A 57,671-nucleotide genomic window follows, 5' to 3' on the forward strand; every position below is an offset into this window, starting at 1 on the left:
CCGCGCAGTCGCGGCACACGCCGACCGTCGGCGGCGCAATCGCGGGCGACACTCTCGCGGTCTTGCTGGCGCATCGGCTGGGGTCACTGTCGCTGAGGACGACCAGCGCCGACCCCGGAAAACGGTCGTGCGCGGTGTAATTCGCCACGGGAATGGTTCGGGAGCCCAGGCTCCCTCGGCGCACCGCTCAGTGTCCCGAGCTACGCACCCCGAGCAGCACGTCTTCCCACGACGGCATCGGCGCCTTGCCGCGCTTGGTCCGCGTTTGCTTCGCGGCGGGCTTGGCGGTTTCCGGCTTGGCCTGCTTGTCCGACTTGTCTTCGGCGGCGGGCGCCTTCGACGTGTCGGTGCCCGTCGCCGTGCTCGGTGCCTTCGTCGCGGCGGCCGGCGCCGCCTCGGCGGTGGAAGCGGCAGCGGCGGTCGCCGACGTGGCCGCCGCTGCGGGGGTTGCCGATGCGGCCGTCGCCGCGGCCGGGGTACTCGGCGCTGGCGTCGGTGTCGCGGGCGGGAGCGCGGCGGTATTGCCGCCCGCCGCGACGGCACGCTGTTCGTAGTACTCGTCCAGCGTCGGCTGGCTCTGCTGACGAACGGTGCGCGCGGGTGCTTCGACCGGCTTCGGCTCGGCCACCGGTTCCGGTTCGGCCGTCGGCGCCTCGGGTTCGGCGGGCAGCACCGTGGCGAGCCCGCGCAGCGCGCGACCGAAGTCGGGGTCGATCAGATCCGCGGCGGGGTCATCCAACGGCGAGACCGAGCCACCGTGCGCGTCCGGCTGGTAGCGCCAGTGTGCCGCGATCTCGGAATGCCCGTTCTGCCACTGCAATTGCGCGACCCAGAAGTTCTTCTCGTCCTTCCACGCGTCCCATTCCGCGCCCTCGATATTGTGTCCACGCTCGGTGAAAGCCGCGGTGACGACGTCGATGAGGGTTTCCACGGCGGGACCGTCGGGACGGGTGGGGTGCGCCTTCTGTGCCAGCTCGGCGGCGCGAGCACGCTCGAGCAGCACCGGGTAGGCGAAGCGTTCGACGCGGCTGGACGGCATACCTGACTCTGCCGTGACCTGCTCGACGGATGCCCCAGCGCGGATACGGGCCTGAATATCTCGGGGACGCATAGTTGCTTCCATTTCGATCTCAATCTGGCCGAATCGGGCAAGGTCTCCGCGCGCGGCGGCTCGTAGTTTGTCATCTGCTGGGAGCCGGAACTTTTGGCCGGACTCGGTGTCGACGCACACGATGTGGGTGGAGTCGGGCGTTACGCCGATCACTCGAAGCTCACGCACCGTTACCTCCTTACCGCGTCGACCAGGAAAGCCGTTGTCGACCAAAGCCCTTGTCGACAACCGCTGTTAATCGACTGTCACTGCTGTCGACAACCGCTGCGTTGACTACCGCTGTGTTGGCCAACGCTGCGTTGGCTAACGCTGCTGTCGACTCGCGACGCCGCCCACTCTACGAAACAGTAGTGCAATTTGGCGATCCAGGGGATGCGACACGCGGACGGCAGCCCGCGAACGGGCCACCGTACCTCGTGTTCGCTCCGAATTGTTCGTGACGCGCCGCAGTGGCGACGTCCCAAATCAGTACGCCTCAGCCAAGATTCGCGACAACCCAGTCGATGGAACGGGTCAGCTGGCTGATGTCCTCCGGATCGATCGCCGGGAACATTCCGACGCGCAATTGATTGCGTCCGAGCTTGCGGTACGGCTCGGTGTCGACAATGCCGTTGGCCCGCAGAACCTTCGCGACCTGCGCGGCATCGATGGATTCCGCGAGGTCGATGGTGCCGACGACCTGCGAACGGTGGGCGGGATCGGTGACGAAGGGGGTCGCGAATTCGCTGGACTCGGCCCAGGAGTACAGCCGCGACGAGGAATCCAGCGTCCGCTTGACCGCCCAGTCGAGACCGCCGTTGCCGTTGAGCCACTCGATCTGATCGGCGAGCAGCAGCAACGTGGCGATGGCTGGCGTGTTGTAGGTCTGGTCCTTGACGCTGTTGTCGATAGCGATAGGAAGCGAAAGGAACTCGGGTGTCCAGCGTCCGGAGTTCTTGATCTCCTCGACCCTGGCCAGTGCCGCGGGACTCATCAGTGCGATCCAGAGGCCACCATCGGCGGCGAAGCACTTCTGCGGGGCGAAGTAGTAGACGTCGGCATCGGTGATGCGCACCGGGAGACCGCCCGCGCCGGAAGTGGCGTCGATGGCGATCAGCGCGTTCTCCGAACCTGCGGGGCGCTGCACCGGAATCGCGACACCGGTGGAGGTTTCGTTGTGTGCCCAGCCGATCAGGTCGGCCGAGGGGTCGGCGACGGGCTCGGGGGCACTGCCCGGCTCGGCCTTGACCACGATCGGGTCGCCGATGAACGGGTTGCCCTTCGCGACGGTCGCGAACTTGCTGCTGAATTCGCCGTTGGTCAGGTGCAGTGAACGCTCGCGAATGAGTCCGAAGGCCGCCGCGTCCCAGAAGGCCGTGGTGCCGCCGTTACCGAGCACCACCTCGTAACCGTCGGGGAGGGCGAACAATTCGCGAAGGCCCGCGCGCACGCGGGCGACGACGTCCTTCACCGGCTTCTGGCGATGCGAGGTTCCGAATACCGAGGCACCGACACTCACCAGCGATTGCAACTGCTCCTGGCGCACCTTGGAAGGGCCGCAGCCGAACCGTCCGTCAGCGGGTTTGATGTCGTCGGGAATGGTCGGAAACGCACTGGTCATGCCGAACAGGGTAGACGGTGGTAATGCTGTGTCAGCGACCACACTCCGGCTAATCTCGGCCCTATGAACATGACGGCAGCACACTCGGGGTGGCGAGAGCGTGGCCGACTGGCACGGACCTTCGGGCTCGGTGCTGCGGCCATGTCGGCCGCCGCGCGCCGCGAATTATTGATTCTCGGAATCGAGGGCTCCGCGACGATCTCCGAGCGGTGGCAGCGTCGCTCCGAGCCGGGATATGTGTTCCGCGTCTGGGTGCGGTTGGACGGCAAACCGCCTTACGAGACGCGCGCCTGCCAGCAGGTCTCGGACGCAGATCTGGCACGGATGCGCCCCGGCGAGAACGTCCGATGCCGAGTCGACCCCCGCGACGAAGACCGCCTGGTGCTCTACGTCCCGGCCTTCTCCGAGGCCGCGCGCTGCGGACTGGAGAAGATCCTCGCCGACGGCCGCCGCGCCGACGCCAAGGTCCTCTCGACCGCCCCGGTCAGCGCCGAGCACGAGGGCCTGGACGCTCCCTTGGTTCGCCTCGACCTGGAACTGACCGCGTGGGACGAGCCGACCCCGTGGCACACCCGAGTCACCCAGCCGGTCCCACTGACCGCGATGGCTCTGCTCGACAGGGGCCGCCGCCTGGAAGTGGCATTTTTCACAGTCGACCAGGGCGAGTCCGTAGCCATCGACTGGCAAGCCTCGCTGACCTGAACTCCAGCACCACGCCCGAACGCGCGATCACCCAGGACCCGGCGCGCACGACCACAATCACCGCGCCGACGTCCCGGCTGCACCCGCACTAGCTGTGGACGACTCCGCTCCAGCCGTCGACCTCGTCCGGCTTGCGCGGCGCGGGCCCGGTGTAGATGGCGGCGGGCCGAACCAGCTTGCCGAGACGCTTCTGTTCGAGGATGTGCGCGCACCATCCCGCGGTACGGCCGCAGGTGAACATCGCGGGCATCATGTGCGCGGGTACCTCGGCGAAGTCGAGGATCACCGCGGCCCAGAATTCGACGTTCGTCTCGATGGGGCGGTCGGGGCGGCGTTCGCGTAGCTCGGTGAGCGCTGCCTGCTCGAGCGCGGCGGCGACCTCGTACCTCGGTGCGTCCAGGCGCTTGGCGGTGGCGCGCAGCACGCGGGCGCGGGGGTCTTCGGCGCGGTAGACGCGGTGACCGAAGCCCATCAACTTTTCCTTGCGGTCGAGGATGCCCCGCACCAATCCTCGTGCGTCACCGGTCTTCTCGACCTCTTCGATCATCGGGAGCACGCGGGCGGGAGCGCCGCCGTGTAGCGGTCCCGACATGGCGCCGATCGCACCCGAGAGCGCGGCGGCGACATCGGCGCCGGTGGAGGCGATCACCCGCGCGGTGAAGGTGGAGGCGTTCATGCCGTGTTCGGCGGCCGAGACCCAGTAGGCGTCGATGGCTTCGGTGTGCTTGGGGTCGGGGTCGCCCTTCCACCTGGTCATGAACCGTTCGGTGACCGTGGTGCACTCGTCGATCTTGCGCTGCGGAACCGCGGGCTGATAGATGCCGCGCGCGGACTGGGCTACATAGGACAGTGCCATCACCGATGCGCGGGCGAGGTTTTCGCGTGCGGTGGCGTCGTCGATGTCGAGCAGTGGCTGATATCCCCAGATCGGGGCGAGCATGGCGAGACCGGCCTGCACGTCGACCCGCACGTCACCGGTGTGCACCGGGAGCGGGAAGGGTTCGGCGGGCGGCAGGCCGTGGCCGAACGAGCCGTCCACCAGCAGTGCCCACGCGTCGCCGAAGGTCACCCGGCCGAGCACCAGATCCTCGATGTCGACGCCGCGGTAACGCAGGGCGCCGCCGTCCTTGTCCGGCTCGGCGATATCGGTGGTGAACGCGACGACGCCCTGCAGGCCGCTGACGAAGTCACTGGGAATGAGGTTCTGCCCGTTCGGAACAGCGGGACTGGTGGTCATGTTTCGACGCTCCTTGCACTTCGGGAAGCATGTGCCCAGTCGTGGGGATGGGGTAGTTGACAGGTACATGCCGATGGTCGAAACCCTAGTCCTCGGCTACCGAGGAGTAACGTCTGCCCCATGCGTGACCTGGACAATTCACCGGCTGACCGGGAACCGGCAGACCTCGGTCCCGACGCGGATCTGGCCGTGATGCGCGCCGAATACAGTGGCCCGCCGTTCGGCAGCGGCGAGGATGTCGACCTCGACGAGAACTGGGTGGCCGGTGGTTGGGAGCCGTTGTTACGGCACTGGGTCGAGCAGGCGACCGCCCTCGGTCTGGCCGAGCCGAACGCGATGGTGCTCGCGACGGTGTCGCTGGCCGGGTCCACGCCGCGTCCGGTCGCCAGAACCGTGTTGTGCAAAGGGCTCTCACCCGAGGGGGTGATCTTCTACACCAACTTCGACTCCGCCAAGGGCACCCAACTGGCTGCCGTGCCGTTCGCCGCCGCCACTTTCGTCTGGCCGGCGCTCGGCAGGCAGGCGCATGTGCGCGGCGCCGTCGAGCGGGTCGCCGACGAGACCACCGAGCTCTATTGGCGTTCGCGTCCGCGCGAATCGCAGCTGGGTGCGTGGGCTTCACACCAGTCGGCGCCGATCGCCTCCCGCGCCGAACTGGACCGGTTGCTCGCCGAGGCGAGCGCGCGCTTCGACGGTGTCGAGCGGATTCCGGTTCCGCCGTTCTGGGGCGGGTTCCTGCTGCGGCCCGACGAGGTCGAGTTCTGGCAGGGCCGCAGGGGCAGGCTGCACAATCGCATCAGGGTGCTTGTGTCGGAAGGGAAGATGACGGTCGACCGACTACAGCCGTAACCCGTACGCCCGTACCACCTCTCGCAATCTGCTACGCGCACCGGGTATACGCTGCCTCCGGTGAAATTGCTGGCCGACACCGCTCCACTGCACCAGCCGGATTACCGGCGCCTGTGGACCTCGGGCATCGTGACCATGATCGGCGCGCAGCTGACCATCGTCGCCGTGCCGCAGCAGATCTTCCAGATCACCGGCAATTCCGGCTATGTCGGTTTGGCCGGGCTCTTCGGGCTGGTACCGCTGATCGTGTTCGGTCTGTGGGGTGGCGCGCTCGCCGACGTGATGGATCGGCGCAAACTACTGCTGATCACCACCACCGGTACCGGCCTGACCACCCTCGCCTTCTGGGCGCAAGCCGCGGGTGGACTGAACAACGTGTGGGTGGTACTCGGCCTCTTCTCCGTCCAGCAGGCGTTCTTCGCGGTGAACCAGCCGACCCGCAACGCGGCGATCCCTCGGTTGCTGCCGCCGGAGCAGTTGGCCGCGGCCAACTCGCTGAACATGACGGTCACGCAATTCGGTGCGATCGCGGGACCCGTGCTCGCCGGTGTGCTCATCCCGGTGCTCGGCTTGTCGACCCTCTATCTGATCGACGCCATCGCGCTGCTCGCGACGCTGTGGGCGGTATGGCGGTTGCCTGCGCTGGCTGCGAGCGGCACGGTGCGCAGGGCCGGATTTCGTTCGGTACTGGACGGATTCGTCTACCTGGCCACCCAGCGGGTGCTGCTCGCCTCGTTCGCGGTCGACATCATCGCCATGGTGTTCGGCATGCCGCGCGCACTGTTTCCCGAGATCGCGCACGAGACGTTCGGTGATCCCGCCACCGGTGGTCTCGCGCTAGGTCTGCTGTTCGCGTCGATGTCGGCGGGCGCGGTGCTGGGTGGAGTGTTCTCCGGCTGGATTCCGCGCATCCGGCGTCAGGGTTTCGCCGTGCTGGTCTGCATCGTGCTGTGGGGTGTCGCGATGATCGGGTTCGGCCTCGCCGTCGGGTTCACCGGCCACGGACTGACGGTGGGTCTCGGATTGGGGATCGCGCTGGTCTGTTCGGCTTTCGGCGGCGCCGTCGACATGATCTCGGCAGCGCTGCGCGTCACGATGCTGCAAACCGTCGCGACCGACGAGATGCGCGGACGGCTGCAAGGGGTGTTCATCGTGGTGGTCGCGGGTGGGCCGCGCATCGGTGATGTTGCCCATGGTTTCGCGGCCGCGGCCTTGGGTACTGCTGTTGCCGCGGCCGGTGGTGGCGTGCTCGTAGTGATCGGCACACTGATCGCGGCGGTGGCTTTCCCGGTGTTCGTGCGTTATCGGGTAGGCCGCGCACATGCGCAAACAGTGCCCGGACAATCAGTGTGACCTGCGGGTGCGGGGAGCTCGATCGAACGATTGAGCTGTCCGACCCGCGAGAAGGTCGGACAGCCGCGCCGGACCACCCTCCGTGGTCGTCTGAGTCGGCGAACGACTAGCGTTGAGTGCAAGCGCATCGTGCGCCGACCGCGCCCGGTGCCTACGGTTCTACCTGAGAGGGATCCTTCCGTGCCCGCTGAGAACATTGTCAACGTCGATGGCGACGCAAAGCCGGTCCTTACCTACCCCGGCGGGGACTTCCCGATGACGGTTACCAAGGCCGCCGAAGGTAATGACGGGATCGAGCTGGGAAAGCTGCTGTCCAGCACCGGGTATGTGACCTACGACCCCGGCTTCATGAACACCGCCCCCACCAAGTCGGCGATCACCTACATCGACGGCGAAGAGGGGATTCTGCGGTACCGCGGCTACCCGATCGACCAGCTCGCCGGCTCGTCGACCTTCATCGAGGTCAGCTACCTGCTGATCTACGGGGAGCTCCCGACGCAGGCCCAGCTGGAGGATTTCACCGACCGCATCCGCAGGCACACGCTGCTGCACGAGGACCTGAAGCGGTTCTTCGACGGTTTTCCGCGCAACGCGCACCCGATGCCGGTGCTGTCGAGTGCGGTGAACGCGCTGTCGGCGTACTACCAGGATTCGTTGGATCCGCGCGATCCCGAACAGGTCGAACTATCCACCATCCGGCTGCTCGCCAAGCTGCCGACGATCGCGGCGTACTCGTACAAGAAGTCGGTCGGCCAGCCGTTCCTCTACCCGGACAACTCGTTGAGCCTGGTCGAGAACTTCCTGCGCATGACCTTCGGTTTCCCGGCCGAGCCCTACGAGGTCGACCCGGAGATCGCCGCCGCGCTGGACATGCTGCTGATCCTGCACGCCGATCACGAGCAGAACTGCTCCACCTCGACGGTGCGTTTGGTCGGTTCCTCCGACGCCAACCTGTTCACCTCGGTGTCCGGCGGCATCAACGCGCTGTGGGGTCCGCTGCACGGCGGCGCTAACCAGGCGGTGCTGGAGATGCTCGACGGCATCAAGGCCGAGGGCGGCAACGTCAAGGAGTTCATCCGCAAGGTCAAGAACAAGGAAGACGGCGTGAAGCTCATGGGCTTCGGGCACCGCGTCTACCGCAACTACGACCCGCGCGCCGCGATCGCCAAGAAGCACGCCGATGCGATCCTGAGCAAGCTCGGCGGTGACGACGAACTGTTCGACATCGCGCAGGCGCTGGAGGAAGCCGCGCTGACCGACGACTACTTCGTCGATCGCAAGCTCTACCCGAATGTCGACTTCTACACCGGCGTCATCTACCGCGCGATGGGCTTCCCGACCAGGATGTTCACCGTGCTGTTCGCGATGGGGCGGCTGCCGGGTTGGATCGCGCACTGGCGCGAAATGCACAGTGAGCCACTGAAGATCGGCCGTCCTCGGCAGATCTACACCGGCTACGGGGCACGCGACTACCACGAGATCGCGACCCGATAACTACACCAACAGCATCAACTATCGAAGGGGATAGCCGAATGACCAAACCGGAGATCGAGTTCCAAGAAGGCCCGCCGCCCGCCGAGCTGGTGATCAAGGACATCATCGAAGGTGATGGCAAGGAGGCAGTGCCCGGTGGCACCGTCGAGGTCCACTACGTGGGTGTGGAATTCGAGACCGGCGAGGAATTCGACTCGTCGTGGAACCGTGGTGAATCCCTCACCTTCCCGCTGCGCGGCCTGATCCAGGGCTGGCAGGACGGCATCCCCGGCATGAAGGTCGGTGGCCGTCGTCAGCTGACGATCCCGCCCGAGCAGGCTTACGGCGCGGCCGGTACCGGCCACCAGCTTTCCGGCAAGACACTGGTGTTCGTCATCGACCTGCTGAACGCGAGCTAGAACTACGCGAATCGGTGGCCCGTACTCCTCGGAGTACGGGCCACCGGTCGTCGGGGGGTCATTCCCAACCGACCTCGACCGGGTCGGTGAGCGCGAGGGCCAACGCGGACTGCTCGGCGGCGCCGCGCGGCGGGAGCGCGGCGACAGCCTTGTCGGCCTGGGTGTTCAGATTGCCGACCACCGACCGCAGTTGGTCGACGCCGCCGGTGAGTTGCCCGATGGCGTCGAGCAATTGGGCCCCACCTTCGTCGGCCAGGCGCGGCAGGTCCTGTGCGAGTTCGGCGCCTCGGGTCAGTTGTGCGCTCGCGTCGTCGAGCCGGTCCACCACCGTGTGCAGCAGCGTCCCCAGGTCGGTGTTCGGGTCCGTCGAGGCGCCGACCAGGGCACTCAGCCCGGTGAGCTGAGTGCTCGCCTGGCCGGAAATGCCGCGCAGCGCTTCGAGTTTGCCGATGACATCGGCGACGGCGGGGTCACCGGCGAAGGGTAGCGCGCGCAGGGTCGGCAGGATCTGGTCGAGGCCGTTGCCGATGGTGTGCGCGGTCCCTTCCACCTGGGCAACCGTGATTCCGGTCGAATCCAGTGCCGCGGCAAGCTCGTTCGCCTGCGCGGTCGCACCGGAGACGGTAGAGCGCAACAGGTCGACGGCCGAGGTGAGTTGCGCGGAACCCGATTTCGCGAAGTCGAGGAAGCCGAGTAGTTGGTCGGCGCCGGAACTGAACTGGTCGGCGCCGGCGGCGGCGGTGTTCACCCCGGCGTTCAACAGTTGCGCGGTGAAGCGCACCTGCGACATCTGGCTGCGTGCCTGGGTGGCGGAGGCGAGGGCGGCATCGACACCCGCGGCGCCGATCCGGTGGGTGACCTTGTCGACCGCCCCCTCCACCAGTGCCTTGTCGGCGCCGCGGTGGGCGCGCACGTTGACCGTCGCGCGCCGGGGGGTTTCCCCCGCGAGACTGCCGAGGGATGCGGTGAGGTCGGCGGGCAGGGTGATCACCGCGGCGTAGTCCTCGACATCGGCGGAGTCGGCGGCGACCCATTCGTACCCGCCCTCGGCTTCGAGTGCCTGGATCACGCGTGCGCCGGTCGGGCCGGCGTCGTGGTCGACCAGCGCGATGCCGGTGGGTGGGTCCGCGCGCAAGTGCGCCGTGAGCCCGACAGTCAGTGCGCCGACGCCGACGATCGCTACTGCGAGAATTGCCGCGCGGGCGCGTTTTCCGATCACGACCACACGGTAAACGGCGATCGTGCCCGAATCGTTGACGATTCTCTGAGGATTGGTTAAAAGTTCGAGGCCGCTCGGTGTTCCCCGGTGGCTGGCAGCATGAGTACCAACCGCACCCCACCCAGCGCACTGTCCTCGAAAGCGGCGCTGCCGCCATGTAATTGGGCCTGCTGCGCGACGAGCGCCAGCCCGAGCCCCGAGCCGCCCCTGCTGGCTTGGCTGCCCCGGGCGAATCGGGCGAATACGGTGGCGCGTTCTTCGCGGGGGATGCCCCGTCCGTTGTCGTCGACGGCGATCACGATGCGGCCGTCGGGTCCACGGTGCGCGGAGACGACGGCTTCGTCCGCCCCGCCGTGCTTCACCGAATTGGTCAGCGCGTTGTCGATGGCCAGTCGCAGGCCCGCGGGCAGGCCGAGGGTGACCAGTTCCGCGTCGGTCTCGATGCGGACGGTCAGGCCGGGGTAGTGCCGCATCGCGTCGTGTGCCGCCTGGTCGCACAGGTCGCCGACATCGGTGGGGATGTGATCGTGCGCGTCGGTGAGGTCGCCGGTGGCCAGCCGTTCGAGCGCGGCCAGTGTGGTTTCCACGCGGTCCTGACTGCGCTGCAGGTCGGTGAGGATCTCGGTGCGTTGCGCCGGTTCGAGATCGAGCGTGCGCAGGACCTCGAGGTCGGTGCGCATGGCGGTGAGCGGCGTGCGTAGCTCATGCGCGGAGACGGCGGCGAAATCGCGGGCGGTCTCCAGCGCCGCGGCCGTCTCGGACTGTGCCTGGCCGACCTTGCGCAGCATCGTGTTCACCGCGTCGGCGAGCTTTTCCGATTCGTGCACACCCGAACCTTCGACGAGGGGTTGCGCCTTTCCGGATTCGGGCAGGCCGTCACGTGCGCCGACCTGCTTGGTCAGTCGCACGATTGGGCGAACGGCCGCGCCCGCCAGCAGCCAGCCGAGCGCGGCGGCGGCGGCGATGGCGGCCAGCGCGCCGGCGAGCACCCAGCGTTGCTGTTGCGAGGTCGCCTCCGCGGCCTCCTCGGCGGGGATGCCGAGGGAGACTATCCGGCCCGACGGTTGATTCTGGGTGGTGGTCAATACCCGGTAGGAGGTGCCGTCGACGGTCACAGTGCGCGAACCCGTCGGCAGGTCCGGCAATTCGGTCGGTGAGGTGGCGGTGAGGGTGCCGTTGTCCCGCACGGTCACCGCCATGTCGTTGTTCAGTCCGGTGAGGCCGACGAAACGGACCGCGATGACCGGTTCGATCAGCACGATGCGCGCGGCGACCGCGAGTTGCTGATCGGATTGCGCGACGTTGTTGCGTTCGATCGCGCGCACACTGACGATGCTCACCAATGCCACGATCACGATGGCGCCCGCGGCCGTTGCCCCCGCGACCCTGGTGCGCAGCGAGAACGACCGGCGGCGACGCGGTTTCGCCGTCCCGATCCTCGTCTCGTTCGGCGTCACCGGTTCGTCCGTGCGGCTCGGTGATCGCGTGTCGTCCGGTGATCGCGGCTCGCGGCGGCACCCGGTTGTTCGGTGCCGGATAGTCCTCGGTGCGCTCGCGTCATTTCGGTGTCCGCAGCACGAATCCGACGCCGCGAATGGTGTGCAGCAGGCGCGGTGTGCCGTCGGCCTCCAGCTTGCGGCGTAGGTAGCCGACGAAGACATCGACCACATTGGTGTCGGCGGCGAAGTCGTAGCCCCAGACCAACTCCAGTAGTCGCTCACGGCTCAGCACGACGCCGACATTGCGGGCGAGCGTGGACAGCAGCTCGAATTCCCTTTTGGTGAGCTCGATTTCGCGGCCGTTCAGCAGGGCGCGGTAACCCGCGACATCCACCTCGAGCGGCCCGACGGTGATCGCGCCCGGCGTCGACGCGCTCGCGGGGTCGCCGCCGTCGGCGGTGTCGGGACTGTCGGCGCTTCTGCGCAGCAGCGCCTTGATCCGCGCTACCAGTTCCGCGAGCACGAACGGTTTGATCAGGTAGTCGTCGGCGCCGGATTCCAACCCGGAGATTCGGTCGTCCACCGAGGCGCGAGCGCTGAGCACGCAGATCGGCACGTCGTTGCCCATCGCACGCAACGCGGTGACCACTCCGGCGCCGTCCAGCACCGGCATGTTCATGTCCAACACGATGGCGTCCGGCGCGTGCTCGCCGACGCTGCGCAGTGCCTCGGCGCCGTCCCTGCCGACCAGCACATGGAAGCCCGAAAGCCGCAACCCGCGCTCGACCGACGCGAGCACGTCCTCGTCGTCATCGACGACGAGGACGGTCGGCGGGGTCGCGCGCGGGCTGTCGGTCACGTGGGCTCCTGAGTCGCTGATGAGACTAGCGGCACCGACCCGAACCACGGGTCGGTGCCGCCGCGCGAACTCAGTAGTTGTGGCAGGTGTCGGCGACCTGCTGGAAGACGCTGCGCATCTGCGCCGCGCGCGGGTCGTTCTCGGCCTGCTGCGCCGCCTCCGGGTTGTTCTGGATCTCCTGCTGGAGCTGGGCGCGACGTTGCTCGACCGGCTGATCGAACTGGCCTTGCAGCTGCGCCTTCTGCTGCGGGTTCGCATCGAGCGCTGTCGCCAGTTCCGGTGCTACTTCGTGTAGTGCGGCATCTACCTGCGCGAAGCTGCAATCCGACGTGATCAACGGTTCGATCGCCGCGGAAGGGTCGGCCGAGGCGATGGCGGGGCCGAGCAGCATGGTGACGGTGGCGGCGCCGCCGACGGTGACGGCGGCGATGGTGGAACGGCCGATGGAACGCTTCATAAGTGCTGTCTCCAGATCGTCGTAGGACTTTCGGGCCGTGTTCGACCGTATGGGGTCGGCTTGGCACGCGCATGAACTTTGTCTGAGAAGTCTCTGAGTGTGCCGGTGAACGTGGCGTGCGAAATCGCTGAGCGAGCGAGTGGTTTGCGCGCCTGATCGTCGACGAAAGGTGGTGGCGCGCAATCGGTTCCTACGTTCGGGACGGCAGCGGGGGCGCACGTCCCCCTCGGGCGCTCAGGCCGGTGCGACCGGATTCGCGTCCTGGGCCGTGTCGCGATCGTCGCCGACCGGGGGTCCGATGATGTCGAACCTCGGCGCCGCGGCACGGATCTGTTCGGTCAGCGTCGTCAATGCCGTGGGGTCCTCGATGGTGGACGGTGTCTCGTAGTCCTCGCCCGCCGTGATCTGCCTGATGGTCTTGCGCAGGATCTTCCCGGAGCGGGTCTTGGGCAGCGCGGAGACGATCAGCGCGTCGTGCAGCGTGGCGATGGCACCGATCTGGGTGCGCACCCGCTCGATCAGCTCGTCGCGGAGCCGCTCCGGATCGATCTGGACGCCGGTCTTGAGCACCACGTAGGCCAGCGGCCGGTGCCCCTTGAGCGCGTCGGGCATGCCGACCACCGCGCATTCGGCGACCGCGTCGTGTCCCGCGATAGCCGCTTCGATGCTGCCCGCCGAGAGGCGGTGTCCCGCCATATTGATCACGTCGTCGCTGCGGCCGAGCACGAACAGGTAGCCGTCCTCGTCGAAATAGCCGGAGTCGCCGGTGAGGTAGTGACCGGGGAACGCGGAAAGGTAGGAGCGCTGGTAGCGCTCCTGGTCGTGCCAGAGACCGGTGAGAGTGCCGGGAGGCAAGGGCAATCCGACCACGATGGTGCCCTCGGTGTTGGGCGGTACCGGGTTGCCCTCGGAGGAGAGCACGCGCAGCCGATAACCCGGCACCGGGACCGAGGCCGATCCCGGTTTGATCGGAAGCCTTTGCAGGCCGAGTGGGTTCGCACAGATCGGCCAGCCGGTCTCGGTCTGCCACCAGTGGTCGATGACAGGGCAGTCGGTGAGCAGGGTTTCGCTGGCCCACGCGTAGGTGGTGGGGTCGAGCCGTTCGCCCGCGCAGAACAGCGCGCGCAGCGCGGACAGGTCGTGGCGGTGGGCGAGCTCGGCGTCCGGGTCGGCCCTGCGGATGGCGCGTAGTGCGGTTGGCGCGGTGAACAGCACCTCGACCCGGTGTTCCTCGGCAACTCGCCAATGCGCTCCGGCGTCCGGGGTGCCGACCGGTTTGCCTTCGTAGAGCACGGTTGTCGCGCCGACGAGCAGCGGCGCGTAGACGATGTAGGAGTGGCCGACGACCCAGCCGACATCCGAGGCCGTCCACATCACTTGACCCGGTCCGACGTCGTAGATATTGCGCATCGACCAGGCCAGCGCCACCGCGTGCCCGCCGTTGTCGCGCACGACGCCTTTGGGTCTTCCCGTGGTGCCCGAGGTGTAGAGGATGTAGAGCGGGTCGGTCGCGGCGACCGAAACCGGTTCGGCCGCTGGCGCATCGCGCACGGCGTCGTCCCAGTCGATCCACCGCGCGGCGGCCTGCGGCACGGAATCCTCGCCGTCTCTTGCCGATTCGGCCTCGGCGCGGGCTGCCGCGAAATCCGGTGCGGGGTAGTCGACCAGATCGAACTGGGGTGGGCGCTGCTTGACGATCACCGAACGCGGCGCCGCCGTGGTGGTCAATGTCAAGGCGCGCAAGACGATTGGCGGATACTCGAGATGTTTCCCCGGTTCGAGACCGCCGGAAGCTGTGATGATGAGCACAGGTTCGGCGTCGTCGATGCGGGCGGCGAGTTCCGGTGCGGCGAAGCCGCCGAAGACCACCGAATGCACCGCGCCGATACGCGCGCAGGCAAGCATGGCGATCACGGCCTCGGGAATCATCGGCAGGTAGATGACGACGCGGTCGCCGGTGGTCACGCTAAGTCGCAGCATCGCGCCCGCGAATCTCGCGACCTCGTCGAGTAGTTCTGCGTAGGTGAAAACCGCTCTGGCGCCGGTCATCGCGGAGTCGTAGATTAAGGCTGGCTGATCCGAACGACCACCCTCGGCCACGGTGCCACCACGGACGTGGCGGTCGAGGGCGTTGAAGGAGGTGTTGAGTCGAGCATCGGGAAACCACCTGGCAGCGGGACGTGCTGCGGTATCGAGGATTTGGGTCGGCGCCACATCCCAGTCGATGTGCTCGGCGGCCTCCGCCCAGAAGTCGGTGGGATCGACCAGGCTGGTCTGATAGGTCGGTCGGTACTCGCGCCGCACGTTCAACCTGTCACTCCCTAGCTCGTCTAGATGCCCGCCTCGATAGATCCGGTTGATTGTGGCAGACTTCACGCGACCCCCGTGCGGGTGCCGCGACCTTTGCTTTTGCCTGGATGAGGCAGGTCAATGGTCATAAGCCCGGTCGGGGTCATCCAAGAAGTTATTGATCCGTTAGAATCTGATGTCACTTATTTGGGCCGTCATAAACGCAAATTCTCGGCCAGCCGCAGTTCTCGGCCAGCTCCGCCAGTCGAGCCCGCATGCGAGTGTGAAGGTTCGCTGACGGCGCGTGGTAGAGGCCAGTTTGGAAAGTGAGTGGGAGATGCGTGACGCCGCTAGGTCCGGCAGAAAGCGCTGGGCGCTCGGCAACTGGGACCTGCGCTGGAAGGTGACAGCGGTCCTCGCTGTGCCGCTGGCGGTCGCGGTGGGTCTCGGTGTGTCCAGAATCTCCACGGAGTTCGCCGATTCGAATCGCCTTGCCGGGGTCGCCGAAAACATCGAGGCCATCCCGATGGTCACCGGTCTCAGCGCGCAGACCGCCACGACGGCGGCCTCGCAGATGACCGCGTTGCAGCCGACCCAGTCGGTGGTGACCGACAAGGACCTGTCGAATCTGGACAAGGCGATCACCGACGCGGAGGGTGCCGCGTCCAAGCTCGACGGTGTCGAGGGTGCGCGCGCGTCCTTGGACAATATGATCGCCAAGGCCAAAACCGTTCGTGCGCAAGGCAAGGCGGTCAACAACTCGCCGCCGGACCAGGTCATCGGGTTGATCGATGAGGTGCGCAACGACAGCGTGCACATCGTCGAGACCACGGTCGGTCAGGTCAGCGACGGCGCGATCGACGCGGCCAAGCTGCGCCTGGTCGACTCGCTGAACACGCGTTCGACGCTGGTCGGCCAGGTGGCCGCCTTCGCCGAGGTGCTGCGCAATTCGCCGACGGGCATTCAAGACGTGCTCACCGCGGCCAATACCGAGCGGTCGATGCTGAGTGTGCTCGCGCACCGCTTCCCCGAGGGCGATACCTCGATCGCGGATCTACGCGCGGGCATCGACACGAGAGCGGCCGCGCTCAGCAGCCCAGAGGTCGAGGCCGGTCAGATTCCGATCGGTGACCTGAAGAACTCGCTCACCACCAGCCTCGGTGTCTACGAGTCGGTGGTCGCCAAGGCCACCAAGGACATCGACAACGGGATGAACAACCTGGTGTCGGACGCGCGCTTCGGTGCGTGGACCTACACCGCCGTCGTGTTCTTCACCATCCTCGCGGCGCTCGCGCTCGCGGTGTTCGTGGCGCGCTCGATGATCTTGCCGCTGCACCGGCTTCGTCTCGCCGCACTGCGCGTCGCCGAGAGCGACCTGCCGCACGAGGTTTCCCAGTTGCGCAACGGCGCCTCCCCCGAGGAGGTTCCGCTGGAGCCGATGCCGGTGCGCAGCGAGGAGGAGATCGGTCAGCTGGCGCGTGCCGTCGACGATATCCACGGCCAGGCTTTGCGTTTGGCCAGCGATCAGGCGCAGATGCGTTCCCAGGTCAACGATATGTTCGAGACGTTGGCGCGGCGCTCGAAGTCGCTGGTCGACCATCAGCTCAGCTTGATCGAGGCGATGGAGTACGACGAGAAGGACCCGCGACTGCTGGAGAACCTCTTCCGGCTCGACCACCTCGCGGCTCGCATGCGCCGAAACGGCGACAACCTGCTCATTCTCGCCGGTACCAGGCAGCGTCGGGCGAAGTCGGCGCCGATCGAGATCTCCGATGTGTTGCGCGCGGCCATCTCCGAGGTCGAGGACTACGAGCGGGTCAAGCTCGGTGCGACGCCGCGTGGTTCGCTGGTCGAACCGGCCGCCTCCGACCTGGCGCACCTGTTCGCCGAGTTGCTGGACAACGCGTTGCGCGCCTCGCCGCCGGAGACGGACGTGAAGTTCACCTTCGCGCAGGCGCACGACAAGGGCATGCTCATCGAGGTCGCCGACCGAGGTATCGGCATGCCGCCCGCCGAAATGTCGGATATCAACCGTCGGCTTGATCAGACTGCGGAGCCCGGTCCTGATACCGCGCGCCACATGGGTCTTTTCGTGGTCGGTCGCCTGGCCGATCGGCACGGTCTCACCGTGCGACTGCGCTCGACCTTCGATACCGCGCGTGATCCCGGCGTCACCGTCACCGTGCATGTACCGATCGGTTTGATCGTCGCGGGCAAGGCGGCGGGCAACCAGGGTGGCCTCGGCTCGGCGCAGCCTTCGCCGCTGCAGCAGCGGGCATCCGGTCCCGCCTCGATGCAGATGCGCGCGGTGACGCGTACTCCTGGCGGCAACGTCATGGTGACCGTCGACCCGAGCGCGAGTGGGCCGATCCCCGCCGCGGATCCTGCGCCGAAGAGCGGACCTGTGCGCACCGACGGCAGCTTGCCGCAGCGCAGTCCCGGTACGGCGATGGCCTCGGAGACCAGCGCGCAACCGTCGGGGGCGTCGCTGCGTCCGCCCGCCGGGAGCAAGCCGGGCCCTTCGACGAATACACCGCAGCGCGGCAAGCTGGCCGCGGCGAACCTACCCAAGCGCAACCTGCCGGGTGGTCCGCAGCGTCCCGGTGGTCCCGCCGCCCCGACGTCGGAGGCCACGGGATCCGCAGCGGGTTCGGTGCTGCCGACGCGGAAGCCGCCCGAGGCCGGGCCGTCGCGCGAGCCGGGTGCCGGTGGACTGCCACAGCGCCAAGCCCCGGGTGCCGCGCCGCAGCGTGAGCCGGGCGCGGGTGGTTTACCGCAGCGTGAGCCGAGTGCGGGTAGTGGTTTACCGCAACGTGGTTCGGCTTCCGGTGGTTTGCCGCAGCGTGAGCCGGGTGCGGGTGGTTTGCCACAGCGCGCACCGAGCGCAGGTGGTCTGCCGCAACGTGAACCACGTGCCGGTGGCCTGCCACAGCGTGAGCCGACGGCTGCGGGTGATCTGCCGCAGCGTGAGCCGAGTGCTGGTGGTCATGCGCAGCGTGAGCCGGGCGCGGGTGGTTTACCGCAGCGTGAGCCGAGTGCGGGTAGTGGTTTGCCGCAACGTGGTTCGGCTTCCGGTGGTTTGCCGCAGCGTGAGCCGAGTGCTGGTGGTCATGCGCAGCGTGAGCCGGGCGCGGGTGGTTTGCCACAGCGCGCACCGAGCGCAGGTGGTCTGCCGCAACGGGATTCGGCCCAGGGTGGTTTGCCGCAGCGGGAGAGCGGCAGCACCGGGCTACCGCAACGGCAGCCGACAGCGCAGCCGCCGCAACGCGAAACCCCGTCCCCGAGCGGCGCCTCGACCGAGCCAGGTTCGAGCTCCTCGACTCAGTCCGGTTCGAGCGATGTGCCGCAACGAGATTCAGCGGCGACTAGGCTGCCACAACGTGAGCCGAGTTCTGGTGGTCTGCCGCAGCGCGAGCCACGCTCCGGTGGGCTGCCGCAGCGTGACCCGAGTGCCGGTGGCCTGCCACAACGCGATTCGGCCTCCGGTGGGCTCCCGCAACGCGGATCGCATTCGGCCGAGCTGCCGCAACGCGGCGAGGACGCGCGCGGCGAGGACACCGCCGCACCGTCCGGTCTGCCACAGCGTCAGCCCAGCGGTCAGGAGCGACCCGGCCTGCCGCAGCGTGATTCGAACGCGGGCGGTGCCCACCAGCGCGACCCGGATGCGATTCTCGGCCTACCGAAGTCGGATTCGGGTATCGGCCTACGCCGCCACCGCAGCGACGAACAGCTCACCACCGGCGATCCTGCCTCGGGCGCCGACGACGCGGGACGCGATCCCGGTCGACACAGCTACAAGTCGAATCCGACGAAGACCGCCTCGTTCTTCCAGACCCGACTGCAACCCGCGGAGGAGACTCCGTCCGGGATGGGGACGCCGATCTTCGCCGAGATGATGTCGGCCTGGCTGTCGGATCCGAGTGCCGACCGGTCCCAGACCGCCGCCACTTTCGATTCGCCGGGTGACGAAGGCTGGCAGGCCGCGCGCAAGGCGAGCGAGGAAGTCCCCGAGACCAAGACGGCAGCCGGGTTGCCGCAACGCAATCCGGGCGGAAGGCTGGTACCCGGTGCCGTCAACGGTGCGGTGGATCGGGCGCCGCGTCGTGACCCCGAAACAATCAAGTCCAGCTTGAGTCGCCACCAGCAGGGCGTCCGGGATGGCCGAGCGATGAAGGCAATGAACTTAACCGGAGATAAAGGAGACCGATGAACCCCGATCTAGGTGGTACGAATCGTCAGCTGGATTGGCTGGTTTCGAACTTCGCCAACGAGGTTCCTGGCGTAGCCCATGCCGTCCTGGTCTCGGCTGACGGCCTACTGATGGCCGCGAGTGCGCAGCTTCCCGTCGACCGTGCCGAGCAACTCTCCGCGGTGACGGCTGGTCTGGCCAGCCTCTCGGTCGGTGTCTCGAACCTCTTCGAGGGCGGCACCGTTCTACAGTCCGTGGTCGAAATGGAGCACGGATACCTGCTACTCATGGCAGTCGGCGACGGCTCATACCTCGCGGTACTGACCAACACGTCCTGCGATATCGGCCAGGTGGGCTACGAGATGGCCCTGCTAGTCGAGCGTGTCGGCCAGACGGTGCAGGCTACGCCGCGCGTCACGATGGGTTCCTGATGGTGGGATGGACATAGACGATTATCGCGTGGGGAGCGGTGAGCCGAGCCTCGTACGCCCATACTCACTGACCGCTGGCCGGACCAGGCCCGCGGTCGAGTTGGCGTTGGAAGCGCTCGTAGCGTCGTATCCGGTCGCACTGGAGCGACAGTTCGAACTGACCAACATTGAGACGTCAATCGTGGAGTTGTGCCGAGAATCGCCGTCGGTCGCTGAAGTGGCGGCCCGATTGGGTATGCCTATCGGGGTGGCCCGGGTACTCGTGGCCGACCTGATCGAGGCCGGGCACGTGCGTGTATCGGCGACATTGAAAGACGATTCCAGCGACGATGAACGTCGCGAGCTGATCGAAAGGGTTCTCAGTGGACTCCGGCGTATTTGATTCGACGACGCAGGTCGACACCCGCACCAGCAAGCCGACTTCGGCGAAGATCGTGGTCGCGGGTGGCTTCGGCGTCGGAAAGACCACGTTGGTCGGCGCGGTCTCGGAGATCGTTCCGCTGCGCACCGAGGCGTTGGTGACCAATGCCAGTACCGGTGTCGACAACCTGACCGGTGTTCCGTTGAAGTCGACCACCACGGTGGCGATGGACTTCGGGCGGATCAGCCTCGCCGATGACCTCGTGCTCTATCTGTTCGGTACTCCCGGCCAGTATCGCTTCTGGTTCATGTGGGACGACCTGATCAAGGGTGCGATCGGCGCGGTGGTCCTGGTCGACACCCGCAGGTTGGAAGACAGCTTCGCCGCCGTCGACTACTTCGAGGCGCGCGGCCTACCTTTCCTGGTGGCGCTCAACGAATTCGATGATGCCCCTCGGTATCCGATCGAGGACATCAGGCAGGCGTTGGCGGTACCGGGTGATGTGCCGATCCTGTCCATCGACGCGCGTCGTCGCGATCCGGCCAAGCACGCGTTGGTGTCGTTGACGGAGTACGCGCTGCGCAAGGTGATGCAGGGACGCTGAGTTCGGCGCTGCCCCTCGAGGTTCATGGGGCTTTGCGGAGCTCGATGGAGTCTTGTCGCGTCGTGATGTGGCGACGCGGTGTCTGATCGAGTGGCTAAGCTCGGACGGTGCGGATTTCGGCGCGAGAGTTGCTGGAGCAGCTGCTCGACTCTGACTCGTTCGTCAGCTGGGACCAGCCGCCGGTAGCGGTGGCGATGAGCCCCGGCTACCGTGGTGACCTGCGGAAGGCGCGCGACACCTCGGGTACCGACGAAGCGGTGCTCACCGGCGCTGGACTGCTGCGCGGTCGCAGGGTGGCCGTGGTCGCGTGCGAGTTCGGGTTCCTCGCCGGATCGGTCGGGGTCGCGGCGGCCGAGCGGATCGTGCGCGCGGTGGAGCGGGCGACCGAGGAGGGGTTGCCGTTGGTGGCGTCACCGACGTCCGGGGGAACCAGAATGCAGGAGGGCACCGTCGCCTTCGTGCAGATGGTGAAGATCGCGGGTGCGGTCGCGGTGCACAAGGCACAGGGCAATCCGTATCTGGTGTACCTGCGCAACCCGACCATGGGTGGGGTGTTCGCCTCGTGGGGTTCGTTGGGGCACATGACATTCGCCGAGCCGGGCGCGCTGGTGGGGTTTCTCGGTCCTCGGGTGTACCAGGCGCTGTACGGTCATCCGTTTCCTGAGGGGGTGCAGACCGCCGAAAACCTGTATCGCAGTGGGGTAATCGATGGCGTGCTGCCCGTGTCGGTGTTCCGCCGGATCGCCCATCGGGCGCTGAGTGTGTGCAGCGGTGCGGCACTGCCGGGTTCGGGTTCAGTGGGGAACGGTGCTTCGAGTCCTACTGTGGCGCAATCGCTGTCGAGCGACGGTGATGCGTGGGATTCGGTAGTGGTGTCTCGGCGACCGGAACGTCCGGGAACCAGAGACCTGCTTCGTCATGTGACGCAACGTGTTCCGTTGAGCGGGACCGGGCAGGGGGAGTCCGACCGCACCGTTGTGCTCGCGTTGGCGCGGCTGCGTGGACAACCGTGTGTGGTGTTCGGGCACGACCGGTCCGGGCAGTCCGGCGAACACACCATGGGCCCCGCCGCGTTGCGGGAGGCGCGACGAAGCATGGCGTTGGCCCAGGAATTGCGACTGCCGCTGGTTCTGGTGATCGATACGGTGGGTGCCGCGCTGTCGAAGGAAGCCGAAGAGCGCGGCCTCGCACCCGAAATCGCCCGTTGCATCGCCGATCTCGTGACACTGGAGACGCCGACCGTCTCGGTGCTACTCGGCCAGGGCACCGGAGGCGGCGCCTTGGCCTTGCTCCCCGCCGACCGTGTTCTGGCGGCTACCCACGGTTGGCTCGCACCCTTGCCGCCCGAAGGTGCCAGCGCCATTGTCCACCGTGACACCGACCGTGCGCCAGAACTCGCACGCGCCCAACGGATTCGAGCTGCCGACCTGTTTGCTGACGGCATCGTCGATCGCATCGTCCCCGAACTGCCCGACGCCGCCGACGAGCCCGTCGACTTCGCGCGACGCATGGTCGCGGCGATCGCCGATGAGTTGGTTGCGTTGCGCGCATTGCCGGAGGCGGAGTTGCTTGCCACGCGGACCGCGCGTTACCGGCGGGTGGGGCTGCCGGGCGGGTGAGGTGCGGCCGGTGGGTGATCGCGCCTACGAAACGGGTACTCGAACGCGAGACGAACGGCGAACTTACCGTGCCGATCTCGCTTCGCTCGGAATGAGGTGTTTGCGCGGCTGGTGGGGGGCTGGGTTTGTTGGGGTGGTGGCGGTTTCCTGGGGTTGCCGGGACGTGTGCCCGCACGATCAGCAGGGCGTTGGCAGCGGTTGCCGTGGTCTGGTTGCGGCGGTGTCCCGGTGATCTCGCGCTGGGGCTGGGGTACAGAATCGCCCTGATCGCAAGGATTTTTTCTCGAGCCGGGGGTGGCGATGATGGGGGTGGGGATTGTTGCCGGAGTGAGGACGTATGTACGACATTCGACGTCTGATCCTGCTGCGTGATTTGGCCGAGCACACCACCATGACGGCGGTGTCGCAGTTGCACGGGATTACCGCCTCGGCGGTGTCGCAGCAGCTGCGGATCCTGGAGGCCGAGGTGGGGGCGGTGCTGACTCGGCGTGAGGGGCGGGCGCTGCGGTTGACTTCGGCGGGACGGGTGCTCGTCGACCACACCTTGCGGATCATTACCGCGCTCGAGGAGGCCGAGAGCGCCGTCGCCGCGACGGATGCCGCTGTCACCGGCGTGCTCACTCTCGCAACCTTCCGCACCGCGCTGCCGCAGCTGGCGTTGCCCGTGGCCAACCGGCTGCGCGAGGAATATCCGGACCTGCGGGTTCGCCTGGTGAATATGATGCCGGTGGATTCTGTGCCCGCCGTGCGCCAGCAGGAGGTCGACCTCGCGGTCACCTACTCGTATTCGTTCCGGCCCCGCGACCTTCCGCTGGGACTGAGCTCGGAATTCCTGTTCGGCGACCCGCTGGTGTTGCTCGCGCCCCCGGCACTGCACGAGCAGGTCGGTCAACGCGGTCTCGCCGCGGTGCGTGACACGGACTGGGTCGCGGCCCGTGACGGGGCGCCGTCGATCGTTTCGGTCGTCTTCGCGTGCCGGGAAGCGGGTTTCGCGCCGCGCATCGAACATCGGGGCGGCAGTTTCGGCGCCATGGCGGAGATGGTGGAGCACGGTCTCGGCGTGACGATCGTGCCGGAGATGTCGGTCGACGTCGGACATCGGCACCTGATCGCGGCGACCATCACCGGTGGCTCCCGGGAGATCGGTATGACCTACCGGCAGGCGTCGCTGGAACGCCCCGCGGTCGCGGCCGCCATTCGCACACTGCACGCGGTCGCGGAGGACGAGGCGGGTCCTCTGTTGACGGCCGGGCAGCCCAGGTTTTCCACCTCCATCCGTCGTCCAGAGGAGTAGTCATGACAGTTTCCCCTACCGAAACCCGCCGCGTGGTGCGGCCAGGCTCCCCGGAACTGGTGGAGTTCGTGGCGGCGGTGGCCGAGGACGCGCGCAGACGGCGCGACGAGGGCGGTACCGAGCCGCCGAACGCGGCGCTGGCACAGGTGCGTCAGCTGCGGTTGGGTGCGGTGCGGGTTCCGGTCGAATCGGGTGGCGGCGGCTGGTCGGTGACCGAACTGTTCGATCTGCTCATCGATCTCGCCGAGGCCGATCCCGACCTGCCGCACATCCTGCGCATCCATTTCACCTTCGTCGAGGAGTTGTTCGCGCAGCCGCGTACCGACCAGAAGGCACGGTGGGTGCCGCTGGTGGTGGCGGGGTTCTTGTTCGGTGGCGCGTTGACCGAGTTGAACGGTAAGCCGGTCGGCGATCAGTCCTACGACACCACTTTGACGCCGCGATCCGAAGGCGGCTATGTGCTGGACGGCCGCAAGTTCTACAGCACCGGCTCGCGGTTCTCCGACTATCTGCGGGTGAGCGCGAAGCTGCCCGACGACGCGCTGCTCACCGCCGTGGTGCCCGCCGACCGCGCGGGGGTGACGCACGTCGACGACTGGGACGGTATCGGTCAGCGCCACACCGGCAGCGGTACCACCGTGCTCACGAATGTCGTGGTGGACGAATCGGAAACGTTGCCGTGGCGCGGAACGGGTTTGCCGGTACGCCCGAGGCAGGCGTTCCAGCAGCTGTACCTGCACGCGCTCGCGGCGGGCATCCTGCGTTCGGTCGCCACCGACGCGGCCGAACTGCTGCGCACCCGCAAACGCAACTTCGTCTTCGCCAATGACGAACAGCCACGCCGAGATCCGCAGCTGCTGGAGGTGGTCGGTACCCTGTCGGCCACAGCTTTCGCCACCGAGTCGATCGTGCGCGCGGCGGCGCAGGCGCAGGAGGTGTCCTTCGCGGCGGCCCGCGACACAGGTTTCGACGCCCAACTGGAGAGCGAGGCCTCGGTACTGGCCGCCAAGGCCAAGGTCTCGATCGAGGACCCCGCACTCCGTGCCGCAGCACGACTGTTCGAGGTCGGCGGCGCTTCCGCCACCCGAGCCTCCGCCCACCTGGACCGCCACTGGCGCAACCTCCGAACCCTGTTCTCCCACAACCCGACCGCCTACAAGGCCCGAGTCCTGGGCGACCTACTGGTCAACGACACCCCGCTGCCTGACGCTGGCCATATCTGAGCGAATTACGCGAGCGAATCGCAACGCGGTGGGCGAGTAACTACCGGTTCACCCCGAAGTCGTTTGGGGCACAAGGCGGCTGACGCGACGATCGAGTCCGACCGACCGCCGTCACGACAGCCGACGGCAAAAGATACGAAGCCCAAACCCACTCTCCCAACAAAACCCAGCCACCCCACGAGCCGCTGAAACACGTGTTCCGAGCGCGGCGAGACGGCCACAGCACATTCACGATCGCCCGACGGTCACCACAGACCTTCAATTCCGGGTTTCTGGTGAAACCCTCACCACCCGAACTTAACTCGGCCGTCCTCACGAGCCGTTGAAACACGTGTTCCGAGCGCGGCGAGACGGCCACAGTACATTCACGATCGTCCGACGGTCACCACAGACCTTCATATCCGGGTTTCTGGTGAAACCCTCACCACCCGAACTTAACTCGGCCGTCCTCACGAGCCGTTGAAACACGTGTTCCGAGCGCGGCGAGACGGCCACAGTACATTCACGATCGTCCGACGGTCACCACAGACCTTCATATCCGGGTTTCTGGTGAAACCCTCACCACCCGAACCTAACTCGGCCCTCCTCACGAGCCGTTGAAACACGTGTTCCGAGCGCGGCGAGACGGCCACAGCACATTCACGATCGCCCGACGGTCACCACAGACCTTCACATCCGGGCACCCGGTGAAACCCTCACCACCCGAACTCAACTCAACCCTCCCTACGAGCCGCCTGAACACGTGTTCCGAGCGCAGCGAGACCGGTACGGTAAGTTCGCGGCCGTCTCGCTGTTGAGTGCCCGTTTCGTAGGCGACGAAGGAGCAAGAAACGGGTACTCAACAGCGAGACTCAGGGCCGCGAACCACGCGGCGCCAGCCGCCAATAAACACAGCGAGGAGTTCCTCGCCCCCGCGTATCACCCCGCACCCCGCACCCCGCACCCCGCACCCCACTCGACACGCCCAGCCCAGACGCCCCCGCTTCGGATAGAAGCCCCGCCAATCCGAGTGCGCCGTACGGCATCACCCCGCACCCTTCGACTCGCTCGGCAGGCCTGATACGGCCTAGAGGTCCTCGCCTTCGGGTAGAAGTTCGGCCAGGCCGCGTGCGATGTACGCATCACCCCGCACCCTTCGACTCGCTCGGCAGGCCTGATACGGCCTAGAGGTCCTCGCCTTCGGGCAGAAGCCCCGCCAGGCCGCGTGCGGCGTACGTATCCTCCCGCACCCCTCGACTCACCGGACAAGCCTGAACGAAGCCCAGAGGCCCCGCTTTCGACCAGAAGCCCATCAAGCCGCGTGCGGCGTACGCACCGCCCCGACCCCGAACCGATCACGCAACGTCGTCTCCGCATACTCATACCGAAACAGCCCGCGCCGCCGCAGAATCGGCACCACCTCGTCGACGAAGATCTCCAACCCGGACGGGAAAGCGTCGGGCATCAGATTGAACCCGTCGGCGGCACCCGCGCGGAACCATTCCTCGATGGTGTCGGCCACCTGTTCGGGGGTCCCGATGATGCGCCGGTGCCCGCCGTCACCGAATTCCAGCACCGCATCGCGCAGCGTGTAATTCTTGCCGCGCGCGGCGATCCGCTCGCGGAGGGCGCGGACCAGCGATTCGCGGAAGCCGAGCGAGGCGGTGAAGGCGTTCGGGTCCTCGGGGTCGGCGAGTACGTCCTGCGGGAACGGATCGTCGAGCGGGTGTTCGGTGAGGTCGTGGGCGAGTTGTGCACCGAGGCGCACGGTTTCCTCACCGGGTTCCTGGAGTTCGACCGCTCGTTCGTACCGTGCGACGGCCTCGGCCTTGGTGCTGCCGATGATGGTGATCAATCCCGGTAGGATGGCGATATCCTCCTGTGGCCGACCATGACTCACCGCGGTCTGCTTGACCTGCGTGTAGTGCTCGAGGCCCGCCGCGAGGGTCAACTCAGCGGTGAACACGCCGTTCGCGGTGCGCCCGGCAAGGTCTCGCCCCTGCGGCGAACCACCGGCCTGCACGATCAACGGGTGTCCCTGTGCGGACGCGCCGAGCGGCAAACGCCCTGCGAGGTCGAAGAATTCGCCGTGATGGGTGATGTCACGACCGTCGACGGCCCCTTGCCACAGATTGAGCACCACCGCCACGAACTCGTCCGCGCGGCGGTACCTGGTGGCGCGATCGGGATTGGTGGTGAGCCCGAAATTGCCCCCGGCCGAGGGGTTGTAGGTGGTGACGGCATTCCATGCCGCGCGTCCGCCGCTGAGGTGGTCGAGGGTGAGCAGGCGTTCGGCGAGTTCGACGGGGTCGTTGAAGGTGGTGGACAGCGTGCCGATGAGACCGATGTGACTGGTCGCGGCCGCGACGGTGGCGAGGATGGTGGTGGGTTCCAGGGCGCGACCGCCCGGTCGGCGTAAGGGGTCCTCGCGCAGTGCGGGGTTGTCGGCGAGGAAGAACGCGTCGAGGGTGCCGCGTTCGGCGAGGCGCCCGATGTCGGCGAAGTAGTCACCGGTGGTGTTTGCGGTCTTGGGTAGACCGGACAATTCCCATGCGGCGGTGCTGATTCCGAGGTCGAGGACGTTGATATTGAGGATGACGTGTTCGCGGCTCACCGAAGAACTCCTTTACGCGGGAACGTAGACGGGACGCAGCCGGAGCGGGTCGGGATCGGGCCGCCGCGCGATGCCGAGGTGATCGCGCAATGTCAGGGTGGTGTCGGGATCGCGCAGCCGCACCGAGTCGGTCAGCGTGGGCAGGGTGTGCTCGACGAAGTCGGCCACCGCGGCGGTGTCCAGCCGGATCAGCACCCCGGATGCGGTGTGCGCGGCCGCCAATTCGGCGATCCGATCAGGGAGATGGGGATCGGCGCCGTCGAGCCGAAGGTGCAGGTCCACCTGGTCGGGGAGTTCGGCGGCGGCCGCGAGGTCCTCGTGCGCGGCGACGAAGGCGATATCGGCACCCGCGAGGTGCGTGGCGTCGCCGAATCGGTAGTCCCACAGCACGATCGGCTCACCCTGCGGTGTCGTCGGCGCGTTGAGCGGCCCGGTCGTCGCGAACACACCCTCGTGGTCGGCGTAGCGCACCTCGGCCTCCGGCGGACGCGCACCGAGCTGAAGATCGGCGGCCAGCGATTCGATCGGCCAGGTGCGCCACAGCGCACGGGCGGCGGTGATGGCATCGGCGAGCAGGGCGGGTCCGGTCGGTGTGGTCGACGGCGCCCATGTGCCGTGTGGTGCGGCACCGAGTGCGAGTGCGCTGTCGGAACGCAGCGCGAGCCATCCTGCCCTGCCACCGGAGATGTGGTCGAGCGCCGAGGTCCTGCGCGCGATATTGAAGGGGTGGTCGCGCTGCGGCGCCGCCGAGACCACGACGCCGAGCCCCCGGGTGCGCCGCGCGAAGAACGTTCCCACGAGCGTCGGGCTCAGCGAGGCGGTGGCCCCCGTGCCGCGGTCGCCGCCGAGTACCACGTAACCGACCCCGGCGTCATCGAGCAGTTCGGGCAACCGGTCGAATCCCGTGGGTACCGAGCGTGCCAGCTGATCGTCCGGAATCTCTACTCCGAGTGCAAGACTCGTCATCTCAGTCACGCCCTTCCGTGCCGTTGTCGATCCAGGTGTCGTAGAACCACGGCACCGAGTTGGCGGCGTTACCCATTCCGCGCACCCGCGGCGCGACAGCGAAGATCTGTGTGTCCTCCAGCAGCGGAACGGTGTAGGCGTTGTCGATGACGTAGTTGGTGTATTCGCGCACCAGCTCCCCCCGGCGGACCGGATCGTTCTCGACCAGTTGTGCGCGCAGCAGCCGGTCGATGGTGGGGTCGCTGCCTTTCAGCGCGTACAGGTCGCCGCCCTCGCTGTCGTAGTTCTGCCACAGGCGGACCGGGTCGGGGCTGGGCCAACCGTTGCGCCGCAGCCCGACCGAGTCCTGAATGCTCGCGGACGGGTAGTTCGAGAAGTCGGTTTGGCGCACCTCCAGTTCGATGCCGACCCGACGCATCTGGCGCTGGATGAGTTCGTACATCGGCCGCGAGGTGTGGTCGTAGACGTCCACGTAGACGAGAACCGAAAGGCGCCGACCGTCTTTGGTGCGGTACCCCTCGTCGTCGCGTGCGGTCCAGCCGGACCGGTCGAGCAGGCGCGCGGCTTCGTCGGGGTCGTAGCGGACCGCGTCGGTGCGGTCCACGTAGCCGGGAAAGCCACGGGTCACGATGTTCTGTGCGGCGCGCCAGTTGTCGGTGTAGAGCGTGTCGAGAATCTGCTTGCGGTCGATGCTGAAGCCGAGGGCCTTGCGCACGTTGATGTCGCGCAGATCGGGCGCGGTCTGGCGGATGTCGAGGGTATTGGCGAGGCCGGGTGTGCGCAGGCCGCGCACGTCGAATCCCTCGTCGCGCAGCAGTTTTTCATCCGGCGGCTGGGCGTAGCGGATGGCGTCGGCCTGACCGGCCCGCAGCGCGCCGACTCGGATGCTGTCCTCGGTGATCGGGATGACGGTGATCGTGTCCAGATACGCTTCGCCCTGGTGCGGCGCGGTGGCGGGCGCCCAGTTGTAGCCTCGGCGTTTGGCGAGGACGACCTTCTTGCTCGGGATCTCCGACTCGACGTAGAACGGGCCCGATCCGATGAGGTTGGTCGCGATTGACTGGACTTCCTTGCTCGCGTCGATGGTTTGGTCGGCCACCAAGCCCGCGAGGTTCATCGACAGCGCGGAGATGAACGGCGCGTAGGGCGTATCGAGGGTCACCGTCACCGTGCGGGTGGCGTTGTCGGCAGCCACCTTTCCCGAGGTGGGGAAGATGGGGTTGCGTTGGATGCCCTTGGGTTTGTCGCCGTTGAACTGCCATTGGAGGTTGCGGCGCACCGAATTCGCGTCCAGCGGTTGCCCATTGCTGTAGCTCACGCCGTCACGAATGGTGAACCGGTACACCAGTCCGGCCGGGTCGACCGTCCATTTCTCGGCGATCCACGGCACGAACTCGAACGTCTTCGGGTCCTGATAGACCAGCCGATCCAGGACCTGGTCCTTGGGCAGACTGTTCTGCCAGTAGCTGACCTGGATCTGCATCGATGAGAGTGCTTCGGCGTCGAGATAGGTCAGGTGCCCGCCTCGGCCCGCGCTGACGGGCCGGTCGGTTTCGTCGCTGGTCGAGCAGGCGGTGGCGAGCGCGGTGATCGCCACCGCCGCCGCGAGAAACCTGATGCCGCGCTCGCGCGCCGTCATGCCGCCCGCACCACCTTCGCCGAGCCGGGAGCGGCGTCGAGCAGTCGGCGCGTGTAGGTGGCGCTCGGTGCGTCGAAGATCGCACGGGCGGGCCCGCTTTCGACGAGGACGCCACCGTTGAGCACGCTCACGTCATCGGCGATTTGGCGGACGAGGGCGAGGTCGTGGGAGATGAACAGCACGGTGAGCCCGAGGTCCTCGCGCAGCCGCATCAGCAGGTCGATGGTCTGCGCCTGCACTGAGACATCCAGCGCCGAGGTCGGTTCGTCGAGCACCAGAATGCGTGGTCGGGCGACGAGGGCGCGGGCGAGGACGACGCGTTGGCGTTGTCCGCCGGACACTTCGGCCGGTGTGCGCGCCCCGATCTCGGGGCCGAGCCCGACCCGGTCCAGGGCGGCGAGTGCGCGTTCCCTGCGAGTGGCGCGGGTCCCGACGCGGTGGATGGTCAGCGGTTCGGCGACGGCCGCCACGATCGGTAGCCGAGGATCGAGTGCGGCCAGCGGGTTCTGTTGGACGAGATGCAGAACCTGAGAACGTTCGCGCCGCAGTGCGGGGGTGGCCCACGCGCGGTTGCCGAGGTGGGTGCCTTCGATGATCACCTCGCCGGAATCGAAGCTGGACAGTCCGGCGAGGATGCGGGCGAGTGTGGTTTTCCCGGAACCGGATTCACCGACCAGCGCATGCACCGAGCCGGGTGCGACCGCGAAGTCGACGCCGTCGAGCACGGGCGCATCCGCGCGGAACGCTTTGGTGAGTCCGCGCACCTCCAGCACCGGCGTGGCCGCGCGGTCGGGTTCGGGCCGCTCGTATTTGTCGGGGGAGAGGGCGGGAGCGTCGTCGATGAGGCGACGGGTGTAGTCGTCGGTGGGGAGTCGCAGGACGTCCGCGGTGGCGCCGGTTTCCCTGACCACGCCGTCGGACAGCACGACAACCCGGTTGCTGTGGTGTTGGGCCAGTGTGAGGTCGTGGGTGATGAGGACGATGCCGAGGCCGCGTTCGTCGCGTAGATCATCGAGCAAGTCCAGGATGCGACGTTGCACGGTGACATCGAGTGCGGAGGTGGGTTCGTCGGCGATGAGCAGTGTGGGGTTCGCGGCGATGGCGAGTGCGATCAACGCGCGCTGTTGTTGCCCGCCCGACAGTTGGTGCGGATACTGCTTGGCGCGGATGTCGGGCGCGTCGATGCCGACGCGGTCGAGGAGTTCGATCACCCGTCCCCGTGCGTCGCGGGGGCGGGTGATGCCGTGGGTGACGAGCACTTCCCCGAGTTGGCGGCCGATTCGTTTCAGTGGGTCCAGCGAGCCGAGCGGGTCCTGCGGCACGAAACCCACGGTGCTGCCACGCAATGCGCGCCACCGTCGGTCGCCGAGGCGGGTCACGTCGGCGCCGTTGATGTGCACGCTGCCGCCGACGATGCGTCCGGTGTCGGGTAGCAGTCCCAGGACCGCGCGCGCCAGGGTGGACTTGCCGGAACCGGATTGCCCGACGACGGCGACCACGTCACCGCGCTCGACGGTGAGACTCACCTCGGCGACGACGGGTTTGCCGTCGCGCCGGGTTGCCGCGCCGTAGTCGATGCTGAGCCGCGACACCGCCAGCAGGGGATCAGTGGAGGCCATGTCAGCCGACCTTCTTTCGGATGAGGCGGGCGGTTCTGCTCAGCGCCATCACGGTGAGCACGATTGCCAGCGAGGGGAACAGCACCAGTACCGGGTGCGAGTTGATGTAGTTGCGGCCTTCCGAGATGAGCAGTCCCCATTCCGGATTCGGTGGTTGCGCGCCGTAGCCGAGGAAGCTCAGGGAGGCGATGGCGAGGATCGCGGTACCGAATTGGAGTGCGGCCAGCGAGAGCACCGAGGAGTACGAGTTGGGCAGCACGTGGCGTGCCAGCAACCGCAGATGCCCCGCGCCCATGTGTTCGGCGGCCTCGACGAATGGCAGGTGCCGGATCTCCAGTACCTCCGACCTGGCCAGCCGTGCGAATACCGCGATCGAGGAAACACCCACCGCCACGGCGGCATTGGTGGTGCCGAAGCCGAGCGCGACGATGATCGTGATGGACAACAGCAGGGTGGGGATGGACAGCAGCACGTCGACGGCGCGTCCGACGACGCTGTCGACGACGCGCCCGAAATAGGCGGCGAGCAGCCCGAGTAGGGTGCCGACGACCAGGCCGATCGTTACCGCGATGAACGATCCTGCGATCGTCGCGGCGGTGCCGGCGACGACCCGGCTGAGCAGGTCGCGGCCGATGTAGTCGGTGCCGAACGGATGCGCGGCACTGGGCCCCGACAGCGGTGGTGCGATGTTCTCCCGCAACGCGTCGTAGGGCGCGATGACCCCCGGCACGAGGATCATCGCCAACACGAGCAGCAGAAACAGCAGTGCGAGCACGTCGAGAACACCGAGCCGCGTGCGATAGCGGCGTGGTTGTGTGAGATCGGCGATCGCCGTGACGGCGGTCATATCGTGGCCGCCTCGACGGTGCGGCCCGATTCGACGCGCCGTGGATCTGTGGTCGTGACGGTCGTCCTGATTCTCGGGTCGATGAGCGGATAGACGAGGTCGACCAGAAGATTGATCACCACGAAGGTCACCGAGACCGTGAGGACGACGGCTTGGATGATCGGTGTGTCCTGATTGCGCACCGCCGTTTCGGTGAGGTAGCCGATCCCGGTGCGGCTGAACACCGTTTCGGTGATGATCGATCCGGCGAGCAATTCGCCGACGGTGATCGCGATGATGGTGACCGTGGGGATCGACCCGTTGCGCACGATGTGCCCGAAGATGATGCGCGAGGACGAAAGCCCCTGCGCCCGCAGTACCTCCGCATAGGGGCGGCCCGCCGCGTTGGCGAGTCCCTGGGTGAGGATCTGCGCGATCGGTGCGGCCACCGGCAGCGAGAGCGGTATCGCGGCGAACACCACCGAACGTAGACCTTCGTCCCGGATGGCGGACATCCAGTCGAGCTGGAAAGAAAAGAATTGCAGCACAAGCAGTCCGGAGACGAAGGCGGGAACCGAAAGCAACAGCGCGGGCAGCGTGCTCGCGGCCTCGCGTAGCGGCGCCCACGGGCCGAATACCGCGCTCAGTGCGAGCAGGAAGCCGATGAGCGCGGCGAGCACGAAGGCGACCGCGGCGAGAGTCAGTGTGGAGGGCAGGGCTTCGCCGAGTAGCCGTGCCACGGGTTGCCCGGTGTTGAGGGAGTAGCCGAGATCACCCGAGAACAGTCGTCGCAGCGAGACCGCGAATTGCACGTAGGCGGGTTGGTCGAGTCGGTAATACGCGCGCAGCGCTGCGGCGTCGTCATCGGAGATGGGATTCGTGGGGTCGGCGATCTGTTGTTCGATCGGATCGCCCGGCAGGACGTTCAGCACGAAGAAGACAACCGAATACGCCAGTGCCACAACGAGGATGGCCTGACCTATGCGGCGTGCGAGATAACCGGACACCAGGAGAAAACTAGCCACGGTCTCGGCCGTAGCCAATAATTCCTCTCGGTAGAAGTATTAATGCCGTCGTCAATTTCACCTTGATCACCGGGCGCGGGTCGTGGCGATTTCATGGGGCACGCGACCGGGGTTCGACAGCCAACACACCGGTCACACTCGTTGACGACGCGCCGTCGCCCTCTTACCGTCGGAATGTGACCTTCAAAAGCGAGACCAGTGCCGTTCCCCCGATCGTGCTGAACGACGGGAACGTGATCCCGCAACTCGGCTTCGGCGTGTTCCAGGTGCCCGACGAGGAGACCTCCGCCGCGGTGACCTCCGCGCTAGCGGCGGGCTACCGCAGCATCGACACCGCTGCCTTGTACGGCAACGAGGAAGGCACCGGCCGGGCGATCCGGGAATTCGGGCTGCCGCGCGAGGAAGTCTTCGTCACCACCAAGCTGTGGAACTCCGAGCAGGGCTACGACTCGACACTGCGCGCCTTCGACGAGAGTCTGCGGAAGTTGGGGTTGGACTACCTCGACCTGTATCTCATCCACTGGCCGGTGGCGAAGGCCGACCGCTACATCGACACCTTCCGCGCCTTCCAGGCACTCAAGTCGCAGGGGCGGATCAAGTCGATCGGTGTCTCGAATTTCACTGTGCCGCACCTGGAGCGGCTGATCGCCGAGACCGGCGAGATCCCCGTGGTCAACCAGATCGAGTTGCACCCGAGGCTGGTGCAGCGCGAGTTGCGCGAGTTCCACGCGGCCAATGCCATTGCCACCGAGGCGTGGAGTCCGCTGGGTCAGGCCACCTTCCTCGATGACGCGACGATCGCCAGGGTGGCCGCCGAGGTCGGGCGCACGCCCGCGCAGGTGGTCATCCGTTGGCACCTCCAGCTGGGCAATGTCGTGATCCCGAAATCGGTGACGCCGAGCAGGATCGTGGAGAACTTCGATGTGTTCGGCTTCGAGCTCAGCACCGAACAGGTGGACGCGATCAGCGGATTGGACGCGGGCGAGCGGACCGGCCCCGACCCGGACACCTTCGCCGGCGGACTGGAGTAAGTGGTCAATGCGGCTGTAGGCCAAGATATTTCGTGAGTTCCGCGGCGGCGGCGCGACCGGCTCGGTTGGCTCCGATGGTGCTCGCCGATGGTCCGTACCCGATCAGGTGTACCCGAGGATCGCGCTGGACCTGGGTAGCCAGGCGACCGGTCATGGTGATGCCGCCGCCGGGGCCGCGCAGGCCGAGCGGCGCGAGGTGGTCGAGCGAACTGCGGAAGCCGGTCGCCCACACGATGGCGTCGGCGGGCTGAAAAGAGCCGTCGGCCCAGCGCACGCCGTCCGGTTCGATGTGGTCGAACATCGGTAGTCGGTGCAGCACCCCGCGGCGCTGGGCGGCGCGCAGGCGGTCGTCGAACGGCAGCCCGGTCACCGAGACCACCGAACCGGGCGGCAGCCCTCGGCGCACCCGGTCTTCGACTCGTGCCACCGCGGCGCGGCCGTCCTCCGGTGCGAACGGGGTGTCGCGAAACAGCGGCGGCGTCCTCGTTACCCATGTAGTGGAGGCGACCAGGGAAATCTCGTCGAGCAGCTGCACCGCCGAGATCCCGCCGCCGACCACCACCACGTGCGCCCCGGCGAATTCGTCAGCGGTGCGGTAGTCGCGGGTGTGTAGCTGGCGTCCGGTGAACGTCGCCGCGCCGCGATAATGCGGGATGAAGGGGCGCTCCCAGGTGCCGGTCGCGTTGATCAGTCCACGCACGCGCAGCGGGCCGTCGGCATCGGTTTCGGCGCTGAGCATTTCGGTGTGCGCCGCGGCGTCGGTCGTCGCGGTGTGTTCATCGCCACGGTCGCACACCACGGTCACCGACACCGGCCGTCGCACTCGCAGATCGAATCGTTTCTCGTACAGCTCGTAGTAGCGCGGCACCGCGGTGGCCGCTGGCGCCGACTCCGAGCCCGCGGGCAGCACCTCGGCGAACTCCATGCCTGGCAGGTCGTGCACGCGGTTGACGGTGGTCAGCGTCAGCGAGGGCCAGCGGTACTGCCACGCGCCGCCCGGCCCGTCGGCGTGATCGACGATCAGGAAATCCCGCTCGGGCACCAGCCCGAGGCGGCGCAGATGATAACCGGCCGACAGCCCTGCCTGACCAGCACCGATCACCAGGATCTCGAAGTCTGTCGGCACAGCGCACGATTGTATTGCCCTCAGGGAAAGCCGTCGTGACCTGTGGCAAAGTGAAAGGTAATCAGTCAGGTCGTCGGAGTTGGGGAGGTCGCATGCTCGGAGTCAGCCGTGATGGTGATGTGGTCACCATCGAATTACAGCGGGAACAGCGCCGCAACGCGCTCGATCTGGAGCTGGTAACGCGGCTGCGCGAGGCGGTGCTCACCGCGGTGGCCGACCAGGCGCGCGTGATCGTGTTGACCGGCCGTGGCCCGATCTTCTGCGCGGGGGCCGACCTGTCGGGGGTGTACGGCGACGAGTTCATCACCGAATTGCTCGGAATGCTGCGCACGATCGAATCGGTGCCGGTCCCGGTGATCTCGGCGATCAACGGCGGCGCGATCGGTGCGGGTGTGCAGGTGGCGCTGGCCTCGGACCTGCGGGTGATGTCGCCGGATTCGTTCTTCGCGATTCCGGCCGCCAAGCTCGGCATTTCGGTGGATCGTTGGACGATGCGCAAGCTTTCGACACTGGTCGGCGGTGGTCCTGCCCGCACGGTCCTGCTCGGCGCCGACACGGTGTCGGCGCAGGACGCCTACACCTTCGGTTTCGCCAATCGGCTCGGTGACCTCGCGGACGCGCAGGCGTGGGCCAAGCAGATCGCCACGCTCGCGCCGCTGTCGCTGCGCCACATGAAACTCGTCCTCAACGATGACGGCGTCGACCAGGAGAACACGGAGCAGAATGCGGCACTGGCCGCGGCGTGGGCGAGCGAAGACGCCGCCGAGGCACGCAGGGCTCGGCAGGAGAAGCGCGCGGCGAAGTTCGTGGGGCGATGATGAGTCTTCGACGGGTCGTTGGCGCGGTGGTCGGTGGGCTCGGCCTGGGCTGGGTGGTGCGTGCCGCGTGGGGGATTCCCTCGGCGATGGGCGCGTCGATCTCGGCGATTCGGCCGTACGCGGCGGGTTCGCGCAGTTATCGAGGTCAGCGGTTCCACAACACCGAGCCGAGTAGTCCGGTCGCCGCGGGGGCCGGTGGATCGTTGCTGCTCTCGGCGGTGACCAAACGCGATATCGGTCGTCCGCGTCGTGCGGTGCCGTTGGCCGTCCCGCACCTGCCCGAGGAGGCGGCCGAGCTCGCGGTCACCTGGTTCGGGCATGCCACCGCGTTGGTGGAGGTCGACGGTTACCGGGTGCTCGCCGACCCGGTGTGGAGCGAGCGGGTTTCCCCCTCGGCGTTGGTGGGTCCGGCGCGGATGCATCCGGTGCCCGCGCCGCTGACTCGGCTGCCCGAGGTGGACGCGGTGGTCATCTCGCATGATCATTACGACCACCTGGACAAGGAGACCGTGCGCGAGCTCGTGCAGCGGCAGAAGGCTCCGTTCCTGGTGCCGATCGGGATCGGCGCGCACCTGCGGCACTGGGGTGTTCCCGAGTACCGGATCGTTGAATTGGATTGGGGCGCTTCGGTTTCGCTGTCCGAACTCGGACTGGCTCGGGCCGGTGGCGACCTGACGCTCACCTGTACGGAGGCGCGGCATTTCTCCGGTCGCGGCCTGGTTCGCAACACCACCCTGTGGGCGTCGTGGTCGATCGTCGGCGCCACCAAGCGGGTGTACTTCGGGGGAGACACCGGATACACGCAGGCCTTCGCGCAGGCGGGTGCGGCGCTGGGCCCCTTCGATCTGACCTTGCTCCCGATCGGTGCCTACGACGAACGCTGGGTCGATGTGCACATGAATCCCGAGGAAGCGGTGCGTGCGCATGCTGACCTGTGCCAGGGCAACGCGGGGTACGGTTTGTTGGTTCCCATCCATTGGGCGACGTTCAATCTGGCTTTTCACAGTTGGTCGGAACCGGTGCATCGGATGATCGCGGCGGCGAAAGCGGCGGGTACCGCGATCGCGGTACCGATGCCGGGCCAAAGGGTCGACCCGATCGGCTTCCCACCGAGTGATTCATGGTGGGAAGATGTTGAGTGAACATCCATGAATTCGACGAAGGAGCGAGCGATGAGTCTTGTGGACAGCTTGAAGGGCCTGGTCGGTAAGGGCAGGGAAGCCGCGTCGAAAAACTCCGACAAAATCAACGATGCGGTCGACAAGGCCGGAAACTTCATCGATGAGAAAACTCAGGGGAAATACACCGACAAGATCGAAAAGGGTAAGGACGCCGCACGCAAGGCCGTCCCACCGAACGAGCAGGGCGGCGGCCAGCCGGGCACCCCGGAACCCGGCCCTCGACCCTGACATCGCGATGACGTCAGCGTGGCGGGGCCCGCACGGGCCGGTCCCCGCCACGGGGTGTGTGCGCTGAGCATGGCGCCGTGCGGACGGCGCCATGACGTCGCGCCGGCAGGATTTCGGTGGTGTCGAGATCGAGCTGAGCAATCTCGACAAGGTGCTGTACCCGGAAACCGGCACCACCAAAGGCGAGGTAGTCGCCTATTATTCGGCAATTTCGGCCGCGCTGCTCCCGCATATCGCCGGGCGTCCGGTGACGAGGAAGCGTTGGCCGAATGGGGTGGATGCCCCCGCATTCTTCGAAAAGAATCTGGCCGCGCACGCACCGGCCTGGTTGACGCGCCACACCGTGGATCATTCTTCGCGTAAAGCCACCTATCCGGTGCTCGATTCCGAGGCGGGTCTTGTCTGGATCGGGCAACAGGCTTCGTTGGAAATTCATGTGCCGCAGTGGCGTTTCGACGGTGCTGCGATCGGTGCGGCGACCCGATTGGTTTTCGATCTCGATCCGGGCCCCGGCGCCGGTCTCGCCGAATGCGCGACGGTGGCGCTCGCGGTGCGCGAGATGGTGGCGGGCATCGGATTACGCGCTTTCCCGGTGACCAGCGGCAGTAAGGGCATGCACCTTTATGTCCCGCTGACGCAGCGCTTGAGCCCCGGTGGCGCGTCGACGGTCGCCAAGCAGGTGGCGACGAATCTCGAACGCCTGCACCCGGATCTGGTCACCGCCACTATGGCGAAGTCGGCCCGCGACGGCAAGATCTTCCTGGACTGGAGCCAGAACAATCCGTCCAAGACCACCATCGCCCCGTATTCGTTGCGCGGACGCGCACAACCCTCGGTGGCGGCACCGCGCGACTGGTCCGAGATCGAGGACCGGGATTCGTTGCGGCAGTTGCTCTTCGATGAGGTGATCGCCAGATTCGAAGCCGAGGGTGATCTACTCGCCGAGCTCGATCCCGCACTGCCCGGGGTCGGCGGTGGCGGGCAACCCGATCCGCTGACGAAGTATCGATCGATGCGCGACGGCACGCGCACCCCCGAACCGGTTCCGAGCGGTCGGCCCGTTCCCGGCGCGAACAACCGATACGTCGTGCAGGAACACCATGCGCGACGACTGCATTGGGACGTGCGGCTCGAACGCGACGGTGTGCTGGTGTGTTGGGCGGTGCCGAAGGGTCCGCCGGAATCGACGCGCCAGAATCGGCTCGCCGTACACACCGAGGATCATCCGCTGGAGTATCTGGATTTCCACGGCGAGATCCCGAAGGGGCAGTACGGCGGCGGCCGGATGACGATCTGGGATTCCGGCACCTACGAGGCCGAGAAGTGGCGCGATGACGAGGTGATCGTCGTTTTCCACGGCGAGCGGCTCACCGGTCGGTACGCGCTGATCCGCACCGAGGGCGACCAGTGGCTGATGCACCTGATGCGGGCGCAACCCGCCAGTGCGCAGCCGCGAGACGGGCAGCCGCGAGACGGGCAGCCGCGAGACGGGCAGCCGCGAGACGGGCAGCCGCGAGACGGGCAGCCGCGAGACGAACAGGCGCGGCAGCTGGCTCGGTCAGCTGCCGCCCGGGGCACGAGCAAGTTCCCGAGGGCGATCGCGCCGATGCTGGCCACCGCGGGCGAGGTCGCTGAACTCGACGCGAAGCAGTGGGCGTTCGAAACGAAGTGGGACGGCTTCCGGTTGATCGTCGAGGTCCGCTCCGGTGCGGTGACCTTGCGCAGTCGGCTCGGGCACGTGGTCACTGAGCGCTATCCGGGTGTGCTCGCGGCCGCGCGTGCGCTGGCCGAGCACGATGTGGTGCTCGATGGCGAGGCCGTGGTGTTCGATGCGCACGAGGTCGCGGATTTCGCGTTGTTGCAGGCGGATCCGGCGCGCGCGGTGTTCGTGGCCTTCGACGTGTTGTATCTGGACGGCACGTCGTTGGTGCGTAAGAAGTACGCCGATCGGCGCATGGTGTTGGAGGCACTGGCCGCGAAGGTTCCTGGACTGCGGGTGCCGCCTCGGTTAGCGGGGTCGGGCGCGGACGCGCTCGAATACAGTCGGGAACGCCGATGGGAGGGTGTGGTCGCCAAGCGGAAGGACTCGGTGTATCTGCCTGGCAAGCGCGGACATTCGTGGCTGAAGCAACGCAACTGGCGCGATCAGCGAGTGGTGATCGGTGGGTGGCGGCGCAGCACGGCGCGGGAGTTCAAATCACTGCTGGTGGGCGTCGAATACGAGGACCGGCTGGTGTATGTGGGGCGGGTCGGCACCGGTTTCGGTGCGGAACGGATGCGCGAGCTGGCGGTCGAGTTGAACAAGTTGGTGCGCAAGACAAGCCCCTTCGACAATGAACTCACCGCCGACGAGCGCGCGGACGCGGTGTGGGTGACGCCGAAAATCGCCGGGACCGTTCGGTTTATGAGTTGGACCGAGACGGGCAGGCTGTGGCACCCGATCTGGTCGGCGTGACCGCGACGACCTGGGTAAAGTGAACCACTGGTTATCCCCATTGGTGTGAGCGAGGAGTGCTCGGTGGACTTCAAGAATCTGGCGAACAAGGCGATGGGCCTTGCGCAGAAGAACGCGGACAAGGTCGACACGGTCATCGACAAGGCGGGTGACGCCGTCGACAAGCAAACCGGCGGCAAGTACGCGAGTCAGGTGGACTCGGCGCAGGATGCGGCGAAGAAGGCCATCCGCAAAGATCGGTGATCCAGTGCCGAGCGGGACATGGCGGCGGCGAAGAGCTTGTGCGCGTTCATGTCCCGCTCGGGCAGTGGGCAGGGGGAATGGTTCAGGTCAGTTCTCGGGGCGGTCGGATTCCATCCACTTCGTGGTGCCCGGTGCCGCGGTGAGTGTGCTGAGCAGGTCGACGCCCGCGACGATCAGCGTGGGTCCGCCCGCGACGATCGTGCCGATGATCCCGCCGATGGTGGCGCCCGCGATCACGCTGGCGATAACGCCAGGCCCCGTGACGATACCCGTGAGGCCGACAAGCGCGCCGAGCGCGGTGCCGATGAAGCCCCCGATGGCGGTGGCGATGCCGAACTGCGTCATGAATGAGTCTTGCGCCTGGCGGTTCTCGTAGATCGAGGCGACTGGTTGCGCGGTCCGACGTGCCTTCGTCGTGTCCTTGACCGCGGTCAGTTCCAGCACTCGACCTTCGTCGCTGACCGTGTGCGGCAGCGGGTATTCCATGCCGTCCTGGCGGAAGGCCAGCGGCATGGTGATGAGGGTTTCCCCTGCTTCGTCTTTGACGCCGACCGAGTCGCCGCTCACCTCGAAGGTGCCGGAGGTGAGGGTGGTGATGATCTTGTCGCCCACCAGTTTTGCCTCGTAGCCGACGTTCGGCGCGGCGGGTGCTTGCTCGGCGTGCGCGACCGCGGGTTGCGCGTGCATGCCCGCGACGCCGACGACGAGGGCGGCGAGCAGGGGCGCGGCGGCGCCCGCCGTGATTCTGTGCAGAAGCTTGTCGATCATGTCGAACTTCCCATCCTCATCAGGGGTCCACGCCCGGAATGGGTTCGAGTACCGAAGGGTTCGAGCACTCGGGCGAAGCGACGCGAGCGAATGTCGCTTCCGTAGACCGGTAGAGACGAACAACGAGCGGAACGAACAGCTGAAGAACAAGAAATCACGCAGCAAATTGCAGGTTACTGTGCTGCGGCCCAGGGCTTTCGGAGTGGAAACCGTCGGTCATTCGAGAGTTCGAGTGACTCGTGCCCAGGGTATGAGTGATGGTACTCACCTTTTGGCACAGTCGAATTCGGGGGTCTATTCATCGCTCACCATGTAATTCAGAGTATGCGTGCGGCGTACAGCAATCGTTACCGAGCCGAACGAAAACCGCTGAAAATGGTTATCGGAAGCGGTATTCGAGAATGGCTGATCGAAACACGTATCGAGGACGCCGCGCTGAATCCGCTCGGCGAACCGCCGGATCAGACCACGTTGTGCAATACGACGCAGCCGATAATCCCGACGGCCAGGCTGGCCACCGCGATCACGTCGCGCTTTCCCGGCGTCGCTGGTGTCGCGGTGAGCTCACCGGTGCCACCGCGCGCGGTGATCGCCTCGCCGAGTTCGGCTGCCCTGCGGGTCGATACGGCCATCGCGGCGGTGAGTAGATCGATCAGCGAGCTGTCGGTCGCACGGCGCAGCAGGTCGCTCTTGGGGCGAAGTCGGCGTGCGGCGCGCAGGATGCGGATCTCGTCCAGCAACAAGGGCAACCCGCGCAGGGTGAGCGCGACAACGACCGCCCATTCGTCCACGGGGATACGGAGTTTGCGCAGCGGTGCACCGAGTTTGGCCAGGGCAGGCGCGATTTCGCTCATCGGCGTCGTCCATGCGACGAGCAACGAGGCCGCGACCAGCAGCATGCTGAACAGCAATACCTGCGCGAACCGCACCAGGGCGGCGAGTCCGACCGGTGCGGTGGTCAATGCTCCGATGGCCACCAATCCCCAGAACCACCACGGCAGTCTCGGGACGGTGCCGATCGGGATCTTGGCGATCGCACCGATGACGATCAACCCGACGACGGTGACGCCGAGCACCGGCCAGGACGGAAGGAACATCAGCAGCAGGCTGATCATCAGCACGCCGATCAGCTTGGTACCCGCCCACAGCCGGTGTACTGGGCTGGACACCGGAACCTGTCGGAACAACACCGTGCTCATCGGTGGCCTCCTCGCTCCGGTCGACCGTGGTCGAGCTGCCAACCGGGCACCGCTCGGCTCGGTCGTGGGTCGGGCCGCGGTTCGGAGTCCTGCGCCGTGGGCTGTCGCGGGATCGATGAACTGGAAATGTCCTGCGGCTCGTGCAACGACTCCGCCGCCAGCAGGTGGCCCGAGCGCAGATGCACCGTCCGGTCGCAGATGGCCGCCATGTCCTCCACATCGTGGGAGATGATGATCAGCGTCTGCCCGGAGTCGCGCAGCCGGGCCAGCAGTTCCACGATGTCGGCGCGGCCCTCGGGGTCGAGTCCGGCCAGGGGCTCGTCCAGTACAACGACCTGGGGATGGCTGGCCACGATGGCGGCGAGCACCACCCGCTTGGCCTGGCCGCCGCTGAGTTCCTCGATCGACCGCGCGGCGATCGCACGATCGAGACCGACGGCGTCCAGTGCCTTGCCCACCGCGCCGGAGCCGGTGGCGCGTCCGCCCCAGTCGGTGATCTCGGCGCTGACCGTGTGCTTCTGGAGTTGCAGCCGAGAGTGCTGAAACGCCAACTCGACTCGGCCGATCTGCTTGGTGATCGACTTGCCCGCGAGCTCGCAGCGCCCGACACTCGGCGCGATGAGTCCCGCCATGATCCAGGCCAGCGTCGACTTGCCCGAGCCGTTCCCGCCCACCACCAGCAGTGCTTCGCCGCGGCGCACCGTGAGGTCCACCGAGTGCAATGCCGGTGCCTCCCACGGGGTTCCACGGTTGTAGGTGTGACGGACGCCGTGCAATTCCAGCAGCGGGCTGCCGATCGGTGTGCGGCGAGCCTCGCGCATCGGCTTCGGCCATGCGGGTAGGTGGTCCACCGTGTGGCCCTGCTGGAGGTGCACGACACGCTCGGCCGCCGCGGCGTCGCTCTCGTGATGAGTGACCAAAACCACGGCCATCCCGTGTCGCTTCGGTAGTTGTGCGAGCAGCGCCACCAGTTCGCCGCGACCGCGCGGATCGATCATCGAGGTGGCTTCGTCGGCGATGAGCAGCGCGGGGCGCCTTGCCAGTGCGGCGGCGACCGCGAGCCGCTGCTGCTGGCCGCCGGAGAGACCGGCGGTTTCCTTACCGCCCATGCCAGCGAGGCCGACCTCGGTGAGTAGGGCCTCTACGTCGACGGACGCCGCCAGTTCGGTGGGCAGGCCCCACACCACATCGTCGGCGACCAGCACGCCGAGGGTCTGGCTTTCCGGCCGCTGCAGCACCAGCGCGGTGCCGCCGAGATGGCCGAGGCCCGCCGAACCCGGTCGTTCGACGCTGCCCTCGGTGGGTGGCAGACCGGCGAGCAGTCGGGTGAGCGTGGACTTGCCGGAGCCGTTGTGACCGACAACGGCGACGAATTCACCGGAGTCGATGGTGAGGTCGATGGCGTGCAGCGCGCTGTGTGCCGCGCCCGCGTAGCGGTAGCCCGCGCCGCGCAGGGTGACCGGAAGTGGTGCGATCGGACGATCATCCGGTGGTGCGTCGAGGCGGTCGCGGGTCGGCAACCAGGCGAGTCGGTCGAGGACCGAGCCGAGGACATACCAGGAGAACAGGCCGGTCACGATCATGCCCGCGGCCACGCCACCGCCGATCCACAACCACCACCAGTGCAGCACGGTCTCGGTGATGTCGGCGACCGCTCGGCCCAGCGGCGCCAGCTGTGGCTGGCGTTCGGCCAGGTTCTGGATGCCTTTGCTCGCGTTGCGCAGGTTGTCGAAGATCAGGTTGCGTGAGGCGCTGAGTATCAGCAGTGCGCCGACCGAGAGCGCGGCCCAGACCAGTCCCGCCAGGGTGGAGAGCCCGAGCACCGACAGCAGCCCACGGTGTCGGCGCTTCACCGATCCGATGATGCCGCCGACGGTGGCAGAGGCGAGCAGGCCGCTGGCGGGCAGTAGTCCGGCCGCGACGAAGGTGACCAGTCCCGCGGCGACGCACGCCGCGATCATGGCGCGCACGCGATAACGGTGCGCGATCATGCCGAGTGGAACGGCGGCGACGAGGTTGAGTCCCGCCGCCAGCGGCACCACCGAGCCGATGGTGACCAGGCCGACGGTCGCACCACCGAGTACCGCACCGACGGCCAGCTCGATCGGACGCAGCGGTCCGCGCTCGAGCGGTTGCGCTCTGCTCATCGGAGTTGGTGCGTGCACGGAACAAGTCTGCCAGGTCGGCGGTTCTGGGATATTCGCATGCTTATGCGCGCATGGATAAATGCTGGATTTATTCAGCCGATCTGTTCATTCGGGGGTGAATATCGAGATATCCGGCCATAATGACTCGGTGCAACGGGTGCAGGATCCGGGAATTCGTGATTGGAACTTCCCACGCGGAGTCGCGAGCGTGGCATTGATGGTCGACTACGCGGGTGAGCTCGGTGTCTCGGTCGGGCAGATGCTCAGCGGTTCGGGTCTGACCGAACGGCGCATGCACGACCCCGATGTGCAGATCGACGCGCACGCCGAGCTCACGGTCATCCGCAATCTTGTGCACGCGTTGCCGGACCGGTCGACGCTCGGCACCGAGGTGGGACGCCGCTACCGGATCACCACCTTCGGTATTTTCGGTTTCGCCTGCGTGAGTAGCCCCAACCTGGGGGAGGCCGTCGATTTCGCGCTGCGCTATCTCGACCTGAGTTTCGCCTTCTGCCTGCCGGTTGCCGAATGGCGTGCGGAGGAGTTCATCGGACGGGTGCACGACGAATCCGTGCCCGCCGACGTGCGTCAGTTCCTCGTGCAGCGCGACGTCACCGCGATGGTCCAGGTGATGACCGATCTGCTCGGTCGTCAGCTCCCGCTCACCAGGGTCGAATTCCGTTTTCCCACACCGGATCGCCTCGACATCGTCACCGAGGCGCTCGGGGTGGTGCCGGAATACGACAGGCCCTACAACCTTTTCGCGGTCGATCAGTCCCTGCTGGGTCAGCCGTTGCCGCAGGCGAACGAACACACCTGGGCGATGTGCCTCGCGCAGTGTCGTGACCTGGTGCAACGGCGTCGTGCGCGCACCGGAATCGCGTCCGAGGTGCGCGCGCGGCTGCTGCCGCGTGGTGGGGTCGACGGTTTCGCCGGGCCGCTCGGGATCGACGCGGTAGCCAGCGATCTGAATATCAGCACCAGGACCTTGCGGCGTCAGCTCGATGCGGCGGGCACCAGTTATCGCGCGCTGCTGGACGAGGTGCGTTTCGCGCTGGCGGAGGAAATGCTCACCACCACACCGCTTTCGGTGAGCGATGTGGCCATTCGGCTCGGCTACGCGGAGGCCTCGACCTTCATCTACGCCTTCAAGCGCTGGACGGGGGAGACGCCCGCCGCCTACCGCCGCAAGCGGGCGCCGCGGTAGCGCTCATTCGGGTTTGACGCTGACCCGTCCTGTCATCGGGACGGTGCGAAAGTGCGTGGTGAACCGGGAATCCGGATCGATCAGGTGCAGGGCGACGGCGGGGTCCGGTGCGTAATCCATGACCTGGTCGGGCAATTCGAGCTCCCAGGTGCCGCCGAGTACCGAGGACGTGCTCGGCGCCACGATCAGTGGCCGTCCCGCGAAGGTCGTTGCCGCCGAGGTGTGCGCGTGTCCCGCGACCACGCCGATGATGCGTTCGTCGGCCGCGATCACCTCGGCCAGCCGTTGCGGTTCATCGAGGGAGATCTCGTCGATCACCGGGCTGTGCAGGACTACTGGCGGGTGATGCAGTGCCAACAGGATCGGCTTATCCGGGGGTGCTTCGGCGAGTACGGTGCGTAGCCACGCGTAGGTGTCCTCGGTGAGGCGCCCGCCTGGCTCGCCCGGCACGCTCGAATCCAGCAGCGCCACGGTCAATTCGCCGACGCGGTGGGCGTGATCGACCGGCGCGGTCGAGGCTGGCTCGCCGAGCAAGTGCGTGCGAAAAGCGGTGCGGTCATCGTGGTTACCGGGAATCGAGTACACCGGAATGTCGGACCGCACCGCGCGCCTGGCGATCTCGTACTCCTGCGTCCAGCCATGATCGGTGATGTCACCGGTCAACAGGATCGCGTCGGGGCGTGGCCGCAGCGCGGACAGAAAGGCCATGACCTCTTCGACGCGTCGAGTATTGCGTGCGCCGGAATCGACATGCGTATCACTGACCTGAGCCACCAGAATCATCGCCGACCGCTTTCTGTGTTGTCGCCCGGCGCGGGCGCCGTGGGTTCGCGTGCCCCGTGGACAGTCAATGCTAGGACGTCGGGATTGTCGACGGTGCGGGCGGTGCGGTCGGAGAATTTCGCGTGCCGGTCACGCTCGCTTCTCCAGAGGTGCGCTCGCCGGTCGCGGTGGTCAGCCCTGCTGCGCGGTGCTGGTCGACAGCGTATGCAGCGCGCGCAGGAAGGCGCGACGGTCGGATTGGGGCAGTGTGGCGAGTATCCGCTCCTCCTGCTGCTGGATATCGCGTTGGGTGCGCTCGCGGCGGGTGCGCCCCTCCTGGGTGATCGAGACCAGGTTGACCCTGCGGTCCGCGGGGTCGGGTTCGCGTCGGATCAGCCCTTGGCGTTGGAGTTCGTCCAGTACCGCGATCAGGCGGGTCTTGTCGGCGCCGATGGCCTTGGCCAGTGCGGACTGGGTGTAAACGGGTTCGTCGCCGAGGCCGAGTAGTGCCGAGTATCCCCACATCGTCAGGCCGTGCTGTTCGAGCACGGGCAGTTCCATGGCGACCAGTGCCCGGCCGAGCGGTCCGATCATCGCGGCGAGGTCGGGGCGGCGGGGTGGTTCCGGCATGGCTTCGAAGATACTGCTTGGCAGATCGTAAGCATGAGCCTACGATAAGTGGATGCATACTAATGAAGAGCGGCATCGGCTGCGCACCCTGCACGCACGCTCGGTCCGGCTGAGCACCGATATCGTCGCGCGCGTCACACCTGATCAGCTGGACAACGAAACACCCTGCGCCGCTTGGCACCTCCGCGAACTGCTCGCACACATGAGCACGGAGAACAGCGGGTTCGCCGCGGCGGCGCGCGGTGCGGGCGAGGCCGAAGGGCTGTGGACCGCCCGCGAATACGCCGATCCGGTGGCCGCCTACCAGAGCGCTTCCGCCGAGGTGGTGGCTGCCTTCGCGGACGAGAACGTCTTCGATCGGCCGGTCCGATTGCCCGAGATCGCACCGGGTTTCGATATCCCCGCCGAGAGCGCGATCGGGTTCCACCTGGTGGACAGCGTGGTGCACGCCTGGGATGTGGCCAGCGCGATCGGCGTCACCGTGCCGGTTGATCACGAACTCGCCGCCGAAGCCCTGCGCATCGCGCGCGCCGTCCCCGACGACGAAGGCCGCCTGCTCGACGGTGCCGCCTTCGCTCCCGCGCTGGCCGCCGCCGACGACCAGCCCGTGCTGGACCAGATCCTGCGGCTCCTCGGTCGGTCGCCGACCTGGCCACAGGGGTGAGCCTCGGTGTGTGGCAACGCTAATGCGCGGTCTTGACACGCCGTCGAAGCAGTACTCCGGGATGAGTCCCGGATCGTCCGCGCGGGTGATGTCCTGAGCGATTGTCGGCGGTGACGATCGGTGTATGTCGTTGCGTCGTAGTGTCCTGCTCGTGGTCGCGGCCTTCGTGCTCGGTTCGGGGACGGTGGTCGCCTGCGCGTCGTCCCCACCCGCAGGGTCGACCATCGCATGGACACCGTGTCAGGAGAATGCCGAATTCGACTGCGCGGCAATCCCGGTGCCGGTGGACTGGTCCGATCCGGACTCGGCCACGGTCGACATCGCCGTGGTGCGCGATCGTGCCGATGAACCGGCGCGGAAGCTGGGCACGCTGGTTTCCCTGCCCGGCGGTCCAGGGAAGTCGGGGGTGGACGAGATCATCGCGGGTGGGAAGTTCTCCTCGGCGATCCTGGCGCGGTTCGATGTGATCAGCCTCGATCCACGCGGAGTCGGCCGAAGCCATCCCGTGCGCTGCGACGCCGACTTGGCGGCGCACCGGCCCAACCTGGTACCGGATCTCGGCGGTCGGATCGAGGAGGTGCACGCGTACGCGCGTGAACTCGCCGACAGCTGTCGCCGCTACACGGGGCCGCTGCTCGAACACGTCGACGCCACGAGCGTGGCGCGCGACGTCGACGCGCTGCGTTCGGCATTGGGTGAACAGCGGATCAGTGTCTACAGCCGGTCCTACGGGACGATGTCCGCGCAGGCCTATGCCGAGCTGTTTCCCGAGCGACTGCGGGCCATGGTGTTGGACAGCGTGGACGATCACATCGTGAGCGGCAGGGAAATGCTCGCGAGCGCAGCCCGCGCCGGTGCCGACACCTTCGGGGAATTCGTCGCCTGGTGCGGACGTGAGCAACAGTGCGTCCTGCACGGCGTCGATATCGAAGCCGCCTTCGAGGATCTCTACTCGCGCGCAGGACGAGGGGTGCTGCGCGACCCGGCTTCGGGTACCGTGCTGGGGCCGCTGGACCTGAGCACCGCCGTCACCCAGCGGCTCGATACGCCCGAATGGTCACGGTTGGCAACGGATCTGCGCAGCTTGATCGACCAGCCGTCGGTCGACCTACCGCCCGCCGCCGCGCCGCCCGCACCCGCACCCGCCGCCGTCGCGACGCCGTGGGTCATCGCATGTTCGGATTGGAAATTCGAGGTCGCCGACCAGGCGCAGTGGTCGCGGTTGTGGCAGGAGCAGAACGCGGCCGCCGGAGCACTGCACGCGCACTTCGCGTGGGCGGCGGGCAGTGTCTGCTCCGGATGGCCGACCGCGCACAAGAACCCACCGCACCCGCCCCGCGGCGACGAGGGCCCGGCGATCGTGATCATGAACTCGCGCCATGACCCCGCGACCCCGCACGAATGGGCGCGCAATGTCACCGCGAACACGCCTAACGCCGTACTGCTCACCTACGACGGGTGGGGGCACGGAGTCTACGGACGCACTCCGTGCACCACCGGCACCGCCGACCGATACCTGATCGACCTGACGATCCCGCCAGCCGAAACCCATTGCCCGGCAGGGTAGCGACGTGCTCGGCGAAATCCGCTGACCGGGCCGAACTCCGCAATCGTGCCGTTGTCTGCGTGACGTACGCGAAATACCGCTCGGCGACGAGCGCCCGGGGACCGAGCGGGGCAGGCACGCTCGACGCAACTGACGCAGCATGGCCGTCTAGCGCGCCCGCCGCTGGCCCCCGATTCCGTCCATGACCAGAGGGTGGCATCCGTGATACCACGCGAATCGATTACCGTCCGGCAGGCGGGAGCAGTTCGGCAGCGTGGTCTGGTAATGCGCTGTCGCGCAAGGGTTCTGGCTCCCAGAAGCCGGAGTCGGGGGTGGCTTCGAGGAACAGGGTTTGCGGGGTGCGCCACGGCGCTTCCACGCGCAGGCGCCACGAGTGCAAGTAGGTGCGCGGGAGGGCGGCGGACTTGTCGAACAGGGGGTCGCCGAGGATCGGATGACCGGTCCACGCCAGGTGAACGCGGATCTGGTGGCGGCGCCCCGTCACCGGGCGCAAGGCGAGAACGGTGTGCCGCTCGCCGCGCTGCACCGTCGCGAAATGGGTGGTCGACGGGTAGCACTTGCTGTCGAGCAGGTCGGCTTGCTCGACGAACCAGCGGCCGTCCTGCTCGCGGATGCGTTCGCGTGGGGCGGCGACCCGCACCCGATTCTTGCGACCGACGCTCAACGGCAGATCGATCACGCCGGTCTCCGGCATCCCCGTCGCCGCCACGATGGCCAGGTAGGTCTTCTCGGCGGTCTGCTTGTTGAATTGCCTGGTCAACGGTCCGTGCGCGGCGAGATCCTTGGCCATCAACACCAGCCCGGAGGTGACCTTGTCGATCCGATGCACCGGATAGAGCTGTTCGCCCGCCACCGCGGCCAATTCCACGATGTCGGTGTCGTGGCGCTCACCGGTGACCGAGATGCCCGAGGGCTTGTTCAGCGTCAAGATCGCGGCGTCTTCGTCGATCACGGTCGACGCGCGCAGGCGCGACCAGTCGATGTCGGTTGGCAAGGGGTCCACCGGCAAGAGCCTAGAGCGCGGCAGGACCGTCCGTATCGGCAGTGCGTCAGCGCACTATCTGTCCTTGGATTTCCCGTTGCGGCGCAACACATGTGGACGCAATCGGTTGAATCCACGCACTCGAACGCTGCGCAGATGCCTGATCGAGAACCCCGCGCCCTCCAACTGACCGGCGGCCTCGTCGTCGATCAGCACCGTGCCCGGCCGCGCGACGCCGGTCAACCGTGCCGCGATGTTCACCACCGAGCCGTACAGGTCACCGAAGCGTTGCAGTACCGGTCCGTAGGCCAACGCCACCCGTAGTTCCGGGGTGCCGCCGACCATCATCGTGCTGTCCTGGATCGACAACGCGATCCGTGCCGCGTCCGCCGCGGACTCGGCGGCGAACATCACCTCGTCGCCGACGTTCTTGATCACCCAGCCGCCGTTCTCGGTGATCGCGGCGGTGGTGGTCGACTCGAACGCCTCCAGCAGCATCGACAGCTCGTCCGGGTGCAGGTGCCTGGTGAGCCTGGTGTAGCCGACCATATCGGCGAAACCGACGGCGAGATCGCGAACCGACTCTCCCGCAGTGTTTTCCGAGTCGAGCGAGCGGGCGAGCGCCGCGGCGAGATGGCGACGCCACGCGTAGACGTTGAGCCGCTCGATCGTGGCGATGGCACCCTCGGTCGCGGTGCGCATCGTGGCGGCGGGGTCGGCGTCGGGACCGGCCTGCGCGATGCGTTCGGTGATCTCCGCGAGCACCAGGTCGACCTGCCATTCGGCCAGCCGCGCCATGCCCTGCCCGAGCGTGCGTGCCGTCGCCGCTTGCCGCCGAGAGTCCGCCGACGCCAACACATTCAGCGCACCGAACTCGCGGACCGCCGTGACGTCGGCCTCGGTGTAATCGATCGCGTCGTCGTCCAAGCCGGCGGGAAAGCCGAGCGCGGTCCACAACCGCTTGGTCAGCTCCGTGGTGGAGGAGGATCGCGCGGCGACATCGTTGCGGCTGTAGTGCCGCGTGCCGTCGAGCAGATACGACTCGATCACCGACTGGACCTGCTCGGGGTGCTCGGTAGGGGCCATGATCACCTACCTTACGGCTCGAATGCGGGTTGGTCGCCGGGGCGAGGCGAGCATTGGGTGAGCTCACAGGCGGATGCGCGATCCTTGTTCGTCGCGTCGCAGTGCGCGCTCGGGTGGGGTGCCTATTCGGCGAGTCCGAGTGTGGCGGGGTCGGCTTCCAGTAACTTCCAGTCCTCCGGTGTGCCGAGCAGGGCGAGTGCGCATTTGATCATGATGGTGCGCGCGTTGTTTTCCGCCGCTTCGTCACCGGAAGTGGTGCGACGCATGTGATATGACGTGTGCTCCATCGTCGTGATGTAGACGTTGAGGGTCAGCGGGTCGGGGTTGCCTCGGCCGGTCGCGTTCGCCTCCGTGACGAGTAGTTCGGTGATTTCGGCGTGCACCCGTTCACGCATCCGCGACACCGGGTTCTGCGGGTCGTGAATGCCCGCTTCCAACGACTGCGCGATATCGGCCTGCTCGCTGCTCCAGCGCAGGTGCGCCTCGATGCCCGCGAGTACCTTGGCGATGCTGCCTTCCACCTCGCCGACGCTGGCGTGCAATGCCACGAGCGACGCGTCGCCCGCCGCCTCGATCACCGTGCACACGGCTTCGTCGGCATTGCGGAAATACCGGTAGAAGGTCGCGCGGGACATACCGAGGTGCTTCAGGATCCGACTGACCGTGACCCCGTAGTACCCGTGCTCGGCGAACACCGCGCGGGTCGCCGTGAGTATGCGTGCTCGGGCCACTTCGTGCTGCTGCGCCGTCTGTGGTGGACGACCCCCTCGTGACCTGCCACCACCGTCGGGCTTTTCGCCCTTGACCACCATGACTTTCGCCGGCTCACCTTCTGCGATGCGCTTCGATGCCGCTGTGTCGAACACGGCCGACCGGCGCGATGTGCGGCGACCAGAGACCGACGACGGACGTTTTCGTCCGCCATCGAACAACACTACGTGGGCGTCGCAATGACGTCGCCCCCTCGGCGCGAGCGGTGTCGGCGCCGCTAGGCGAGCACCCGGGTGAGCGCCCGCCAGCGCAGGTGTCGATAACGGAAGATCAGATGGATGAACAACCGGGTGCCGAAACCGGTGACGCCGTCGTCGGTTTCGACCTCGTCGGTGTAGCGGCAGCGGTTGTCGTCGATCGGGGTGAAGGTGAGGTGGTGGTTCCAGGTACGGACCGGCCCGCCGCGTTCATTGGTGTAGATCTCGGTGGGTTCGAGCCGCACAAGGGTCAACCGGTGGGTCCAGCTGGGAATGACCCCGAACCACCACAGCCGTGCCGATGCCTGCGCGCCCGGCGCGATACGGTCGGGAAAATCGAGCTTCGGCACCCGAAGTATGGGCGAGACAACGTATTTGAACAGTTCCGGCTTCTGGGCCAGTTCGTAGGCTGCCTCGGCCGAGATCGGCAGCTCGGTAGTGAGCCTGACTATGCTCATGCCCCCGCCGCCCCTTCGACAAACCCCGGCACCCGCCACCGCGCTCCCCTGACTACAGTCATATTCGGTTCCCCGTCGACTCGACTCCTCCGTTTGTATTAGGTTACCCTAATTCAAAGAAAGTTGGGGTGGTCACCGCGTGCAACAGCTGCGGCAGTGGATATTTCGATCACGGCTCCACGAGTTCGTAAGAGGTAGTGAGCTGCACGCCGCATGCCGGGGTTGGTCGGACCTCGAATAGTTCGGGTAACAGGCTCCGAAGGTTCTCGACGCTGTACTGATCGCAGCGGTGCCGACGCCGGTGATACCCGCGGCTCGCGTGTGTAGCCGTCGGCGGGATTGTCGAGGCGTGTTGCCCTCTCGGGGGTGATCTGCGGTGGCCGGTTAAATGAGTTGTCGGCGTTGGTGATCGTCGCCTGATGTGCCTGGTCCGGTCAGTCGGAGCGGGGTGCGTGACCGTTCTCGATGACGTCGAAGGCTTGGTCGGCGTTGGCGACGGCGGTGGGGTACATGTCGTCGACCGCGCGGCCTGCGCGGATCGCTCTGGCGTTGTGATTGGAGAGAATGCGCTGCGCGGCGAAAATCTGCGCGGCTACCAGGCGGGCGGTGAACTCGTCGCTCGGCCAGCCGGAACTCAGGAGTGCGTCGGTGAGGTCGCGTTCTCGGTCGAGCATGTAACCGGACAGCCGGGCCATCAGGGAAGGGGTCGAATACAGCAGGTCGTGGAACATGACGGCGGCTGGGTCGTCGTTGAGTCCCGTGCGGGGGTCGCGCTGGGTGAGCCGGTCCAGGAAGTTCTGGCGTAGGGCGCGCAACGGGGGAGTCGCGGCGTCGCGATGTCGCACGATCAGCGCGGGATCGTTCTCGCCGTCGAGGAATCGGTGCAGGACGAGGTCTTCTTTGGTGGGGAAATACGCGAACAGCGTCGGCTTGGATACCTCTGCGGCCGCGGCGATGTCGGCCACCGAGACTCCGTCGAACCCCGACCGCTCGAACAAGGCGAACGCGGCCTCCAGTATCGCAGCACGAGTGCGGCGCTTCTTGAGTTCGCGCAGCCCGACAGCCTCCACGCGGGTCAGCCTAGCTTGTCCTGATTTGATTAATACATTGACTCGGTAATACTTTTAACCTAGTAAAATAAGTCCCGTCGACACAACACTCTCAGCCGTGAGGGGTCTTCACCCATGCCTTCCACTGAACCCGACCACGTCGAACCGGAGATTCGCACCGAAGCCGACTACATGGAAACCTGCCGCTCCTCGCTCGCACGCATGCGCGAAGAAGTGCACACGATGCTCGTCACGGGGGCGGCCCAGGGCGACGTCGGGGACAAGGTCAACAATCACGCGCTGCGTACATGGCGCGTTGAGCAGGTCGAGGCGTTGACCGATCTCGAAGGCGTGCCATTGTTCTTCGGGCGCTTGGACTTACCGCGCGGCGACGTCTACGACACCTTCCGTGATGTGGGCTGGCCGTCCTCGGAGCCCGACAGTGACCGCGTCTACATCGGACGCCGTGGCGTGAGCGACGAGGCGGGCGAGTTGCTCGTCATCGACTGGCGCGCTCCGCTGTCGCGTGCCTTCTACGAGGCCGGGCACGCCGATCCGATGCGGGTCAGGGTGCGGCGCCGATTCGGCTTCGACCACGAGGGCGTGCTGAGCGCCTACGAGGACGAACCGCTCGACGGCGCCGCCGACGAGCGCGGGGGCGCGCTGCTTGCGGCGGAGATCGAACGACCGCGCAAAGGGCCGATGCGCGACATCGTGGCCACGATTCAGCCCGAGCAGATGAGCCTGGTGCGCGCTCCGCTGGAACGCACGCTCTGTATTCAGGGCGCGCCGGGAACCGGGAAAACCGCTGTCGGCCTGCATCGTTTGGCGTTTCTGTTGTTCAGTGAGCGGGAGCGGTTGCGCAAGGACGGTGGGGTCGCCGTCATCGGACCGAACCGATCGTTCCTGGCGTATGTGCGCAATGTGTTGCCCGCGCTCGGTGAGGTGCAGGTGTGGCAGACGACCATCGATGAGCTCGTCGCCTCGGTCGCTGTCGAGGGCGTCGACGCACCGGCGGCGGCACGGATCAAGGGTGACGTGCGGATGGCGGACGTTGTGCGCCGCCAGGTGTGGTCGCGCGTCGCGACGATCGACGAGACACTGGTGATCACCCACGAGCACCGCACGTGGCGGCTGTATCCCGACGAGCTCGCCGAGGAGTTGGCCGCGGTGCGCGAGCGGGTGATCGACTACGGCAGTGGTCAGGAACTGCTCGCGCAACGGTTCGCGTATCTCGTGCTGCGCCAGATCGAGCGTTCCGGTGACCCGGCCACCACGAGCACCCTGCGTAAGGTTCGCCGACACCGAACGATAGCCCGTGCCGCGCAACGGATGTGGCCGACGGTGGACCCGGCCAAGGTGGTCTTCGATCTGCTCACCGACCGGAAGATTCTCGCGGGTGCCGCCGAGGGGATCCTCTCGGCAGACGAACAGGATGCGATCCTGCTCGCGACCAAGCGTCCGCGCAGCGCGAAGGCGATGACCTGGACCGGTGCGGACCTCGCCTTGCTCGACGAGGCGGCGGCGCTGATCGAGCACCCGGCGAAACTCGGCCATATCGTGGTCGACGAGGCGCAGGATCTGAGCCCGATGCAGATTCGGGCGATCGGGCGCCGCGTGGCCGGATCATGCACGGTCCTGGGTGATTTGGCCCAAGCCACCAGTCCCTCGGCGATCCAGGATTGGGCCGCCGCGCTGACCCATCTCGGCGCTGCGGACGGACAGATCGAAGAACTCACTCGCGGCTATCGCGTTCCCGCACAGGTCATCGACTACGCCGCCCGCCTGCTGCCGCACATCGCGCCGCAACTGCGCGGACCCGCGTCATTTCGGCAGTCGGCCGACGCACTGCGCGTGACGCGGGTCGCGGCCGAGGAACGGACCGCGGCGGTGGTCCACGCCTGTATCACGGCACTGACGCAGGAGGGTTCGGTCGGTCTCATCGCCGCTGACGGTGCGGTCTCGGACTTCCGAAAAGCGCTCACCGACAGCGATTTACCGCACATCGTCCTCGGCGACGACGAGTCGGACATGGACGACACCCGACTCACCCTGGCACCGGTGACCCTCGCCAAGGGCCTCGAATTCGACACCGTCCTCGTCATCGAGCCCGCGCAGATCGCCGCCGCCGAACAACGTGGCCTACAACGCCTGTACGTGGCTCTCACACGCGCCGTCAGCAACCTGCACATCCTGCACGCCGAAGCGCTCCCGGAACCCCTGACTCGCGAGCCGGTGCTGGCTGTATAGGAGATTGGCTCGCGTCGTCACCGAGCCGTTCCCGCGCGGCGCGTAACGGGGTCTTGCTCCCTTCGTCGCCGCGCGCGGTGCCGCAGTGGTGCATATCGGCGCTGAAATGCCCGGCCTCGCAACCGAGAGCGAGAACATAGGCACCATCGATCGCGCCGATCAAACGCAGTAGGGCTGGTCGATCGATGTGTGCGTTGCACACATTGTCGGTGGCCGGTTCGGCGAACCGCGCACACTTCGCACCGAGGTAGGCGGATTCGGCAGCGCTCAGTCGACCATTCTCACCGCGACGCCCGCCGAGTTCACACGGAACCGAAATGGGTTCGGCGAACTCGGCGTGCGAGAACCGAGGGGTGGCGGGCGAGTTCGGTACCTGTGGCGTCGAAAGGTCAGGACGCCGACACCGGGATTCGGTCGGGGGTGGGGATCTGTGGTGCGCGGCGCAGCGGCGAGAGGAAGGCTTCGCCGAGGCGTTCGCGCTTGTGGTGGTCGGTGATGCCGAGGCCCTCGTGTGGGGCGAGGCCGAGGACGCCTACCTTGCCGACGTGTTCGTTGCGTTGTACCGAACGGACCGCGTCGGCGGCCTCGGTGAGGGTGTGGACCGAGGACAGGGGTGGGGCGAGTTGGCCGAGGTCGAACAGACGGATCATTTCGTTGGCCTCGCGCAGGTTCATCGCGTGACTGCCGATGATGCGTTTGAGGTTCATCCAGAGGTAGCGGTTGTCGTATTCGTGGCGGTAGCCGCTGGCCGAACCGCAGGTGATCACCGTGCCGCCGCGCCGAACGACGATGACGGACATGCCGAAGGTGCTGCGTCCGGTGTAGTCGAAGGCGACGTGCGGGTCTTCGCCGACTGCCGACCGGATCGCTCTGCCGAGCCGTTTGGCGGCCTTGACCGTCGACTCGGGGCTGTGATCGTGGTCATCGAGTCCCAGCTCGGCACGATTGATGACGATGTCGCAACCGAGCGACTGCACCAGCCGTGCTTTCTCTTCCGAGGACACGACACCGATGGGAATTCCGCCACCGTTGCGCACCAACTGGGTGGCGAAGGCGCCGAGTCCACCGGCCGCGCCCCAGATCAGCACGATGTCGCCCTGCTTGATCTGCGCGCCGTGCTCGCCGACCAGCATGCGGTAGGCGGTACCGCCGCACAGATTGATGCAGGCCGACTCTTCCCAGGTGAGATGGCTCGGCTTGGGTAGGAGTTGGCTGGCACGCACCACGCAATAGTGGGCGAGGCCACCGAAATTGGTCTCGTAACCCCACGCCGTCATGTTGGGGTCGTGCATCGCGTCGTTGTGTGCGTCGGGGTGCTGATCGTCGACCAGCACCGGGGACACGGTCACATGGTCGCCGACCTTCCAGTTGCGCACACCCGCCCCGGTGCGGACGATCACCCCGGAGGCGTCCGAACCGATCACCTGGTAGTCCTGCTGGTGGCGGGTGGCGTATC

48 protein-coding genes (1 of these 48 running past the window's edge) are annotated in these 57,671 nt (G+C 67.0%); 22 read left to right on the forward strand and 26 right to left on the reverse strand.

Features of this window, described 5'->3' with window-relative positions:
- Positions 1 to 187 precede the first annotated feature (187 nt).
- Together sepH and serC are read right to left on the reverse strand one after the other, a co-directional pair.
- Positions 188 to 1,279, reverse strand: a complete 1,092-nt coding sequence (gene sepH / locus ABEA50_RS26850) for a septation protein SepH (RefSeq protein WP_345498928.1) — start codon at positions 1,277 to 1,279, stop codon at positions 188 to 190.
- 307 nt (positions 1,280 to 1,586) lie between these two features.
- The gene (gene serC / locus ABEA50_RS26855; RefSeq protein ID WP_345498930.1) at positions 1,587 to 2,711 is read right to left on the reverse strand and encodes a phosphoserine transaminase; all 1,125 of its coding nucleotides are present in this window, start codon (positions 2,709 to 2,711) and stop codon (positions 1,587 to 1,589) included.
- A gap of 63 nt (positions 2,712 to 2,774) precedes the next feature.
- On the opposite strand from serC, the gene ABEA50_RS26860 reads away from it, so the two are divergent.
- Entirely contained in the window at positions 2,775 to 3,413 is a 639-nt protein-coding gene (locus ABEA50_RS26860) for a hypothetical protein (protein WP_345498931.1), read from the forward strand.
- Between the two features lie 88 nt (positions 3,414 to 3,501).
- Here the strand turns inward: ABEA50_RS26860 and ABEA50_RS26865 are convergent, their stop codons facing one another.
- Positions 3,502 to 4,650: a citrate synthase 2 gene (locus tag ABEA50_RS26865; RefSeq protein ID WP_345498932.1), complete on the reverse strand. Its 1,149-nt coding sequence runs from the start codon at positions 4,648 to 4,650 to the stop codon at positions 3,502 to 3,504.
- Between the two features lie 120 nt (positions 4,651 to 4,770).
- Between ABEA50_RS26865 and pdxH the strand changes: the two genes are divergently transcribed.
- The 4 genes from pdxH to ABEA50_RS26885 all read left to right on the forward strand — a co-directional run bounded on the left by pdxH (position 4,771) and on the right by ABEA50_RS26885 (position 8,744).
- Positions 4,771 to 5,499, forward strand: coding sequence for a pyridoxamine 5'-phosphate oxidase (pdxH, locus tag ABEA50_RS26870; RefSeq protein WP_345498934.1), 729 nt, complete (start codon positions 4,771 to 4,773; stop codon positions 5,497 to 5,499).
- 60 nt (positions 5,500 to 5,559) lie between these two features.
- Complete coding sequence (locus ABEA50_RS26875) at positions 5,560 to 6,852, forward strand: MFS transporter (RefSeq protein WP_345498935.1); 1,293 nt, start codon at positions 5,560 to 5,562, stop codon at positions 6,850 to 6,852.
- Between the two features lie 180 nt (positions 6,853 to 7,032).
- Positions 7,033 to 8,346 carry a citrate synthase gene (locus tag ABEA50_RS26880; RefSeq protein ID WP_345498936.1) on the forward strand — a complete coding sequence of 438 codons (1,314 nt, stop codon included), beginning with the start codon at positions 7,033 to 7,035 and terminating at the stop codon, positions 8,344 to 8,346.
- 38 nt (positions 8,347 to 8,384) lie between these two features.
- Positions 8,385 to 8,744 (forward strand): FKBP-type peptidyl-prolyl cis-trans isomerase, encoded by a 360-nt coding sequence (locus ABEA50_RS26885; protein ID WP_345498937.1) that lies wholly within the window; start codon positions 8,385 to 8,387, stop codon positions 8,742 to 8,744.
- A gap of 58 nt (positions 8,745 to 8,802) precedes the next feature.
- Here the strand turns inward: ABEA50_RS26885 and ABEA50_RS26890 are convergent, their stop codons facing one another.
- The 5 genes from ABEA50_RS26890 to ABEA50_RS26910 all read right to left on the reverse strand — a co-directional run bounded on the left by ABEA50_RS26890 (position 8,803) and on the right by ABEA50_RS26910 (position 15,028).
- Positions 8,803 to 9,963, reverse strand: a complete 1,161-nt coding sequence (locus ABEA50_RS26890; RefSeq protein ID WP_345498938.1) for a YhgE/Pip domain-containing protein — start codon at positions 9,961 to 9,963, stop codon at positions 8,803 to 8,805.
- A gap of 56 nt (positions 9,964 to 10,019) precedes the next feature.
- The gene (locus tag ABEA50_RS26895; RefSeq protein ID WP_345498940.1) at positions 10,020 to 11,420 is read right to left on the reverse strand and encodes a sensor histidine kinase; all 1,401 of its coding nucleotides are present in this window, start codon (positions 11,418 to 11,420) and stop codon (positions 10,020 to 10,022) included.
- Between the two features lie 100 nt (positions 11,421 to 11,520).
- Positions 11,521 to 12,261 (reverse strand): response regulator transcription factor, encoded by a 741-nt coding sequence (locus ABEA50_RS26900; protein ID WP_345498941.1) that lies wholly within the window; start codon positions 12,259 to 12,261, stop codon positions 11,521 to 11,523.
- Between the two features lie 70 nt (positions 12,262 to 12,331).
- On the reverse strand, positions 12,332 to 12,718 hold the full coding sequence (locus tag ABEA50_RS26905) for a hemophore-related protein (RefSeq protein WP_345498942.1): 387 nt from the start codon (positions 12,716 to 12,718) through the stop codon (positions 12,332 to 12,334).
- Between the two features lie 234 nt (positions 12,719 to 12,952).
- Positions 12,953 to 15,028 (reverse strand): AMP-binding protein, encoded by a 2,076-nt coding sequence (locus ABEA50_RS26910; protein ID WP_345498944.1) that lies wholly within the window; start codon positions 15,026 to 15,028, stop codon positions 12,953 to 12,955.
- Between the two features lie 283 nt (positions 15,029 to 15,311).
- Between ABEA50_RS26910 and ABEA50_RS26915 the strand changes: the two genes are divergently transcribed.
- The 7 genes from ABEA50_RS26915 (at position 15,312) to ABEA50_RS26945 (ending at position 24,728) form a co-directional block, all read left to right on the forward strand.
- Entirely contained in the window at positions 15,312 to 19,217 is a 3,906-nt protein-coding gene (locus ABEA50_RS26915) for a HAMP domain-containing sensor histidine kinase (protein WP_345498946.1), read from the forward strand.
- On the forward strand, positions 19,214 to 19,627 hold the full coding sequence (locus ABEA50_RS26920; protein WP_011207200.1) for a roadblock/LC7 domain-containing protein: 414 nt from the start codon (positions 19,214 to 19,216) through the stop codon (positions 19,625 to 19,627). Before ABEA50_RS26915 ends, ABEA50_RS26920 begins: the two co-directional genes overlap by 4 nt.
- A gap of 7 nt (positions 19,628 to 19,634) precedes the next feature.
- On the forward strand, positions 19,635 to 20,009 hold the full coding sequence (locus ABEA50_RS26925) for a DUF742 domain-containing protein (RefSeq protein ID WP_345498948.1): 375 nt from the start codon (positions 19,635 to 19,637) through the stop codon (positions 20,007 to 20,009).
- A complete protein-coding gene (locus ABEA50_RS26930; RefSeq protein ID WP_345498949.1) occupies positions 19,990 to 20,592 on the forward strand; it encodes a GTP-binding protein in 603 nt (200 codons plus the stop codon). The genes ABEA50_RS26925 and ABEA50_RS26930 overlap by 20 nt, the downstream gene beginning before the upstream one ends.
- Before the next feature lie 107 nt (positions 20,593 to 20,699).
- Positions 20,700 to 22,211, forward strand: a complete 1,512-nt coding sequence (locus tag ABEA50_RS26935) for a carboxyl transferase domain-containing protein (RefSeq protein WP_345498950.1) — start codon at positions 20,700 to 20,702, stop codon at positions 22,209 to 22,211.
- A gap of 337 nt (positions 22,212 to 22,548) precedes the next feature.
- A complete protein-coding gene (locus ABEA50_RS26940) occupies positions 22,549 to 23,505 on the forward strand; it encodes a LysR family transcriptional regulator (RefSeq protein ID WP_345498951.1) in 957 nt (318 codons plus the stop codon).
- A gap of 2 nt (positions 23,506 to 23,507) precedes the next feature.
- On the forward strand, positions 23,508 to 24,728 hold the full coding sequence (locus ABEA50_RS26945) for an acyl-CoA dehydrogenase family protein (protein ID WP_345498953.1): 1,221 nt from the start codon (positions 23,508 to 23,510) through the stop codon (positions 24,726 to 24,728).
- 1,291 nt (positions 24,729 to 26,019) lie between these two features.
- Here ABEA50_RS26945 and ABEA50_RS26950 read toward each other — a convergent pair.
- Genes ABEA50_RS26950 through ABEA50_RS26975 form a run of 6 tightly spaced genes read right to left on the reverse strand, consistent with a single transcriptional unit; the run spans position 26,020 to position 33,396 of the window.
- Positions 26,020 to 27,321 carry an LLM class flavin-dependent oxidoreductase gene (locus ABEA50_RS26950; RefSeq protein WP_345498955.1) on the reverse strand — a complete coding sequence of 434 codons (1,302 nt, stop codon included), beginning with the start codon at positions 27,319 to 27,321 and terminating at the stop codon, positions 26,020 to 26,022.
- Positions 27,322 to 27,333: 12 nt separating this feature from the next.
- Positions 27,334 to 28,287, reverse strand: a complete 954-nt coding sequence (locus tag ABEA50_RS26955) for an LLM class flavin-dependent oxidoreductase (RefSeq protein WP_345498956.1) — start codon at positions 28,285 to 28,287, stop codon at positions 27,334 to 27,336.
- Between the two features lies 1 nt (position 28,288).
- A complete protein-coding gene (locus tag ABEA50_RS26960; RefSeq protein WP_345498958.1) occupies positions 28,289 to 29,926 on the reverse strand; it encodes an ABC transporter substrate-binding protein in 1,638 nt (545 codons plus the stop codon).
- Positions 29,923 to 31,545, reverse strand: coding sequence for an ABC transporter ATP-binding protein (locus tag ABEA50_RS26965; protein ID WP_345498959.1), 1,623 nt, complete (start codon positions 31,543 to 31,545; stop codon positions 29,923 to 29,925). Before ABEA50_RS26965 ends, ABEA50_RS26960 begins: the two co-directional genes overlap by 4 nt.
- 1 nt (position 31,546) lies before the next feature.
- The gene (locus tag ABEA50_RS26970; RefSeq protein WP_345498960.1) at positions 31,547 to 32,392 is read right to left on the reverse strand and encodes an ABC transporter permease; all 846 of its coding nucleotides are present in this window, start codon (positions 32,390 to 32,392) and stop codon (positions 31,547 to 31,549) included.
- The gene (locus tag ABEA50_RS26975) at positions 32,389 to 33,396 is read right to left on the reverse strand and encodes an ABC transporter permease (protein ID WP_345498961.1); all 1,008 of its coding nucleotides are present in this window, start codon (positions 33,394 to 33,396) and stop codon (positions 32,389 to 32,391) included. Before ABEA50_RS26975 ends, ABEA50_RS26970 begins: the two co-directional genes overlap by 4 nt.
- 176 nt (positions 33,397 to 33,572) lie before the next feature.
- On the opposite strand from ABEA50_RS26975, the gene ABEA50_RS26980 reads away from it, so the two are divergent.
- The gene (locus ABEA50_RS26980) at positions 33,573 to 34,427 is read left to right on the forward strand and encodes an aldo/keto reductase (protein WP_345498962.1); all 855 of its coding nucleotides are present in this window, start codon (positions 33,573 to 33,575) and stop codon (positions 34,425 to 34,427) included.
- A gap of 4 nt (positions 34,428 to 34,431) precedes the next feature.
- Here ABEA50_RS26980 and ABEA50_RS26985 read toward each other — a convergent pair whose 3' ends face one another.
- Positions 34,432 to 35,553 carry an NAD(P)-binding domain-containing protein gene (locus ABEA50_RS26985; RefSeq protein ID WP_345498963.1) on the reverse strand — a complete coding sequence of 374 codons (1,122 nt, stop codon included), beginning with the start codon at positions 35,551 to 35,553 and terminating at the stop codon, positions 34,432 to 34,434.
- 92 nt (positions 35,554 to 35,645) lie between these two features.
- On the opposite strand from ABEA50_RS26985, the gene ABEA50_RS26990 reads away from it, so the two are divergent.
- The 5 genes from ABEA50_RS26990 (at position 35,646) to ABEA50_RS27010 (ending at position 40,478) form a co-directional block, all read left to right on the forward strand.
- Complete coding sequence (locus ABEA50_RS26990; protein WP_345498964.1) at positions 35,646 to 36,371, forward strand: enoyl-CoA hydratase; 726 nt, start codon at positions 35,646 to 35,648, stop codon at positions 36,369 to 36,371.
- Positions 36,371 to 37,513 carry an MBL fold metallo-hydrolase gene (locus tag ABEA50_RS26995; protein WP_345498965.1) on the forward strand — a complete coding sequence of 381 codons (1,143 nt, stop codon included), beginning with the start codon at positions 36,371 to 36,373 and terminating at the stop codon, positions 37,511 to 37,513. Before ABEA50_RS26990 ends, ABEA50_RS26995 begins: the two co-directional genes overlap by 1 nt.
- A 30-nt stretch (positions 37,514 to 37,543) precedes the next feature.
- Positions 37,544 to 37,780, forward strand: coding sequence for an antitoxin (locus tag ABEA50_RS27000; protein WP_345498967.1), 237 nt, complete (start codon positions 37,544 to 37,546; stop codon positions 37,778 to 37,780).
- A gap of 91 nt (positions 37,781 to 37,871) precedes the next feature.
- Entirely contained in the window at positions 37,872 to 40,235 is a 2,364-nt protein-coding gene (locus ABEA50_RS27005; protein WP_345498969.1) for an ATP-dependent DNA ligase, read from the forward strand.
- Between the two features lie 63 nt (positions 40,236 to 40,298).
- Positions 40,299 to 40,478, forward strand: a complete 180-nt coding sequence (locus ABEA50_RS27010) for an antitoxin (protein WP_345498971.1) — start codon at positions 40,299 to 40,301, stop codon at positions 40,476 to 40,478.
- Positions 40,479 to 40,565: 87 nt separating this feature from the next.
- Here the strand turns inward: ABEA50_RS27010 and ABEA50_RS27015 are convergent, their stop codons facing one another.
- The 3 genes from ABEA50_RS27015 to ABEA50_RS27025 form a co-directional block, all read right to left on the reverse strand.
- On the reverse strand, positions 40,566 to 41,246 hold the full coding sequence (locus ABEA50_RS27015) for an ammonium transporter (RefSeq protein WP_345498973.1): 681 nt from the start codon (positions 41,244 to 41,246) through the stop codon (positions 40,566 to 40,568).
- 461 nt (positions 41,247 to 41,707) lie between these two features.
- Positions 41,708 to 42,445, reverse strand: coding sequence for an energy-coupling factor transporter transmembrane component T family protein (locus ABEA50_RS27020; RefSeq protein ID WP_345498974.1), 738 nt, complete (start codon positions 42,443 to 42,445; stop codon positions 41,708 to 41,710).
- A complete protein-coding gene (locus ABEA50_RS27025; RefSeq protein ID WP_345499197.1) occupies positions 42,442 to 44,592 on the reverse strand; it encodes an ATP-binding cassette domain-containing protein in 2,151 nt (716 codons plus the stop codon). Before ABEA50_RS27025 ends, ABEA50_RS27020 begins: the two co-directional genes overlap by 4 nt.
- Positions 44,593 to 44,740: 148 nt before the next feature.
- Between ABEA50_RS27025 and ABEA50_RS27030 the strand changes: the two genes are divergently transcribed.
- A complete protein-coding gene (locus ABEA50_RS27030) occupies positions 44,741 to 45,799 on the forward strand; it encodes an AraC family transcriptional regulator (protein WP_345498976.1) in 1,059 nt (352 codons plus the stop codon).
- A 3-nt stretch (positions 45,800 to 45,802) separates the two neighbouring features.
- Here the strand turns inward: ABEA50_RS27030 and ABEA50_RS27035 are convergent, their stop codons facing one another.
- Positions 45,803 to 46,582, reverse strand: coding sequence for a metallophosphoesterase (locus ABEA50_RS27035; protein WP_345498978.1), 780 nt, complete (start codon positions 46,580 to 46,582; stop codon positions 45,803 to 45,805).
- A 171-nt stretch (positions 46,583 to 46,753) separates the two neighbouring features.
- Complete coding sequence (locus tag ABEA50_RS27040) at positions 46,754 to 47,191, reverse strand: MarR family winged helix-turn-helix transcriptional regulator (protein WP_345498980.1); 438 nt, start codon at positions 47,189 to 47,191, stop codon at positions 46,754 to 46,756.
- A 52-nt stretch (positions 47,192 to 47,243) separates the two neighbouring features.
- On the opposite strand from ABEA50_RS27040, the gene ABEA50_RS27045 reads away from it, so the two are divergent.
- On the forward strand, positions 47,244 to 47,855 hold the full coding sequence (locus tag ABEA50_RS27045) for a TIGR03086 family metal-binding protein (RefSeq protein ID WP_345498982.1): 612 nt from the start codon (positions 47,244 to 47,246) through the stop codon (positions 47,853 to 47,855).
- A gap of 124 nt (positions 47,856 to 47,979) precedes the next feature.
- Positions 47,980 to 49,422 carry an alpha/beta hydrolase gene (locus ABEA50_RS27050; protein WP_345498985.1) on the forward strand — a complete coding sequence of 481 codons (1,443 nt, stop codon included), beginning with the start codon at positions 47,980 to 47,982 and terminating at the stop codon, positions 49,420 to 49,422.
- 220 nt (positions 49,423 to 49,642) lie between these two features.
- Here ABEA50_RS27050 and ABEA50_RS27055 read toward each other — a convergent pair whose 3' ends face one another.
- From ABEA50_RS27055 to ABEA50_RS27075, 5 genes are all read right to left on the reverse strand, one after another.
- Positions 49,643 to 50,425 (reverse strand): RluA family pseudouridine synthase, encoded by a 783-nt coding sequence (locus ABEA50_RS27055; protein WP_345498986.1) that lies wholly within the window; start codon positions 50,423 to 50,425, stop codon positions 49,643 to 49,645.
- Between the two features lie 54 nt (positions 50,426 to 50,479).
- Entirely contained in the window at positions 50,480 to 51,490 is a 1,011-nt protein-coding gene (locus ABEA50_RS27060) for an adenylate/guanylate cyclase domain-containing protein (RefSeq protein WP_345498987.1), read from the reverse strand.
- Between the two features lie 122 nt (positions 51,491 to 51,612).
- Positions 51,613 to 52,302: a TetR/AcrR family transcriptional regulator gene (locus tag ABEA50_RS27065; RefSeq protein ID WP_345498988.1), complete on the reverse strand. Its 690-nt coding sequence runs from the start codon at positions 52,300 to 52,302 to the stop codon at positions 51,613 to 51,615.
- 176 nt (positions 52,303 to 52,478) lie between these two features.
- Positions 52,479 to 52,916, reverse strand: a complete 438-nt coding sequence (locus tag ABEA50_RS27070; RefSeq protein ID WP_345498989.1) for a hypothetical protein — start codon at positions 52,914 to 52,916, stop codon at positions 52,479 to 52,481.
- A 434-nt stretch (positions 52,917 to 53,350) separates the two neighbouring features.
- On the reverse strand, positions 53,351 to 53,986 hold the full coding sequence (locus ABEA50_RS27075) for a TetR/AcrR family transcriptional regulator (RefSeq protein WP_345498991.1): 636 nt from the start codon (positions 53,984 to 53,986) through the stop codon (positions 53,351 to 53,353).
- A gap of 114 nt (positions 53,987 to 54,100) precedes the next feature.
- Here ABEA50_RS27075 and ABEA50_RS27080 point away from each other — a divergent pair, with 114 nt between their 5' ends.
- The gene (locus tag ABEA50_RS27080) at positions 54,101 to 56,215 is read left to right on the forward strand and encodes a HelD family protein (RefSeq protein ID WP_345498993.1); all 2,115 of its coding nucleotides are present in this window, start codon (positions 54,101 to 54,103) and stop codon (positions 56,213 to 56,215) included.
- A gap of 389 nt (positions 56,216 to 56,604) precedes the next feature.
- Here ABEA50_RS27080 and ccrA read toward each other — a convergent pair whose 3' ends face one another.
- Positions 56,605 to 57,671, reverse strand: the 3' portion of a protein-coding gene (gene ccrA, locus ABEA50_RS27085; RefSeq protein ID WP_345498995.1) for a crotonyl-CoA carboxylase/reductase. It continues 307 nt past the right edge of the window; 1,067 of the gene's 1,374 nt are visible here — the last part of the coding sequence; its start codon lies off the right edge, out of view — the gene reads right to left on this strand; its stop codon occupies positions 56,605 to 56,607.

The organism is Nocardia callitridis, assembly GCF_039543305.1.
Taxonomy (GTDB): Bacteria; Actinomycetota; Actinomycetes; order Mycobacteriales; family Mycobacteriaceae; genus Nocardia; species Nocardia callitridis.

Bases quoted from the DNA above. Each gene is read 5' to 3' on its own strand.
- ABEA50_RS26860 (WP_345498931.1), top strand. From the start codon at position 2,775: ATGAACATGACGGCAGCACACTCGGGGTGGCGAGAGCGTGGCCGACTG.
- ABEA50_RS27005 (WP_345498969.1), top strand. From the start codon at position 37,872: ATGACGTCGCGCCGGCAGGATTTCGGTGGTGTCGAGATCGAGCTGAGC.
- ABEA50_RS27035 (WP_345498978.1), bottom strand. From the start codon at position 46,582: ATGATTCTGGTGGCTCAGGTCAGTGATACGCATGTCGATTCCGGCGCA.
- ABEA50_RS26940 (WP_345498951.1), top strand. From the start codon at position 22,549: ATGTACGACATTCGACGTCTGATCCTGCTGCGTGATTTGGCCGAGCAC.
- ABEA50_RS26905 (WP_345498942.1), bottom strand. From the start codon at position 12,718: ATGAAGCGTTCCATCGGCCGTTCCACCATCGCCGCCGTCACCGTCGGC.
- ABEA50_RS27040 (WP_345498980.1), bottom strand. From the start codon at position 47,191: ATGCCGGAACCACCCCGCCGCCCCGACCTCGCCGCGATGATCGGACCG.
- ABEA50_RS27025 (WP_345499197.1), bottom strand. From the start codon at position 44,592: ATGAGCAGAGCGCAACCGCTCGAGCGCGGACCGCTGCGTCCGATCGAG.
- ABEA50_RS27070 (WP_345498989.1), bottom strand. From the start codon at position 52,916: ATGAGCATAGTCAGGCTCACTACCGAGCTGCCGATCTCGGCCGAGGCA.
- ABEA50_RS27065 (WP_345498988.1), bottom strand. From the start codon at position 52,302: ATGGTGGTCAAGGGCGAAAAGCCCGACGGTGGTGGCAGGTCACGAGGG.
- ABEA50_RS26885 (WP_345498937.1), top strand. From the start codon at position 8,385: ATGACCAAACCGGAGATCGAGTTCCAAGAAGGCCCGCCGCCCGCCGAG.
- ABEA50_RS26990 (WP_345498964.1), top strand. From the start codon at position 35,646: ATGCTCGGAGTCAGCCGTGATGGTGATGTGGTCACCATCGAATTACAG.
- ABEA50_RS27020 (WP_345498974.1), bottom strand. From the start codon at position 42,445: ATGAGCACGGTGTTGTTCCGACAGGTTCCGGTGTCCAGCCCAGTACAC.
- pdxH (WP_345498934.1), top strand. From the start codon at position 4,771: ATGCGTGACCTGGACAATTCACCGGCTGACCGGGAACCGGCAGACCTC.
- ABEA50_RS27080 (WP_345498993.1), top strand. From the start codon at position 54,101: ATGCCTTCCACTGAACCCGACCACGTCGAACCGGAGATTCGCACCGAA.
- ABEA50_RS26920 (WP_011207200.1), top strand. From the start codon at position 19,214: ATGAACCCCGATCTAGGTGGTACGAATCGTCAGCTGGATTGGCTGGTT.
- ABEA50_RS26945 (WP_345498953.1), top strand. From the start codon at position 23,508: ATGACAGTTTCCCCTACCGAAACCCGCCGCGTGGTGCGGCCAGGCTCC.
- ABEA50_RS27015 (WP_345498973.1), bottom strand. From the start codon at position 41,246: ATGATCGACAAGCTTCTGCACAGAATCACGGCGGGCGCCGCCGCGCCC.
- ABEA50_RS27000 (WP_345498967.1), top strand. From the start codon at position 37,544: ATGAGTCTTGTGGACAGCTTGAAGGGCCTGGTCGGTAAGGGCAGGGAA.
- ABEA50_RS26960 (WP_345498958.1), bottom strand. From the start codon at position 29,926: ATGACGGCGCGCGAGCGCGGCATCAGGTTTCTCGCGGCGGCGGTGGCG.
- ABEA50_RS26955 (WP_345498956.1), bottom strand. From the start codon at position 28,287: ATGACGAGTCTTGCACTCGGAGTAGAGATTCCGGACGATCAGCTGGCA.
- ABEA50_RS27060 (WP_345498987.1), bottom strand. From the start codon at position 51,490: ATGGCCCCTACCGAGCACCCCGAGCAGGTCCAGTCGGTGATCGAGTCG.
- serC (WP_345498930.1), bottom strand. From the start codon at position 2,711: ATGACCAGTGCGTTTCCGACCATTCCCGACGACATCAAACCCGCTGAC.
- ABEA50_RS26995 (WP_345498965.1), top strand. From the start codon at position 36,371: ATGAGTCTTCGACGGGTCGTTGGCGCGGTGGTCGGTGGGCTCGGCCTG.
- ABEA50_RS26970 (WP_345498960.1), bottom strand. From the start codon at position 32,392: ATGACCGCCGTCACGGCGATCGCCGATCTCACACAACCACGCCGCTAT.
- ABEA50_RS26865 (WP_345498932.1), bottom strand. From the start codon at position 4,650: ATGACCACCAGTCCCGCTGTTCCGAACGGGCAGAACCTCATTCCCAGT.
- ABEA50_RS26925 (WP_345498948.1), top strand. From the start codon at position 19,635: ATGGACATAGACGATTATCGCGTGGGGAGCGGTGAGCCGAGCCTCGTA.
- ABEA50_RS27045 (WP_345498982.1), top strand. From the start codon at position 47,244: ATGCATACTAATGAAGAGCGGCATCGGCTGCGCACCCTGCACGCACGC.
- ABEA50_RS27050 (WP_345498985.1), top strand. From the start codon at position 47,980: ATGTCGTTGCGTCGTAGTGTCCTGCTCGTGGTCGCGGCCTTCGTGCTC.
- ABEA50_RS26965 (WP_345498959.1), bottom strand. From the start codon at position 31,545: ATGGCCTCCACTGATCCCCTGCTGGCGGTGTCGCGGCTCAGCATCGAC.